The following is a 55287-nucleotide window of genomic DNA, read 5'->3' as shown; positions in this document are numbered from 1 at the left end:
CGAGGGCGAGAATTTTGTTGGCTTTGCCTGGCGTGAGCAGGGTGGTGGAGGTGAGCCAGCCGGCGGGTCCGGGGAAGCCGAGTTTCTCGCGGGTGACGCGGGTGTCGATCTCGGCGACGAGAGCGATGCGGCGGGCCTCCAACAACTGGATCTGGTGGGAGACCGCGGCGGCGTCGGCGAGGAGTTGATCCTCGCTCAGTTGCCAGATCTCGGTCGTCATGACCCAAACTGTATCGAACTAGTGTTCGATACACAATGATCGTCAAATCGAAAACTATTGCCCTGCTTAAGTATTCGGATACGCAAACCTGTCGGAAGCTCGTGGTATACGTCGCGCGCACCCGGAAATCACAATGAGCCGGGCGGATGCGGCAGGCACCGTGGAACTCGGTCGGTCCTGGTGGCAGCGACTCCTCAGATGTGGTGCACCTCGCGCAGTCGATCTCGACGAGGACCACTCGACAGGGTCCGGCCGTGCTCGACTGTGCCGAGGCTCGTCAGTACACCTCGCGCTGCCGTTCCTGTTCCAACACCTGCTCGAGGTCACTCAACCGGTTCATCGACGACACCTGCCGCGCTGTGCGGTGGTTGGCGGCCAGAAGCTGTCTATGCCGATGCACGAAGGCCCAGTAGCCGGCGGTGAACGGGCAGGCATCGTCGCCCAGTCGCTTCTTCGGATTGAACTCGCATGTGCCGCAGTAGTCGGTCATGCGGTTCAGGTAGGCCCCGCCCGAGGCGTAGGGCTTGGTGGCGATCACTCCGCCGTCCGCGTGCTGACTCATGCCGATCACGTTCACCGGCATCACCCAGGCAAACCCGTCGACGAAAGCCGTTGCAAACCAGTCGGTCAATGCTCTCGGGTCCCAAGCATGTTGTAGCGCAAAGTTTCCCAGAATCATCAGTCGAGGAATGTGGTGTACCCACCCGCGATCACGCACGCCGTCGACGGTGCTGGACAGGCATTTCGCCACCACGGCGTCGCCATCCAACTCTGTCAACCACTCCGGAAGGGGCTCATGGGCGTCGAGCGTGTTGCGTTCGAGATACTCCGGCCCCAGATGCCAGTACAGATGCCACACGTATTCGCGCCAGCCGAGGATCTGCCGAATGAAACCCTCGACACTTGCCAGCGGGGTGCCGCCGCGGTGGGCGTCCTCGGCGGCGTGCGCCACGTCAAGCGGGTGCAGCAGGCCGAGGTTCAGCGGCACCGACAGCAAGGAGTGAGACATCGTCCAGTCGTCGGCCATCACCGCGTCCTCGTATTTGCCGAAGTCGTCCAGGCGATAGTTCACGAAGTGCACCAACGCATCCGACGCCTCGGCCGCCGTCACCGCGAACTTTCGTGGCCCGTCGACTCCGACGGTGTCGAGGTCCCAGACGTCGAGGTCGGCGCGTACCTGCTCGTCGATGGCGTCCTCGGTCGGCCACCACGGTTCCTCGACACCCAGGGTCAGGCGTCCCTTCGGAGGCGGCGACTGGTTCTCGGCGTCGAGGTTCCACTTTCCCGAGACCGGTTCGGAACCGTCCATCAGTACACCGAATGTCTTGCGCTGCTCACGGTAGAACGTTTCCATCCGGAAAGTGCCACGCTCGGCCGCCCATTCGGCGAACTCTGCCCGAGGGAGCGCGAACATCGGCGTCGGAAGAATCTCCGAGACCAGTCCCTCCTCGTGCAAGGCGGCGACGAACTTCTCGGCCGCGTGTGAGGTCGGCTCGAACACCACCACGGGTTTGCCGAACTGCCGCAACCCTTCCCGGTACGTCTCGGTCTGCAGATAGGTGACGCGATCACCGATCTCGTCGGCCAGATGCCGCATCCCCGACAACACCAGATGCAGTTTCTGCCGGTGGTAACGCCGACGTCGAAAGACGCGCCGGGACTCGATCATCAGCACCTCCCGCTCGGCGTGCTCGTCCACCGAGTGAAAGTGCGGACCGAGCTGATCGCCGAACAACCACAGTGCGTCCATGGACTCAGTGTTCTCCCGGCTCCGCTGCGGCAAACCCCGGTCGTGCGCCTTTTGCGTACCTATGTGTACGCAAAAGGCGCACGAGGGGTTGACCTTCTCACGCTGATCGAATGGACTGACCGCATGCATGCTGAGTCTGCGCTTTCCAGAAGAACGTTTCTTCGCTCCTCGTCGGTGGCCGTCGCAGTGGCCGGAGTCGCCACGACACTGCCGGCGACCGCACACGCGCAGAGTAGCGATCGAGGCTTTCTGCACGGGGTGGCCTCGGGAGATCCGTTGCCCGACGCGATCATCCTGTGGACCCGCATCACCCCCACGCCCGACGCCACCCCGGGCTCCGGCGTCGGCCCGCAGGTTTCGGTGACGTGGCGGATCGCCCGCAGCGCGGATATGAGCGATGTCGTCTCCTCCGGAACCGTCTCCACCGGACCCGATACCGATCACACCGTCAAGGTCGACGTCGACGGCCTCAGCGCAGGCACCACGTACTTCTACGATTTCCGCACGAGCGACGCGTCTTCGGCTGTCGGGACAACGCACACCGCTCCGGCCAACGATGCCGATATCGACGCGATGCGCTTCGGTGTCGTCTCGTGCTCCAACTGGGAGTCGGGGTATTTCGGTGCCTACCGCCACCTTGCCGCCAGGGGAGACCTGGACGCCATCGTCCACCTCGGTGACTACATCTACGAGTACGAGACGGGCGGGTTTCCGGGGCGCAACGGCGTCGTTCGGGTACATTCGCCCACCCACGAGATCGTCACGCTCGCCGATTACCGTCAGCGTCACGGGCAATACAAGTCCGATCCCGATCTGCAGGCCGCGCACGTCGGCGTGCCGTGGATCTGCACGTGGGACGACCACGAGTCGGCCAACGACGCCTACGACGGGGGCGCCGAGAACCACACCCCGGCCACCGAGGGCGATTGGTACACCCGCAAAGCCAATTCGGAGAAGGCGTACTACGAGTGGATGCCGGTCCGCGCGGCCGGCACCGCGACCAATCGCCACCTGTACCGCAGGCTTCGGTTCGGCAATCTGCTCGAGCTCTCGATGCTGGATCTGCGTACCTACCGCTCGCAGCAGGTCTTGCCGTTCAACGGGCCCGAGGTCGATTCTCCGAACCGCACGATCACCGGTGCCGAGCAGATGCAGTGGCTCACCGATGGCATCGTGTCCTCGCCGACGCAATGGAAGATCGTCGGCAACCCGGTGATGATCACGGCGACTCTGATCCCACCGCTCGATCGAGACGCAGCGAAGGCCGTCACCTCGCTCCTCGGCATCCCGGAGGGCGGCCTGCCCTACAACGCCGATCCGTGGGACGGATACACGGCCGACCGCCGCAAGCTGCTCAGCGCGATCGTCGATGCCGGCGTGGACAACACGGTGTTCATCACCGGCGACATCCACTCGGCGTGGGCGTGTGAGGTACCCCTCGACGCAGCGCACTACGCGACCACCGAACCCGCTGCCACCGAACTGGTCGTCACGTCTGTGAGCTCCGCAAACGTCGATGATCTGACGCATACCCCGCCGCATACGCTGGGACGCGTCGCCGAGGAAGCCTTCAAGGCGCTCAACCACCATGTGAAGTTCGTGGACCTCGACAGTCACGGTTTCGGCATCTTCGAGGTCACCAAGTCGGCTGCTCGGATGGACCACTGGTTCCTCACTGCCAAGGAGGATCCGCAGACCGGGGTGTATTGGGGAGCGGGCTTCACCGTCGACTCGGGTACTCAGCGCGTCCGGGCGGCGGTGCCGCCTGCCTGATAACGCGCCATACTGGTCGACGTGGCTGTACCGAAAATCGTCCTGTTCTACGTCTTCACTCCGCTGCCCGATCCCGAAGCGATCCGGCTGTGGCAGCAGACGCTGGCCGCGTCGAACAATCTGACCGGACGCATCCTCGTCTCCGAACACGGCATCAACGCGACGGTGGGCGGTGATGTCGACGACGTCAAGCGCTATGTGCGCGGCACTCGAAGTTATCCGGCCTTCAAGGCGGCCGATATCAAGTGGTCCGAGGGACTCGGCAACGATTTTCCGCGTTTGAGCGTGCGAGTCCGCGAGGAGATCGTCACGTTCGGCGCACCCGGTGAATTGAAGGTCGACGCCGACGGGGTGGTGGGCGGTGGCACCCATCTGAGTCCGGAGCAGGTGCACGAGCTCGTCGATTCCCGCGGCGACGATGTCGTTTTCTTCGACGGCCGCAACGCGTTCGAGGCACAGATCGGCAGGTTCAAGAACGCCGTGGTGCCGGATGTCGAGACGACGAGGGACTTCGTCTCCCAGCTCGATTCCGGTGCCTACGACCATCTGAAGCAGTCGCCGGTGGTCACGTACTGCACCGGGGGAGTGCGGTGCGAGGTGCTCTCTTCCTTGATGGTGGCCCGCGGGTTCGAGGAGGTGTATCAGCTCGACGGCGGAATCGTTCGGTACGCAGAGACTTTCGGTGACGACGCGCTGTGGGAGGGTTCGCTGTTCGTTTTCGACAAGCGGATGGCACAGAACTTCTCCGACCACACCGCCGTCATCGGTCGCTGCAGTGCGTGCGGTAACCCGACGTCCCGGTACCAGGATTTCGACGGCGATGCCGGCCGTGGTCTGCGGTTGATCTGTCTCGACTGCGCCTGAGGATGCTGCCTTTCCGGGACGGTCTCGCTCCGCTGAGACTGCTGTTGCCGCATGGAGATTCGGCCAGAACCATCGTCGAGTATCTCGAGCGTGAGATGCCGGAGGACGATTGGCGTCGCGCCATCCGCGACGCCGAACTGGTGAACGAGAAATCTCGGCCCATAACCCTGGATTCCCGGTACCGTCCCGGCAGCCAGGTGTACTTCTATCGCGTTCCAGCGCAGGAGGTTCCGGTTCCGTTCGAGATCGGCATCCTGCACGAGGACGAGGATCTCCTGGTGGTCGACAAGCCGCATTTTCTCGCCACCATCCCACGTGGTCGGCACGTCACCGAAACCGCGCTGGTGCGGTTGCGCAAGCAGTTCGATTGCGCCGATCTCACGCCCGCGCACCGACTCGATCGTGCCACCGCGGGGGTGTTGCTCTTCACCAAGACCAAGCATGCCCGACGGCCGTACCAGGAACTCTTCTCCTCGCGCAGCGTCACCAAGGAATACCAGGCGATCGCGGGATTCGATGCAACGCTGGAGTTTCCGCGCATCGTGCGTAGCAGAATTCAGAAGGAACACGGCGTGATGACTGCGTACGAGGAGCCAGGGGAGCCGAACAGTGAGACCCGGATCGAACTGATCGATACACTCGGCACCCTCGCTCGGTATCGACTCTTCCCGAGGACGGGAAAGACTCATCAGCTCCGAATCCATCTGTCGTCGTTGGGGATTCCCATCGTCGGCGACCCGTACTATCCGGTGTACACATCGGTTCCGGCTGACGATTTCGCACGGCCGTTGCAGCTACTCGCCCGGGCTCTGAACTTCACCGACCCGCTGACCGGTGAACCGCGGCGGTTCGTCAGTGCCCGAACCCTCGAGCTCTGACGGCCGGCCATCGTTCGTTCGGACGATTGTGACGATTCGGACGCCAGATTAGCGTCGAGCGAACCATGTCCGATGGAGGAAAAGAGGAGAACAGCGTGAAGCGTCGCATTGCTGTTGTGTTGGGAGCTGCCGCTATCGCCATCGCGTCGCCGGCAGTCGCTGTGGCCGATACCGGAAGTGCAAGCACCGGTAGCGCTAGCGGCGCGTTGGGTGGTTTCGAGATGCTGGGCCGGCTTTGGGAGGCCTGCGCGGTGACGATCTTCACCGGTCAATGCACCGGTGTCGTGGCCACAGACGTGACCTACTGGTAACGCGGCCTGAGCCGAACCCCCGAACCGACGAACGCGCGCGCATTCGCCGGACGCTCGCGGAACAGGTAACCATTCCGCGAGCATCCAGCAAACGCGCGCGCGTCTGCGTCGAGCCCGAAGCCCTGAAGAACTAGAGCCCTACTTCGCCTGCGAGCGCGCCATTCCTCGTTCGATGGCGGCGACGAGCTGTGGGCGTAGTTCGGCGGCGGGGACGATGTGGTGCACCGATCCGACGCTCTGGGCTCGCTGGATGTTGTGGATGGCCTCGAATTCGGCGGCCACTTCACCCAGTTTGGCGTTGCGTGCGTTTGCTCGCACGGTGGCCAGTTCGACCCGTAGTGCCGAGCGGGTGGCGTCGTCCTCGGCTGCGTTCAGCCTGGCTTCGAGTTCCTTGACCTCGGAGTCGGCTGCGGTGCGGGCGTTGACGTCGCGGGTGAACACCACTGCTGCGGCCGGGGCACCGCCGAGCACGGAGGCGAAGGAGCCCTCCACTGCAAGGACCTCCATGTTGTCGTTGAGTGCTCCGGAGAACACCACGAACGCGCCGCCGTGGTAGCGCGAGACGACACAGAACACGACCGGTCCGTCGAAGTTGACGATGGCGCGGCCGATTTCGGCGCCGTATTCGAGCTGGATGTTGCGTAGCGATTCCGGCGAACCGTCGAAGCCGGAGAGGTTGGCCAGCACCACGATCGGCCGGCTTCCGCTGGCGGCGTTGATGGCGCGAGCGGTCTTCTTCGACGAGTTCGGGAACAGGGTGCCCGAGGTCCACTGATCGGGGCCGTCGGAGGGGAACCAGCCCTTGCGGGGGATGGCCCGCGATTCGATACCGATCACCGAGACCGGGATTCCGGCGAGGTGGGCGTCGAACACCACGGAGGTGTCGGCGTCGGCCATGTCGGCCCACCGCTCGAGCACCGAGTGATCCTGGTCCACTACGGCGCGCATCACGGTGCGAATGTCGAAGGGCTTCTTGCGGTCCGGGTTGGTGACCGAGGAGAAGATGTCGCCGACGGTGGTGAAGTCGCTCGACGGGTGCACGTGCGGGTAGGTACGCACGTCGCGCTCGGTCGGGTCGGAGGTGGCGGCGCGGCGCGGGAAGCGTTCTCCCGGTGCGGCATACGCGTGGTCGTAGTGTGCGAACAGGATGTCGCACGCCGCGCGCAGGTTCGGTGCCCAGTACTGCGCCTGGCCGTTGGGGCCCATGACGCGGTCGTAGCCGCCGATACCGAAGTTGTCCTCGGCCGAGACGCCGCCGGAGTAGTCCAGGGACTGCTTTCCGGTGAGCACCATCGCACTGTCTGGGGTCATCACCAGGATGCCCTTGGTGTGGGTGAGCATGGTGGCTTCGGCGTTCCAGTACGGCTGCGCGCCGACGTTGATGCCTGCGACGACGATGTTGATCTCGCCGCCTGCCTGGGTGAAGGTGATGATCCGACGCAGGCCGCGTGAGACCCAGTCCATGTTCTCGGTGCCCGAATCCATGGAAATCGTTGCGCCGGAGGACAATGCGAACCATTCGACGGGTGCGCCGAGTTGTTCGGCGAGGTCGATGGCCGCGACGATCCGCGAGCACTCGGCCTCGGCGACGGTACCCAGGGCCTTGGTCGGGTCACCGAACAGTGCGACGCGGGTGATGCCCTCGGGGTACTTGGCGGTCGGCGTCGTTGCGACTCCGACGATGACACCTGCGGAGTTGCGACCGTAGGGACGATCGACCGGTGCGAGGACGCCGTCGGCGTCGAAGTCGTACTCGGTGAACGTGCCGCCGTTGCTGCTGAGCAACGGGATCAGCTCGTACGGGTACACGGTGCCGCGGGCTTGGGACCGCTGGACCTTCTGGGTGTACTCGTCGAGCGGACGCATCGGCTCGGTCGGCGGCGGGGTGATCTTGGCGACGATGCCTGCACCGGATCGGTAGGACAGGCGCAACGCGACCTCGCGCGGTGTCTCGCCCGGTGTTTCGGCCAGACGGGCGATGAGGGTGATCTCTTCGAGGCCCGCCCCGATGGTCAGCGGCGCGATGTGGCGGGCGATGGTGGCGATCCGGTCGGCGGGCACGTTGAGTACCGGCCAGACGTAGAGCACGACGCGGTTGGCGTCGAGGCGCTTCTTGCCGCGTCCGGCCTGAGCGCGGCGGATGCCGTCGAGGCAGGCCGCGACGGTCCGTTCGATCTCCGGTACCGCGACGATGTTGCCGGCCTCGTCCAACTGCGTTGTGACACCGCGGATCTCGGCCAGGGCGACGAGACGCTCGTCGGAGGGGTTGGCCTTCGATGTCAGGTGGAACAGGTACGTACCGGCACTGGCGGGCAGGCGAACGCCATCGAAGTTCTTCAGTCGCCACAGGTCCAGTCGCTGACCGGTCAGCGGGTGCATGTCCCGGATGATCGTGTCCTCGGCGAGCGGCTCGGAGCCCTCGACACTGGTGCGACGGTAGGTCATCTTGCGGGTGACCGAGCCGAACGCCGTCACCGTGACGCGGCGCCAGCGGCCGGTACCGGGGTGCGCAGCCAGCACTGCCTGCAACTGGGCCGAGAGATCATCGGCGTCGGTCGGGGCGTCCGGCCAGGACAGGTAGAGGTCGACGGCGAGATGCTCGGGGGAGGGGCCCGCGATGTTGTCGACCGAGTCCAGAGTCGCGGGCAGAGAAGCGAAGTCGGTCGCAGTCGAGACCAGGTGTAGCCGCTCGCCCGACAGCTCGAAGTTGCCGGTGACGAAGTGCTTGCCGTCGCGGTCGAAGGCCTTGACGTCCTCGAGGGTGCGAATCTCGTAGTACTGGCGGGTGATCACCTCGAGCAGCGCACCTGGATCGGTGATTCGTTGTGCCAGAAGCTCGATCAGCGGTTCCGGGGTGGCGACCAGAGCGGCGACACGGGCCGAGTAGTCGGCTGCGTCGGGGTTTTCGGCGAGGTACTGCAGGCTGCCGCGAACGCCGTCGTAGATCTTCTCCCGTGCGGTACGGATCTGTGGTTCGTCGAACAGTCGGAAGCGCAGGTTGCGGGCGACGTCGCCGATGACGGGGTAGCGGGCCTGGGTGGCTCCGATGAGTCGTTCGAGTACCTCGGCCATGGCCGGGGTGGCATCGGGTTGTGCCGAGCTGTCGCTGAGCCAGTGGCCGAGCAGGGCGGCGATGACCGGAACCTGGTTCTCCATGCGCTGCAGGGCGAGGAAGACGCGGTAGACGGCCTCTTCGAGTTCGGGGGTGCGGCCCTCGTCGATGGCGGCGTCGTAGTGCGCCAAGGCGCGGGTGAGCTTGCCGCGGAACGATTCCGGGAGGCCCTGCACGTCTGCGTCGAGGGACTGCATGAACGAGTGCAGATGCTCACGCGGGGAGTGCACGCGCTCGTCGGTGCTCTCCTCGTCCATCGTGGGACGGTTGCGGGAGAGCTCGCAGATATCGGCGAAGGTGCCCAGCAGTGACAGCTCGGCGGAGACGAGGTCCGCATCGTTGCGTGGCACCTCGGCGCGCAGAGTTTCGTAGGTGGACAACAGATTTCGGGCGCGTGCACCGCTGACGTCGAAGCCGGTGATGAGGGCGGCGAGTTCGTCGAGTCGGTCCAGGGCGCGGCGCTGCGGGGAGCGTTGCGCGGCGTCGTCGATTCCGCGGAACTGCACGCGCGGTGCCTGCTCGGAGACCTTCTGTTCACCGGCCTGATCGACACGTAGCAGGGCTGCTCCGGCGTCGACCTGTCCGTTGACCGAGGCCAGTACCTCGCGCACGGTGCCCGCGTACGGGGAGCGGACGGCGGTTTCCATCTTCATCGATTCGAGGACGACGAGGGTCTGTCCTGCTTCGACCTCGTCGCCGATGGCCACGGGAACGGCGACGACGACGGCGGGGGCAGGTGCTCGGACCAGTCCTGCCTCGTCCTGGGAGATCTGGTGGCTGATGCCGTCGACCTCGACGAGGAAGTGGGCGGGTCCGGCGACGGTGACGACCTGGTAGCGGCGGTCGCCGATGATCAGTCGGCTCTCGTAGGTGCCGAGGCGTTCGAGGTCGACCTGCAACTCGCCGATGCCGTCGCCGTCGATGGTGTAGCGGTGTGTTCCGGTCTGTCCGACCTCGAGCCGGTAGGCCTGGCCCTGGTAGTTCAGTTCGACGGTGCGGCCGATGGCGTGGGTGGCGCGGGGACGACCACCGCGAGCGGAGCTGAGGAATGCTGCGCGTTCGCGGCCTTCCTCGGCGTCGTAGGCGTCGATGGCGGCGGCGATGATGGCGATGTCCGCGACGGCCGTCGGCCCGGTCTGTGACCCGGCTTCGGTGCGGTCGAGCCAGCCGGTGTCGGCGGAGGCGGAGATGACTTCCTCGCGGTCGAGCAGGCTGAGGAGGAAGGACTTGGTGGTGGTGCCGCCGTCGATGACGACGGTGGTCTCCCGCAGGGCGTTGCGCAAGCGAGCCAAAGCTTCGCTGCGGTCGCGGCCCCAGGCGATGACCTTGGCGACCATCGAGTCGTAGTCGGGTGGGATGACATCGCCCTGGGCGATGCCGGTGTCGACGCGGATGCCGGTGCCGAGCGGGAACTTGAGCAGCTCGACCGTTCCGGGTGCCGGTGCGAACCCGTTGTCGGCGTCCTCGGCGTTGAGGCGGGCCTCGACGGCGTGACCGAACTCGGGCGGGCAGTCGCCGGGTAGTGCCTGGCCGTCGGCGACGAGGATCTGCAGCTTCACCAGGTCGATGCCGGTGGTGTATTCGGTGATGGGGTGCTCGACCTGCAGGCGGGTGTTGACCTCGAGGAAGGTGAAGATCTTCTGCTCGGGCTGGTACAGGTACTCGACGGTTCCTGCGCCCTGGTAGCCGGCGGCCTTGACGAGCTCGGCGGAGGCGGTGCGCAGATGGTCGGACTGTTCCTTGGTCAGCAGCGGCGAGCTGGACTCTTCGATGACCTTCTGGTTGCGGCGCTGGATGGAGCAGTCGCGCACGCCCGGAGCCCAGACGTTGCCGTGGCTGTCGGCGATGACCTGGACCTCGACGTGACGGGCATCGGTGACGAGCCGTTCGAGGAAGACGACGGGGTCGCCGAACGAGCGCTCGGCCTCACCCTGGGTGCGTTCGAGGGCGAGTTCGAGTTCGTCCTCGTGGTAGACCTTGCGGATACCGCGGCCACCACCACCGGAGCGGGCCTTGATGATCAGCGGGTAGCCGATGGCTGCGGCGTGACGGCGGGCGTCGGCGCGAGTCTCGACCGGTCCGCCGGACCACGGTGCGACGGGGACGCCGACCTTCTCGGCGAGGATCTTGGCCTCGACCTTGTCTCCCAGCAGACGCATCGCGTCGGCCGACGGGCCGATGAAGGTGATGTTCAATCGAGCGACCAGGTCCGCGAACGCGGGATCCTCGGCGACGAAGCCCCAGCCGACCCATACCGCGTCGGCACCGGACTCCACCAGCGCCGCCTCGAGGACGTCGTAGTCGAGGTAGGCCGAGCCGGTGGCGGGCTTGGCCAATGTGACGGCTTCGTCGGCCTGGCGGACGAACATGGCCCGCTTCTCGGCCTCGGTGTGCAGCGCTACGGTTCGGATGCCGTAATCGTGTTCGGCGTTGAGTTCTCGGACGGCTCGGATCAGCCGTACTGCTGCCTCGCCTCGGTTGACTACTGCAATCCGCTTGAACAACGTATCTCTCTTCGCTCGGTGTGGGCGCACCGTGTCGGTGCGCTCTCGATGGAACGTGTATTGGTGCCGGGCATGTCCAATTCTCGGCTATCGGGTCGTTTCGCAGGCGTGATGCCTGCGCCCATGCAGCACTCCGATCGCCCTATTCTAACGGTATTACGGCCCTGCGCACCGCCAACAGCGTTCGGCGTGAGTGTGATTGATCACCAACTGGTGAAATATTATCTGTGACAATGCATTTCGATTTGTTTCTATGGCGATCGCGCGGCCCCTTCGCGTACGTACTCACGAGTAGCGTTGTCGTAAGGGGCAATTGGCGATTCTGTAACCCCTGTTCCTACCGGCGAGTACATTACCGGCGGGTACGTCTCGATCGAGGACTTCGACGCGATTCGATCCGTCGGGTATCGAGGCTTCATTCGGCACCTGCGGCGTCCGTGCGCGGCAATTGCAGCGCGTTCACCCACAGTCTCGTCGCCGTGGCAAGCAGGCCCTCGTAGTCCGCTGAGGCGTGACCCTGTGCTGCATCGACGACGAAGTGATTGAACGCCAGCCGGCTGATCATCGAAGACAGGGCCCGCGATGCGAGGAGGGGATCGAGTTCGGCATCGGCCAGGCCGCGTTTCTGCAGATTCTCGATGCTGCGTGCGTTGCGTCGAACGAAGGCGTCGGCACGCTCGCGCCGCAGGCGGCGGAACTCAGGATCGATGTTCGAGACCTGTTCGAGCAGCGCCATCAGCTTCGCGTTGCGTCGATAGGCCTCGAAGTAGGCGCGGTTGCTCGCGGCGATCACCGCTACCGGGTCGTCGTGCGGATCCACTCGCTCCGTACCCGGGTGCAGCATGTCGTCTCTGGCCTGATCGAGTACTGCCGCCAGGATCTCTTCCTTGCTGGTGAAGTACGTGTAGAAGGTCCCGGCCGAGCACCGTGCGGCACGGGTGATGTCGATCAACCGCGAGTCGAGGTAGCCGCTGTCCTCGAAGACGCGGCGCGCGGCCGACACCAGCGAGGACCGAGTGCGCAACCCGCGTGGAGTGGTCGGCAGATCCCGATTCGGCAGCTCACGATCGGAGTCCGGCGCAGCAGGCATTCAGTCTTTATACGTCATTGATCGCGGTGTTCGGCTCGGATGCACCGCAGGAATCTCACCCCGCAGACCGACCGGTCTCGACAGCGGGCCCGACGATGCACCGCAGGTATCAGATCGGAACGGGTGAGACAGCGACTCGTGCGGGTCTTTGTGACCCAGCACTAGAACGAATTCTCTGTGCTCAGGACGCGGTGAACAACTGATGTTCAGCGGCTAGTGTGGCCCGGGTGCGCAAGCACTGTCCTCGACAAGGACGACCATTCGAGTATTTGTGGGGAAACTGTGACGGCTGCGGCGGCTACCGGTCGTGAACACGACGACGAGCTCAAGAGCAGGGTGCAACGCCTGCTGCGCTTTCTTCGCGAGATCGTCGAGGCGCGATCGAACCCGGTGCTGCGCTTCGATGACCACGTGCAGGTCGAATGGGTGCATTCGGGTGACGTGCCCATGCAACTCGACACGAAGGTCAAGCAGGGCGGTGTCGTTGTCCGAGCGCCTCGCGTCGCCGTCGACGATCCCCCCGAGCCGCCTGAACTGCTGTCCGGATGGCTCGATCCGCAAGTCGTCGCCGACAGCCGCTATCGAGAGTTGGAGCTGGCCGACGCGTCCTCGGTGCTGTCCCGCCGTCGCGCGGAGGAGCAGGACTCGGATGCGGACTTCGACATTCGCAAGGCTTACGAGATCAAGCAGGCGTTCGAGGAGTACTCGACATCGTGGAAGGAATGGGCGCAGGAGGATCGGGATCGGCGTCCCCAGGCCGCGTTGTACCAGTCTCTGCAGTTGATGATGCAGGAGCTCGCATCGCGGCCCGAGTCGATCGAGCTCGTGGTGGCCTCGGGGCTGCTGACATCGAGCAACACCGATCCGCAACGCAGCGTGCGCACCCACCTGATCACGCAGTCGGCCGGCATCGAACGGGACGTTCGCACCGGTGACCTGTTGGTCCGCCTCGTGGCGAGCAGCAGTCCGCGGCTCGAGGACGGCCAACTGCTGACGAGTTCGGACGAGTTCGATACCTCCGGATCGGTGGCGCTGGCGAAGCAGCTGCACGACTCCGTCACCTCCCCGGTCGGTGCCGGAGTGGAAGAATTTCTCAGACTGTGGGCTTCGCGGGTGCCTCGGCACGAGATCGAGGTCCTCGATCGCATCGGACCGCCCGGGGCGCTCGCCTACATCGACGACGACCGAACACTGACGATCTCACCTGCCCTCGTGCTCCGTGTCCGTGACTCGTTCGCGCTGGTCGATTATTACGAGCAGATGATCGCCGATCTCGAGTTCGCCGATTCCCCGGTGCCGCTCGGGCTCGCGCAACTTGTCGATGCGATCGAGCCGGCAGATCGGATGGCGTGGCTCGAGCGAACCGGAGCCGGTGAGTCGGCGGCGCTGGCACACGATCCGCTGTTCCCGCTTCCGGCCAACGCCGAGCAGTCTCAGATCATCGAACGGCTCGGCCGCGACAGCGGCGTCGTGGTCGAGGGTCCGCCCGGTACGGGCAAGACGCACACGATCGCGAATTTGATGTCGGGACTGTTGGCACGTGGTCAGCGGGTTCTGGTCACTAGTGAAAAGTCACAAGCTTTGCGGGTGTTGCGCGACAAGCTGCCGCCCGAATTGCAGGAGCTCTGCGTCTCGATCACCGACCTGTCGAAGGGTGGGTCGGAGGAGCTCAATCGCAGCGTTGCGAAGATCGCCGAACGAAAGACCTCGTTCGACGAGGCCAGCGAGGTGCAGAAGATCGAGGCGCTGACGACTCAGCGCGGCGCAGCGGTGGCCAGGCGCGCGGAGTTGCTGGATCGGGTCCGAAGTCTTCGAGAATCCGAAACCGTTGTGCACGAGTATGTTTCCGACGGGTACGAGGGCACGGTTTCTTCGATCGTGCGCAAGGTCAAAGCGGCCGAGGGTGCGCACGAGTGGCTGCCCGGCCCGTTGTTCGCTGATCGGCCACCGCTCGACGGCGCTCAGGTGGACCACCTGCGTAAACTGATCGCCACCTCCGCGGGCAGTCGCGAACTGCGCTCGCGTCAGGTGTTGCCGCGTCCGGAAACGATGCTGCCGAACTCCGCCGAACTCGCTGCGCTCTGCCTTCGGGCAGGCGCTCGGATCGACACCGTATCGCCCCAGGCCGCATCCCTGATCGAGCTGCTCGACGGTGTCGAACCTTCGGTGTCCGCAGAGATCAGGCAACTGTGCGGAGAGCTCGCCGCATGTGTCCGAGCGGTCTCCGACCTCGACGGCACCTATTCGCGGCTGACCGATTCGGTGCTGTCGGGCGAAGCTGCCCACTTGTGGTCGCGAGTCAGCGGGATCGACGCGATGGTCGACACGGCAGCGGCATCCGATCGCTACGTCGGTGCGCACGATGTGCAGTGCTCGTCGAGTACGCAGGCGGCGCTGGCGGCAATGGACGCGCTCGCCGCGGCATTGGAGTCCGGTGTCGAGTGGAAGACTCGGTTCCGGCGCAGCGAGGAACAGAAGGCCGTCGAGGCGCTCGACATCGTTGCCACCGTCGACGGGCAACCCGCGACGACGGCCATGGCGGTTCGCCTGGTGGCTGAACATATTCGAGCCCTGGAGACCGTGCAGACGGCGTCAGTACTGCTGGCTGATCTCGCCATCATCGTCCCGCTCGACGGTACGCGTTCGATACGAGTCAACAACCTGGCGCGGATCGCCGATCGACTCGGTCTCGTGACGGCGGTCCTCTCCGCTCGCGACCAGTTGGTGCACCGGCTGTATTCGATCTCTCCTGCAGCACCGTGGATACGCAGTCTGGCCGAAGCTCAGGAAATTGCCGAGGCCGCCGACGCCATCGCGGAACGCATCGACATCGACGCTGCCAGGGCCGAACTCGATGCCCTTCAATTCGCGGTCGCCACTCGCATCGATGCCGGGCCCTCGCCCGAGGGCTCCGACCTGGTGAGCGCGTTGGGCACTGCCGACCCGTTGGAGTTGTCTGCCGCGGTTACTGCCTATTCGAAGGCGTGTGCCGAGCAGGAGGATCAACTTCTGCTCGAGTCGATGTCGGCGTCCTTGTCTTCGGTCGCACCTGCATTGTTCGACCTGGTCGAGGAGACCGCAGGCGACGCCGAGTGGGACGAGCTGAGCTGGCAGATGTCGAAGGCCTGGGCATGGCGTCGAGCACGTGAGTGGGTGGGGGAGCAGCATCACGGCGGACTCGAGCAGCAGCTCGAAGCCGAGCTGGCCGCCGCTGACACCGACATCGCCTATCTCACAACGCGTTTGGCCGCTGCCAGTGCGTGGCGAAACAGTCTGGAGCGCATGACGGCGGTCGAGGTGCGTGCGCTGCAGACCTATCGTGAACACATCTCCAGTATCGGATCCGGTGCCGGCAAGTACGCCGAAACCTACCGCAGTGCAGCACGTTCGGCGATGCGTGAAGCGCAGAGCGCAGTGCCCGCCTGGGTGATGCCGCTTTCGCAGGTGCTGGCGTCGATTCCTCCGGTACCGGGAAGCTTCGACGTCGTCATCGTCGACGAGGCGAGTCAGGCCGACATCACCAGCCTCTTCCTGCTGTACCTCGCACCTCGAGTGATCGTGGTGGGTGACGATCGCCAATGTGCCCCAGCCGATGTCCTGCAGACCGGAACGCTCGAGGACGTGTTCGATCGGCTCGACGTCTACCTGCCCGATCTACCCGAACACGTACGGGCAACACTGACGCCGAGGTCGAGCCTGTTCTCCATGCTCCGTACCAGGTTCGGGCAAGTGGTCCGGCTGCGTGAGCACTTCCGGTCCATGCCCGAGATCATCAACTGGTCGAGCCAACAGTTCTACGGAGACTCGCCTCTCGTTCCCGTTCGCCAGTTCGGCGCGGATCGGCTTCCGCCGCTGCGGCACACGTACGTTCGCGGGGCGACGGTCACCGGAAAGAACGCATCACTGGTCAATCGCACCGAAGCCGTGGCGATCGCCGAACAGATCGCCGACTGTCTAGAGGATTCCGCGTACGACAACCTCACCTTCGGAGTGGTCGTACTGCAGGGGCAGTCGCAGGTCGACGAGATCCGAAACGAGTTGATCAAGCGCATCGGCATCGAACAGTGGGAGCAGCGGCGGCTACGGGTCGGCACGCCGCCGGACTTCCAGGGCGACGAACGTCACGTCGTATTCCTGTCCATGGTGGTGGCTCCCGATCAGAATTTCGCCACCCTCACTGCCAACCAGTACAAGCGTCGGTTCAACGTGGCCGCGTCGCGAGCACAGGATCAGCTCTGGCTCTTCCATTCGGTGACGGTCGACCGTCTCAAGCGCGCGGATCTGCGTAACTCGCTTCTCGGCTACGTCACCTCCGTATCGCCCGCACCGGCCGATCCCATGCCCGTCAACGTCTCGCGTGAGATCCGAACGGCCCCGTTCGAGACGCTCCTCGAACAACAGTTGTGGAACGACCTCGTCGAGCGCGGATTTCACGTCAACCCCGGTGTGGAAGTGAACAATCGGCGACTCGCCCTGGTGGTCACCGGAGAATCCTCGCGTCTCGCGGTCGAGTGCGACGGTGATGTCTTCTTGTCCACATCGGCGCAGCGTTTGGCGGACCTGCAGCGCGAGCAGGAGCTCAAGCGGTGCGGTTGGACTTTCTGGCGAGTGCGCGAATCGGAGTACTACCTCGATCGCGATGCGGCTCTGGAAAGTCTCTGGGCCACCCTCGCGCGCCTGGGGATCAAGCCCAATACCGTTGCCGTCGAAGGAACCTCGCCATCGAGCGCAAAGTGGTCCCCGGTCCCGCTCGAATCCTCGCAGTTCGACGATTCCGGTGCCTTCGACACCTCGAACGGCGGCGACTCCGCGGTGCATCACGAATCGGTGCTGTCTCTGTGGACCATGCCGCGGATCGATATCGCGGCCGACGAGACGTTCACGTCCGACGTCCGCCACACCGATGGGGAAACACGACCCTCGACTGCTCCCAACGGTTCCGGAGCCGATGACAGATCGAGTACGACGAACGGTAGCGCAGCAGCCTCCGCTACTGGATCCACCGCATCCAACGGATCGGCAACGGGCAACGGTGGGGTTCGGAACGGATCCGGCTCGACCAACGGATCGAAGACCGGCGAGGGCGGTACCTCTCGTGGTTCTGCACGTCCGAACGGGTCCTCCTCGGTGGGGCGGTCGGCCATGACCACCGGATCGACCCCAGCACCCAAGGACGCCGCAACGGACGAGTCCAGCAGTGCGTCGAGCGACCAACGGTCGGCGCCGCAGGAAACCGCAGCGTCGCATCCGTCCGAGGGCGAGGTACCGTCAGGTCGGAAGGATGCATCGAACCTCGAGCCTCCCGGCTCGGTCGGCTCGGCACCGGACGAGGCGGACTCGCAGCCGGTGGACGACAACGAGTCCGAGTCCGAGTCCGATGTCGAGAAGCCCGGGGACGACGGGATCGCCGAGCACGAACTCCCGATCAACGGCCTTCGGGGGTATACAACTCGACGTCGGCCATAGGCCCGCAGAAGGACAGAGGGCTGATCGCCGATGACAGATCGACAGCAGCAGGACACGGACAGATCGGCCGCACCGAACCGGGGAAATCGTCGCCGGATCGTCGTTCCTGTGATGGTGTTCGGGGTGTGCGCTGTCCTCTTCGGGCTGCCCACGTGGACCGTGGTGTTCGCAGGCGCACAATGGCCTGCGATAGTGCGAGTTCTCGGAACTGTGGTCGCTGTGGGGGCGTTGCTGGCCTTGCCCGCCGCGATGTACCTGGGCCATCGGCCGGGACCCGAGGGCCGCGGCAAAGACGCGTGGGCGCGTATCGGAGATGTGCTGCTGGGCGTGGTCTGGATCGCGTTCGTCTGGTCGACGCTCTCGTTGCTGCTTCGACTCGGCCTCTGGCTGGTCGGGGTTGACGATCCGATGCGGTCGCGAATCGTAGCCGCGACTACCGCGGTGGTAGTCGTCGTTCTCGCTCTGTGGGGTCACTACGAGGCGATGCGGACGCCTCGGGTTCGCCACACGCGCGTGCGGATCGATCGGCTCGGTGCTCGATTCCACGGTCTGAAAGTGGTGCTGGTGACCGATACACATTTCGGCCCACTCGATCGGACGGTGTGGTCGCAACGATTGACCGATGCCGTCAATGCCGTGGAGCCGGATGTGTTGGCCCATGTCGGCGACATCGCCGACGGGTCTGTCGATCGGCGGCGGCGGCAGGCAGCGCCGCTGGAATCGATGCGCGCCAGCGCAGCCCGCGTGTACGTCACCGGAAATCACGAGTACTTCGGCGAGGCGCAGGAGTGGCTCGATCACATGGAGACTCTCGGGTGGAATGCCCTCCACAATCGTCACCTCGTGTTGCATCGCGGTGAGGATGCGCTGATCATCGCCGGCGTCGACGACGCAACGGCGAAAGGGTCCGGCGCGACCGGCCACGGTGCCGATCTCGATCGCGCGCTGGACGGCACCGATCCGTCGATGCCGGTGTTGTTGTTGGCTCATCAGCCCAAACAGGTCGCCGACGCCGCTCGCGCCGGTGTCGATCTGCAGGTATCCGGCCACACCCATGGCGGCCAGATCTGGCCGTTCTCGGCGTTGGTTCGCCTCGACCAGCCAGTGGTACACGGGCTGAGCAGGCACGGCGCACGAACGCAGCTCTACACCAGCCGCGGATCGGGGTTCTGGGGTCCACCGTTTCGCGTGTTCGCACCCAGTGAGATCTCGGTTCTGACGTTGGTCGCAGGCTGAGAGTGCCCGACCTGGCAGTATCGATGGGGTGAAGAGCACCCGAGAGGTCGTCGTTGTCGCAACCGACCTCGATGGCACATTGTTGCGTTCGGACCGAACGATTTCGGAGCGAACAGCGGCCGCGATGGCAGGTGCCGCGACTGCTGGAATCACAGTGGTCTGGGCGACAGCGCGGGCCAGACACTCCATCGATGAACTCGCCGCGTCCTGCGGATTTCGCGGGACGGCAATCGGGGCCAACGGTGCCGTGATCCTCGATCTGGTCGACGGCACCCCGACCATCGTCGACACCAGGTCGGTACCGGCCGAGACTGTCGCATCGGCCAAGGCAGTCGTGCGGGAGCTGGTCCCCGGCGTGGCATTTGCCACTGTCGGATCCACGCGTTTCGTTGCCGAGGCCCGGTATGCCGAACTGTGTGTATTCGCCGACCACCACCGGCATCCGCGCGATATGGAACTGTCGGAGCACGGTCTGTCGGTCGATGTCGAGCCGACCGTCAAAATTGTTGCTCGACATAGGGATACCACCAGCGAAGCGCTGTACGAGCTCGTTGCCGCTGCGGGAGTTGACGGGGTCGAGCTGACGCATTCCGGTGCTCCGTACATCGAGATGTCCGCCGCGGGGGTCTCGAAGGCCAGTGCGTTGCAGGGATTGTGCGAGCAATGGGGGATCTCCTCGGATTCCGTTGCCGCAGTGGGAGATGCGCGCAACGACCTGCCGATGCTGGCGTGGGCGGGCACGGCGCTGTGCCCGTCGAATGCCGCGCAGGTAGTGCGCGCTGTTGCCGATCGCGTACTCGAGTCCAACGACGAGGATGCGGTCGCGCGCTACCTGGAAGAACTCACTGAGCGCAGAGCTGCACTGTAGGCCGAGTGGAGTTCCGTTGCAGGTAGCCTCTGGCGTGCCCTCGAATTGCCCACCATCGAAAGGTTCCTTGCCGTGAACGATGCCAAGTCGCCGGAGCCGACCACGATCGCCGAGTACCTGAATGCACACGAGCTGCAGGTCTCACCGCTCGACGGTGCTGCCGCGGCCGAGCTCGGTATCACCGTGCCGGTCCCTGCAGGCTGGCAGACCCTCGATCCGGCACAGTTTCCCGGGGCCACGCAGGTGATCGTCGAGCCGAATCTCGTGGAGAACGGATTTGCGCCCAACGCTGTACTTCTTGTCGGTGCCCTCTCTCGCACGATAGATCCGGAAGCGTTGTTGGCGTTGGGTTTCGGGGACGGACGTGCGATGCCAGGATGGCAGGAGCGCGAGGCAAGTACGGCGTCGTGGCTCGGTTGGCCGTCCCGGTTCATTCGGGGTACCTACGCAGCACAACAGCTCGAAGCGGCGGTGACGACTCGCTACGTGGTGGTGGGCGTCGTTACTCAGTACTTGGTTCAGTTGACGGTGACCACGTTGGTCTCTCAACTCGATTCGTTGGCCTTCGATGTCTCGGCGATCAACGACGGTCTGACAACGAACGTGTCCTAGGCCCGAAGGCGTCGAACTGCCCGTGGCGGTAGTTCTGGTCGGCGGGGTAGTTGCCGACGTTCGCAAGGCTTTCGTCGCGAACATGATGGGCGCACCCTGAGTGCCGGGGAAAACGGAACCTCGTCGCGTGCGGGATTGGTCGCGTGCGGGATTCGGTGACAGCGGACGAGGATGCTTCCCTCGCCGAGGGCGGCCTCGGGGACCATCGACCGAGGCTTGTCCGGTGTGGACGAGCGATCTACCTATGCTTCGGCCGCATCGGATTCGACGAGCAAGGTCGGCAACGATCGTGAGCCGGCGATCTCGATGCACCGCACCTGCGTATGTCTGTTTCTCACGAACGCAGGTCAGAAGTCTGTGTCCGACACACCCGTCCGACTAGGGTCGAGTGCATGTCGATCAGAACCGGCCGCGTCCGCCATCTCTCGGTGGTTCCGGATCTGCCCGACACCGACGAGTCGTCCGACGGTGGCGGCACGAAACCGACAGGCCGAGGTCTGGTCAACCTGGTTCTGCGGGTGACTGTCGATCACACTCGACCGCAGATATGGCGGCGGTTGCGGGTGCGCTCCGACCTGCTGCTCTCGGAACTGCATTCGGTGTTGCAATGCGCTGTGGGCTGGGAGGACCGGCACATGCATGCCTTCAGCCTCAGGGCCGCCGGTTCGACCCGTCGTTTCGAGATGGCACAGACTCTCGACCACGAACCACGTGCCGAAGCTGCCAGTGAGGAACGAGTCCGAATCGACGAGGTCCTCACATCTCCCGGGTCCGTACTGGCCTACGAGTACGACTTCGGCGATGGGTGGACGCACACTGTCGAGTTGGAGCAGATCGATTCCGATATCGACGACCTTCGATCGGTCTGCCTCGATGGGGCGCGCGCGTGCCCACCCGAGGACTGCGGCGGACCGTCGCACTATGCGCAGGATCTCGAGATCGCACACGATCCGGCCGATCCAGAACTTCCGGCTCTCCTTTCGAGGTGGGGACCGGGATTCAACCCGGCTCGGTTCGACGTCGATGCGGTCAACAGAAAGCTCTTCTCGCTCGATACGGGTAGGTCGGTTCTCGCCGAGGCGGTGGCAACGGCACCGGCCGTCGGGAAACTCTTCGATCGGATACGACCGACGGAGGTGCCCTCGCTGATGGCGCTGCTGCCACGCTGCGAACTCACAGTCGAGAGTTCGGTGGACCTACCGGTCGCCGAGATCGCGATGTCGAAGTTGACCTGGTTCCTCCGCATGATCGGCGAGGACGGAGTTGCACTGACCGATGCCGGCTATCTCAAGCCAGCCCTGGTCGCAGCGATGCGCAAGGAACTCGAGTGGGGGTTGGGGTGGGTACGGCACCAATCCGCGCGCGTCCGACGAACGCGCGCGCATTCGCGGCCCCGGGGATCGAATCGAGCGGACTCGCAACGCGCGCACCCGAGCCCCTCGGCCATCACTCCACCTGCGCGGAACCTCTCGGCCCTCACCCCGCGGCACAGATGCGCGCGGAATCGTCAGACGCGCGCAACATCGCCACCCCACACGGCACCAATCCGCGCGCGTCCGACGAACGCGCGCGCATTCGCGGCCCCGGGGATCGAATCGAGCGGACTCGCAACGCGCGCACCCGAGCCCCTCGGCCATCACTCCACCTGCGCGGAACCTCTCGACCCTCACCCCGCGGCACAGATGCGCGCGGAATCGTCAAACGCGCGCACAATCGCCACCCCACACGACACCAATCCGCGCGCATCCGACAAACGCGCGCGCACTTGCGCCAGGGCTGGAGGCAGGTAGGCCGGGACCAGGGACACCAGGCCCACACTGTCCAGCACGGAACCCCTCGACCCTCACCCCCCCGGCACAGACGCGCGCGGAATCGTCAGACGCGCGCACAATCGCCACCCCACACGACACCATTCCGCGCGCATCCGACAAACGCGCGCGCTTTTGCGCCAGGAGCCGGGCGACCCAGCACACGAATCTCATCGACCATCACACCCAGGAGACCATGCTCGCGCGCCGGCCCCTGATCGCGTCGTACACAACCGCCGATCGACTCGAAGTCCGTGAGAGCGATCAGGACGCGGGTTGGAGGTCTGAATGCTCAGCAGGACAACAGGATTGGGTTCGGGCCTTCGGATGCTTCGGACCGAGAATTTAATTCGCTGGAGTTCGTTGGCTGGTGCGTGCATGATCATGGCACAGGCACAGTGCGGAGACGATGGAGGTGGACAAGTGGCAGCAGAATTGAAGTACCCGGGCCGTCGAGTCCTCCGTATTCGGTTTGCGTTCGTCGCCGACAACGCTCGTTGAGTAGCGCTACGGGCCGACTATGGCTCGTCCCTCGAATTCCTTGCCGCGCAGCATCGTCTGTGTTGGCCCCCAAATTTGCTGTAGGAGAACAGATGTACCACTACGAACAAATCCTGAATGAGCACCGACAACGTGTTGCGCGTGGCGTGCAGAATTATGATCGACGCAGGATCGAAGCCGAACGACGTGCGGAAGGCGTTGGCAGTGAACCGAACTCGCGGAAGGTCGGGAACGAGCCCGAGGCTTCGTCGAACGGTTGCGAAGCAGGAGCCGAGCCTCGAATCGGTGCGTTGTCTTCCGTGCGCTGATTCTCAGTTCTCGACGAGATCGGCGTAGCGATCGCCTGCCGCGTCGATGAAATCACGAACGAACCAGCACGTAGGGACTACTCGAAATCCCTGCGTGCTGGTGTCGTTCAGAGCGTGTTCGGTGAGGGTCGCAGCGAGTCCCCGGCCCCGGAACTGTGGAAATGTGACGGTGTGGTGGAACGTTCTGACACCGTCCTGTTCGAGGTACTCGGAGTAGCCCGCCAACTCCGAGTCGACGTAGATCTCGAACCGACTGTGTGCGGTGTCATGCTCGATTGTGACCGTCATTGGTTGTGCCTCCTGGCCGAGTGTCGGTGTCTCCACGGTATCCGGCACCTGTGCGCTGGGATTTGAGCGGTTCCTCGAGGCCCGCTCCAAGCAGTAGGGTGAGGGAAACCGAGTCGTGCCAGCGCCGCCCGTCGCATCACCGCTCTTCACAAGTACGGGGTGCTCTCGAGGCTGAAGGTGGCAATCCGTGGAAGACACATCCGACCGGGGAATCAAGGCATTCATCAGGACCGTCGCCCAGCGCAGCGGGCGCGCGGAGCGGCTGACGTCGTCGCGCCGGAACCCAGTGCAGGTTTGGTCCATGGACGGCACGTCGTCGTGCATCGTTCGGGTGCGCTCGAAAGTGGCTGGTGATTGGAAGGCGCGCAGGCAGGACGAGTCTCTCGAGAGCGATGACACCGGCTCCTCGTACTGGGTGTTCGTCGACCTTGCGAACGATGATCCGCGCTTCTACATGGTGTCCTCGGAAGAGATGGCAGCCGATATTCGCGGTGAAGTGGATCTGTGGGTTCAGGACTCGCCGCTGCGTACCAGAACGGGCCATCATGCAATCGCGGTCGACCGTGTCGCACACGGCAGTGAGCGATGGGACTTGTTGGGGCTGAGTGCCACTCTGGATACGTCGGTAGACCTCGGTCCCGAGCAGACCTGGGTTCGTACGCCCCGAGTCAAAGCCAAGCGCAAGTCCGCAGTGGCGGTGGAAGAAGAAGTGATCGACGAACGCGTGCGCGTGGTTGCCGATTTCGAGGGCTACCGACTGTGTGGTCGGTACGACCCGGAAAGTCAACGGCTCGAGATCACGGCAGGGCCGATGGAAGGCCGCCGCTTCGACAGTCCATCCGTGGCCGCCAGCGCTGTCGCCACCCACATCAGTGGGGATGTCGAGGAGCGGGACGGTTGGCAGTTCTGGGAGCTGGACACCCCTGACCGTGCCCCTCTGGGGTCTTTTCGGTAAGCAGCAACAGGTAAGGGCTTGTCTTTTGTGATCTCTCATCAATTTCGCGCTAGAAGTAAAAACCGGCACGGGGCTTGATTAGCCTAGCGTTGGTACGACGAGCTCCCTGTTTCAGTCGCTGGGTCGAATAGATGCTCGAGGGTTCGTCAGTGCATCGGGTTTCGGGTCTCAGCGAGCTCGACGGTCGACAGTGCGAGGGGTGCTGTCGACCGTGGGGAGAGGGGTTCATCATGGAGCAGTCATATCGGGCGGCGTCCGCCCATTCATCCCGCTTCCTGTTTCTCATCGCGCAGTTCGTCGACCGAAGAATTCCAGCGGAGTTCTTCTCGGCTCAGTTTCGCGAGCTGCAGAACAGTCAATCGGCGTATCTCGATCCGGATGTGTCGTCGGTGATCGGAATGCTGTCGGTCGACGTCGGCGCGTATCGCGGCGACGTCGAGAATCGAGGAATCGACTACATCGACTCCGAACAGCTGTGGTTGGCCGCCGGACAAGCGTTCCGGGACTTGATGACCGTTCAGTCCGCACACTTCGAACGTGAGGCCGGCTGAGAGTCGCGGCTACTGATCACCGGAATCGATCACGTTGGCGCAGAAGATCTTCGAGTCGGAAACGTCGGTGGGTTCCGCGCATCTCGATCGGTAGGTCGCCGGCGTCTGCCAGTTTCCGAACGTAGGTATCGGAGACCCCGAGCACCTCTGCTGCCTGTGATGTCGTCAGCAATTCGTTCACGGTTCCGATGGCCACCGCCTTGACGGTTGCCAACTGTGTGAGCAGTTCGAGTACGGCATCTCGGGCAGTGTCGTCGAGCGGTACCGCCGAACCTGCGATGTGAACGTCCACGTCGGTGCCGGTTCGCCCGTGCACAGCGGCACCGAGTTGGGTGGCAGCGCGCGTGCTCAGCGCCCGGGTCACGAATCGGAAGTCCATACGTTCAGAATAGAAGCAGACCGTACGCACCGGCTCGGGAGAACCACTGCCGACAAGTGCCTCGGCGGCGACGACTGCGTGATCCACCGAGATTCACGAGATCTGATGCCACGCCTCTACGTCAGGGGACTGCACATCGCACCGATCGAGCAACCGAGTTCGGCGAAGACATGGGCTTACCGTCCGGTTCGTCCCGATCGGCCCAACCTTCGCCGAGCGGGTGCCCGCGCGGGCCCGTCGGATTCCGCAGGCCCGCGCCGACCTCGAGGCGGACGTTGTCGGTCGGCGACGAACTCGCGCTGCCTGGGCGAAGCATCACCCAGGTGAGAGCCGCGTACCCTGGCGAGGTGCTACCGAACGGCCTTGGCGATGACACCCTGCGCAGCAACGGCGGTGCAGGCCGTCACCGCATCCACACACCGTCGGGTGATCGCGGTCGTGCGCTTCGGATCGGACGGGTTCTGGTCGCGGCCGCTGCGGTGGCCTCGATCGCCGTCAGTGGAACCGGCTTCGTTGTGTACCGGGAGGCGACCACCGGACTGACGACCTCCGACGCCCTCGATGGCATTGCCAACAACGATCCGAATGGCAACGGTCGAGACACCAACATTCTGTTGATCGGCCTCGACAGCCGCAAGGACATGGACGGCAACGACCTACCTGCCGAGTTCGTCACCGATGCGCTGCACGCAGGCGACAGTGATGTGGGCGGATACAACACCAACACTCTGCTGCTGGTGCACCTTCCGGCTGACGGCGGGCGTGCGACTGCGTTGTCGATACCTCGGGACGACTACGTCGATGTACCCGGATACGGCAAGCGAAAGATCAAAGAAGCCTATGGACTGGCCAAGGCCGACGCCGATACACAGTTGCTCGACGAGGGCGTCAGTGATCCGGCCGAGCGTGAGCGGCGAGCGCGGGAAGCCGGCAGACGATCGACGTTGACTGCGGTTCGTGAGTTGCTCGATGTGCCGATCGACCATTTCGCAGAAGTGAACCTACTGGGCTTCTACGACGTGGCGGAAGCCGTCGGACCCATCCAGGTGTGCCTGAACAATCCAGTACACGACGACTATTCGGGTGCGAACTTTCCCGCGGGAGCTCAAGAGCTGAGCGCGTCGCAGGCGCTGTCCTTCGTGCGGCAACGTCACGGCCTCGACAACGGTGATCTCGACAGGACCAAACGGCAGCAGGCCTTCGTGGCTGGAGTGATGGCCAAGCTCAGCTCTTCCGGCGTTCTGGCCAACATCGGCGAACTGCGGGCGCTGATAGCGGGCACCAAGAACGACATCGTCATCGACGCCTCGCTCGACCCGGTGACGCTCGCGGAGCAGGCAGGGGCCGTCATGCATGGCGATATCGACTTCTACACGCTGCCGATCACCGGCTACGAGACGATCGACGGACAGGACGTCAATCTCGTCGACGTGGGTGCCATCAGGGCCGAGGCGGCGCGGTTGATCGGCAACGCTCAGCCCACCGCGTCGAGCACCAGCGCATCGAGCTCTACCGCGTCCACCACCCCGTCACCGGCGCCGACGACGGCAACCGCACCCTCCGCTACCGGCACATCGGGTCCGGCCCAGGACCCGCCTGCGACACCTGACGAGGGCGTGCACAGCGACGGTGGCATTCCCTGCGTCGACTGACCCTCATGCCGGCCGTAGCCGGGTGATCACCGAGGAGTTGTACTCAGCAGGACATCCATCAGCTGCTTCTCAGCCGCCGCGAACTGCGGAGTCGTCACGATATCGAGCTCGCGTGGTCGCGGCAGCGCTATCTCGACCTGACGCCGCACGTGGGCAGGCCTGGGGGACAGAACGATCACGCGATCGGAAAGGTAGACCGCTTCGCGGATGTCGTGCGTGATCATCAGGACTGTCCACCGGAACTCCGACCAGACCTGCTGCAACCAGGCCTGCATATCGCTCCGGGTCAGCGAATCCAGCGCTCCGAACGGCTCGTCGAGCAGCAGTACCGAGCGTCCCTGGACCACCGTGCGTAGCAGAGCCGCGCGTTGTCGCATACCGCCGGAGAGTTCGAATGGCCGAGCCGATTCGTACCCGTCGAGTCCGAACACCGGAAACAGCTCCCGCGCGCGGGCCCTGGCCTCCTTCTTCGGCACGCCCTGGACTTCGAGTCCGAGCGTGGTGTTGTCCAGCACGCACCGCCAGGGAAAGAGCAGATCCTTCTGTGGCATATAGGCGCAGGGGGACGCTCGAACCGAGCCGGAGTCGGGGCGGTCGAGTCCGGCCAGCATGTTGAACACAGTGCTCTTGCCGGAGCCGCTTGGACCGATGATCGACACGAACTCACCCGGCCGCGCATCGAAGGAGATGCCGTCGAGCACAGGTTTTTCGCCGAAGGATTTCGTGAGGTCACGGACGTCGACGCACGGACCGGCGATGGTGGGATCAGCCATGAAGTCCCCCTGAACCACCCCTGGCCCACGGCGCGACGAGGCGCTCGACGACGAATGTGGCGACGAACAGAATCACACTGATCGCCGCTGTGACGGCAACTGCAGCCAGGACCAGATCGGTCCGAAACGAGTTCTTCTGCTGGCTCATGTAGATGCCGAGCCCCGCACTTGCCCCGGCATACTCGGCGAAAATCGCACCGACGACGGCGTAGGTGATCCCGATGCGCAGCGAGGTGAAGAAGCGAGGAAGCGAGGACGGAAGCCGCACGTACCGGAACTGCTGCCAGCGTGAGGCACCCATGCCGGCCAACAGAGATCGTGCTTCGCGATCGGCGGCGGCGAACCCTTCGATCAGTCCAATGGCCATGGGAAAGAACGTGGCCAGAGCAATCACCAAAATCTTCGGGAGCAGGCCGAAACCGAACCAGATGATCAACAGCGGCGCGATCGCGATGATCGGAAGGGTCTGCGAGACCACGAACAGCGGCACGAAGGCACGCCGCAGCCACGGCGAGAAGTCGACCGCGATTGCCAGCAACCAGGCCAGGGCCAAAGAGACCGCAAATCCGACCAACGTCACCTGCAGGGTAGCGGCCGCATTCTCGGCGATCGCGTCACGCTGTGCCCAACCCTGGACCACCACCCGAGCAGGCGACGGCAATACCTGTGGTCGGATGCCGCTGATCTGGACGTAGAGCTGCCACGCGGCAATCAGCGCGACGACGACAGTGACCGCCGGCCACGCCCAACGCACGGAGGTCCGGATACCGCTGAACGAGTATGTGCCTCGGTCAGCGGCAACGGCCTCACCGATCGCCGAGGTACTCATTGGTGAAGTAGGTCGACCAGTCCGGCTCGGTCGTCAGAGGCGCACCGTTCTGATCGGCCAGAACGCCGCTCTCGTACAGGAACTTCGAGTAACCGGTCCATTGGTCGAGGCTCTGTCGCCCCACCTCGCCGGAGGCGTCCTTCATGTACTTCGACGCGAGCATTTCCTGGCTCTCGAAGACGAGAGACTCGTCGGTGAAGGTTCCAGGATTGGCGTCGATCAAATCCTGGGCGGCCCTGTCCGGATCGTCGGCGGCGAGCTGGTAGCCGCGCGCAAGCGCCTGTACGAACTTCCTCGCCTCGTCCGGGTGCGCCTCGAGCCAGGGTTTGCTGCCGCTGATGGTGATGGCATAGGCGTCGGGAAATCCGTAGTCGGTGTAGTCGAAGTACTTCATGGGAGTACCGCTGTGCTCGGCTTCGATTCCCTCCCAAGCGAAGTACGAGACGGTGAAATCAGCGGTACCCGAATACACCGCCTCGTATGCCGAGGTTCCCAATACCACGGTCTTGAATTCACCTGTGCCGCCATCGTTTTCGATGACCTTCTCGAGGCTGGCCTGTTCACCGGATTCGCCGAAACCGGCGTAGACCTTGCCGTCGAGCGCCTTCGGGCTCGGGATGTCGTCTCGGTCCGCCCGAACTCCGATTCCCGTTGCCCAGTGCCGAAGCGGTGCGAGAACCGATATGGTCTGTGCGCCGGAGGAGGTGGCGAACACCCCCGAACTCTGGGTGCTGATGCCGAATTCGGCGTTGCCGGCATCGACGAGGGTGTCGGCCGCGGTGTTGTTGTACGGCAGAATCTCCACGTTCAGCCCGGCATCGGCGAAAAACCCCTCCTGCATGGCGACGTAGAGGCCGGTGTGGTTGGTGTTCGGCGTCCAATCGAGGGCGAACCGAATTGTGTTGGAGTCGGTCGATTGGGAGCAGCCGACCAGTCCGGTCGTCACAAGGGCGGCCGCCGCGAGTGCGGCGAGAATTCGAACAGTTCTCATGCGGACACCGCCTCGCCGGCCAGGGGCCACGGCGTCGGATGTAATGCGCTGTCCCAGAACATCAATTCGTATCTCGACGCGACGACGAACGCGTCGAGCATCTGCTGGCGCTGCGCCGGCGTGGCGGACGCTGCCGCGTCGTCCACGAAGGTCTTCGCGGCGTCGACGATGGCATGAAACTCAGGTGCGTCGTACGCGGCCACCCACTGCGCGTACGGGTGCTCGGGTTCGCGATCGAGGACGGCCTGCGCAGCACGGGCGAGCGAGCGGCCGACGTCGGCGTATATCCAGAAGCACGGCAACACCGCAGCGGCCGCCACGGGATACGGCTCGGTGGCTGCGGTTGCGGTCAGGTAGGACGTGTATCCCAGGCATGCGGGCGAGGGCTCCGGTGTCTGCGTCGACGGTGGTAGAGCGCCACCGGTCAACATCGACTCGTGCGAGGCCGCTTCGTCCATGGCGCTGGCCGCGGCACTTGCCCAGAATGCGCCGGCCGTCGGGGACGGTGCATGCGCCGCGACCAGGGACAGCGCTTTCACATAACCGCCCAGGTAGAGCGAGTCCTGCTCGAGATATCGACGGAATGCGTCGAGCGGCAGCGCCCCTGCCCCGAGTAGCCGGAGAAATTCGAGATCGTCGATCGCGTGTCGAATGTCCTCGGCGGCATCCCACAGTAGATCGGTGAAGCGGACCGGGTCCGCAGATACAACAGGCGTCATCGCCTCGACATCCCTTCGTCAGTATTACCTGCATCAGGTTCGGCGGGTTTGATCTCAGCATCCGCATCGGCGGACACACCCCGTGTCAGAACGAAAGCGACAGTAACACCGATCACCCGGTGTTACTGTCGCCGCCCCTGTATCTGCGGTCCCGACTCACCCCAACATGTCCTCGAGCTCCATGCCCTTGGTCTCCCTGATCTTGGCGTTGACGAAGAAGAAGGAGAGCGCGGCGAACAGTGCGAAGCCGGCGTAGATGACCCAGAGGCCCACTGCCGACGTCAGCGGCGGGAATGCAAGTGTGACAGCGAAATTGGCGATCCAGTTGGCCGCGGTTCCGATGCCGAGCGCCATTGCTCGCATACGATTGGGGAACATCTCACCGAGCATGACCCACATGATCGGACCCCAGGTGGATGCGAAGAAGATGACGAACAAGTTGGCACCGACCAAGGCGATCGCACCCCATGGAGCAGGCAGTGTGACATCGTCGCCGCTTCCGATCGACTGCGAGAATGCCACCGAGGCCATGACGAGCCCGACGAACATGCCGATCGACCCCGACATCAGCAGCTTGCGCCTGCCGATCCGGTCGACGAACAAAATCGCGACGAAGGTCATGACGACGTTGATCACGGCGGTGATGACCGAGGTGGTGAACGACTGGTCCTCGGTGAAGCCCACCGAGCGCCACAGCGTCGTCGAGTAGTAGAAGATCGCGTTGATGCCGACCAGCTGTTGCAGCACGGCCATGGTGATGCCGACCCACACGATGGGATGCAGACCGAATTTGGGACCACGGATATCGGCGAAGGACGAGTTCTTCTCCTTGCGCAGCGTCAGCCGAATCTCGTGCACGCGTTCATCCGGATGCAGCACCCCGGTGATCTCGGTGAGGACCCTGGCTGCCTCGTCGTCCAGATGTTGACCCACCAGATAGCGCGGCGATTCGGGGATCAGGGTCGCGAGAACGCCGTAGACCAGTGCTGGGACGACGCCGACGAGGAACATCCAGCGCCAGGCCTCGATGCCGAACCACAGGTCGTTGGAGGCGCTGCCTGCAACACCGGCGAGAATGGCATCCGACAGCAAGGCCGCGAATATTCCGATGGTGATGGCCAACTGCTGGAGTGAGGCCAACGACCCGCGCCATTTCGCCGGAGCGATCTCGGCAATGTAGGCCGGCGCGATCACCGACGCGATGCCGATGCCGAGTCCGCCGAGTACTCGCCAGAGCATGAGATCGGGAACGCTGAACGCCAGACCCGAACCGATCGACGAGACGGTGAACAGGGCCGAGCCCAGCAGCATGACTTTCTTGCGGCCCCATCGGTCGGCCAGGGTTCCGGCGAACCAGGCACCGACTGCGCAACCGAGCAGAGCGATGGCCACGACGAAGCCTGTGGTGAACGATCCGAGCGAGAAGTTCTCCTCGATGGAGTCGACGGCTCCGTTGATGACCGAGCTGTCGAAGCCGAACAGGAACCCGCCCACAGCTGCGGCGACGCTGACGCCGATGACCTTTGCTGTGTGGCGGTCCGAGGTCTGATTCATGAGTGACGCACCTTCCGGCCGCGCGCACGGGCGTCGGCCGCTGGGGAGACCGTACGGCAGGAATTGTCGTACAGTCCTCGGACATTACGCCTGGTATTTTGCCGCGCGAACGACACCGTCAGCGAAGGTCGAAATCATCGCCCGAGACCGTGAACCCGTGGCCGACCTGATCGGTGCAGGTAACCCCGGTCTGCTCGTCGACCGTGCACTGCAGGCCGTTGGTGGAACCGCTGCCGGCGACGGTGAGCACCTCGCCGTACGGCAAGACCGCAGCCGGGCCCTCGAAACGGTGAAACTTGGGATCGCCCAGACTCTCGAACTTCGCCGCAGACCCCGCGATCAATTGCACCGTATTGGGTGCGACGGCTGTGCGCGATGCACCGATGCCGGGAACCCTCGGTGCCGAATCCGGTAGCGAACCGTGGCATCCGGCGATGGAGGTGTCGAGCACGGCTATTCCGCACTCGAATTTTCCACTGGGGCTCGAGAAGTAGTACCAACCGGGTGCCTTGCCTGCGTAGTCCTGCGGGTTCGCCTGTGGTGCAGACGAACTCGTCGGTGCTGCCGTGTTCGTCGTCGGCATGGTGGTTGTCGTCGTGGTGGTGGTGGTGGTTTGGCCCGAACTCGATGGAGTTCGGTCACTGGTCGCGGACGGGACTGCGGTGATCGGTGCGGGACGGTCGGTGATGACGGTGGCCATCGGCCCGTCTCCTCCGCCACTCGAACCGCACGCGGCCAGGCCCAGCATCGCAACGGCGACTGCGACACTTCCCAATTTCCTCATCGGCGAATCCTTCTGTCGAGGTTGTCGGCGTGGTGCTCGATCTCGCCGGCTCGGTGGATGTTGTTGGTAGGTTGGGAAACGACGGAACAGGAGGTTCGATGGACACCGCATCCGGATCCACCGCGTCCGATTCCACCGCGTCCGATGCCACCGTGTGCGTGAGCACGCCCTACGGAGACGTTCTCGGCTATCCGGTCGCCGCAGACGCATCGCCGGTCGTGGCGTGGCGGGGCATTCCGTACGCGACGCCACCGGTGGGCGCACTCAGGTTCCGTGCGCCCCAGCCGCCGCGGCCGTGGTCCGGAGTGCTCGACGGCCTCGACTTCGGGGCCATGGCTCCGCAGGGCCGCGACAGTCCGGTGCCGATCGATCCGTCGTTGTCGATTTCCGAGGACTGTCTGTCTCTCAATGTCTGGGCTCCGCGTCCCGACGGGGAACTGCGTCCGGTCATGGTCTGGATCCACGGCGGTGCGTACTCGCTCGGATCGTCCGCGCAGCGCGTGTACGACGGCCGTGAGCTGAGCGAGAACGGTGACGCGGTGGTGGTGACCGTCAACTTCCGGCTCGGTGCTTTCGGGTTCCTCGATCTCTCCTCGTTCTCCACCGACGAGCACACGTTCGAGACCAATCTCGGACTGCGCGATCAGATCGCGGCCCTGGAGTGGGTGCGTGAGTGCATCTCCGCTTTCGGCGGCGATCGCGACCAGATCACCCTGTTCGGAGAATCCTCCGGCGCTGCATCGATCACCACGTTGATGACCTCGCCGAAGGCCGAAGGCCTGTTTCACAGAGCTATCGTGCAGAGCGCTCCTGCGACGTCGGTGTACGGCCCCGACCGAGGTGCGGCCGTGGCGTCGAGATTCTTGGAGTTGGTGGGAGTCGACCCGTCGGATGTCGGCGAGCTGCTCGACATGCATTTCACCAGGTTGGTCACGGCAGGCGACACGCTCTGCTATGAGGTTCCGACGAGAGTTCCTGGGACGCTGGGGCTTTCGCCGGTCGTGGACGGCGATATCGTCCCGCGGTACCCGGTGGCAGCGTTTCAGAAGGGGCTCTCGCATCGGATCCCGTTGATCATCGGCACCAATCATGACGAGCCCTCGATATTTCGGTTCATGAAATCGCCGTTGATGCCCATCACCTCCGACACTGTCTCGGAGATGTTCCGGGCCATCGCCCACGATCATGCCGATCTGCCTGCCTACCGGGTTGCCGAGATCATGGCGGCATATCCCGATCGTGACAAACCTGCTGGAGCGCAGGCCATCTCGCGCGACGCAGGTTTTCTCATGCCGAGTCTGTGGATTGCCGACGCGCACAGTAGGCACTCGCCGACGTGGATGTATCGGTTCGATCATGCAACGCCGATGCTCAAGGCCGCCAGAGTGGGCGCCGGACACGCCACCGAACTGCCATATGTGTTCGGTAACTTCGGAACGTTGAACCGAGACCCGACCTTCTGGCTCGGCGGCCGGAAACCGGCCATGGCGGTATCGGCCCGAATGCAGAGACGCTGGCTCGCTTTTGCGCGATACGGTGTTCCCGCAGCCCTGGATGCATCCAAGCACTGGGCTCCGTACACCGAGACGTCGCGGTGGACTCTGGTGATCGACACTGCCGACACTCTGGTGGACGATCCGGACGGTGACATGCGCGCAGCGTGGGGCGACCGGGTTCTGGGATTCAGCTGAGGCGTCCGTCATGCGCTATCGCACGGAGGTTGCGGACATGAATCGAACGTAACAGCAATAACCCCAGGAGCAGGAGCCACACCGGTAACAATTGGATGTCAGCGGTGGAGCCTGCGGAATGACCCGGTGAGCCAGGTCTGTCGGTGTCTGGCGTTATGTTCGACGTGTGTTGATGTCCAGGATCGTCGAGACCTCCCGCGCCGTGGCCGCGACGCGTTCGCGCAAGGTCAAGATCGAGGCGCTGAGGGCTCTGCTGGCCGAGGCGGAGGTCGGCGACATCGGACCTGCCGTCTCGTGGCTGTCGGGGGAGCTGCCGCAGGGGCGGATAGGGGTCGGATGGCGCACCTTGGCCGATCTCGACGTGGCGTCCACGCAGGACCCGACGCTGACGGTGGCGCAGGTGGACGATGCGATGTCTTCGGTCGCGGCGGTCTCGGGAGCCGGCTCTGCTGCGCGCCGGGTAGCACTGCTGACCGACCTGTTCTCCCGTAGCACCGCCGAGGAGCGTCAGTTTCTGATCCGGCTGGTCACCGGCGAGCTGCGTCAGGGTGCGCTCGAAGGAATCATGGTCGACGCTGTTGCTGCGACCACGAACCTGCCGCAGGCTCCGGTGCGTCGCGCATTCATGCTGTCGGGTCGGTTGCCCGCGACGGCGATTGCCGCTGTCACCGGTGGTGTGGAGGCGCTCGAGGCATTTCGGCTCGAGGTGGGACGCCCGGTTCGGCCGATGCTCGCCTCGCCCGCGGAATCGCTGCGCGGTGCCTGGGAGCAGCTCGATGGCGAGGTCACCGTCGAGTACAAGCTCGACGGCGCTCGAATTCAGGTGCATCGCTCCGAGAACGAGGTGAGTATCTACACGCGAACTCTGCGAGACATCACCGCGAGTGTGCCCGAGCTGGTGGAGGTGGTTCGCGGTCTGCCGTGCGATTCGGTGGTCCTGGACGGGGAGACCCTCGCGCTGGAGGACAGCGGCCGGCCCAGGCCGTTTCAGGAAACGATGAGCCGATTCGGCGCAGAGAGCGCACACGAGCTGTTGCTGCAGCCGTACTTCTTCGACTGCCTGCACCTCGATGGCGAGGACCTGCTCGATGCCCCGTTGGAGCAGCGCCTGGCCGCACTGGACCGGGTGGCACCGGGGCACCGAATTCCCAGTGTCGTTCGGCCCGACGCGGACGAAGCAGCGGCCCACTTCGACGCTGCACTCGACGCCGGCCACGAGGGGGTCATGCTCAAGGCGCTCGGTGCACCGTACGCCGCAGGCCGACGCGGAAAGAGCTGGCAGAAAGTCAAACCCGAGCACACGCTCGACCTCGTCGTACTCGGTGCCGAATGGGGATACGGGCGGCGTACCGGCTACCTGTCCAATCTGCATCTGGGTGCTCGCGATCCCGACGGCGGTGACCCGATCATGGTCGGTAAGACCTTCAAAGGCCTGACCGATGTTCTGTTGCAGTGGCAGACCGACGAATTCCCGAAACACGAGCGAGATCGGGACGAGCACACCGTGTATTTGCGCCCCGAACTCATCGTCGAAATCGAACTCGACGGTGTACAGGTCAGCTCGCGCTACCCGGGCGGCGTGGCCCTGCGATTCGCGCGCGTGCTGCGTTACCGACCCGATAAGACCCTCGCCACCGCCGACTCCATCGACGCCGTGCGCGCACTGCTCGTCCGGAGCGACTGACCAGCATGCCACCTCGGCGCGCTCGGGACGATTAATACATACGAAACCGGGCGAACGATCCCGTAACACGGCGCAAAATATCTTGAGGGTGCAAGCCAGCGAGAGATGGAGTGCCAATGATGTCCACAGTTCGAGCTGCATTGGTCCAAAGCGCGTGGACCGGCGACAAAGAATCGATGATCGGGGCACACGAGGGGTTTGCTCGGTCCGCCGCCGAGCAGGGCGCGAAAGTCGTCTGTTTTCAAGAACTTTTCTACGGACCGTATTTCTGTCAACTGCAGGACACGAAGTTCTACGAGTACGCCGAATCGGTACCAGGTCCTACCGTCGACCGGTTCGCCGCATTGGCCGAAGAACTCGGCATCGTGATGATTCTGCCGGTCTACGAGCAGGAGCAGCCCGGGCTTCTCTACAACACCGCCGCCGTCGTGGACGCCGACGGTAGTTATCTCGGTAAATACCGAAAGCACCATATTCCACACGTGAACGGTTTCTGGGAGAAGTTCTACTTCCGGCCCGGCAATCTGGGGTGGCCGGTGTTCGACACGGCGGTCGGCCGAATCGGTGTGTACATCTGTTACGACAGGCATTTTCCCGAGGGGTGGCGTGCACTGGGCCTTGCGGGAGCCGAGATCGTCTTCAATCCGTCGGCCACCTCGCGGGGGCTGTCGAACTATTTGTGGAAGCTCGAACAACCTGCCTCGGCCGTCGCCAACGAATATTACGTCGGTGCGATCAACCGGGTCGGAATCGAATCCGAATACGGTGACGACGATTTCTACGGGACCAGCTACTTCGTCGATCCCGAGGGCAAGTTCGTCGGCGAGGTTGCCTCGGACTCCGAGCCCGAGATCATCGTCCGCGATCTCGACATGGATCTGATCAAGGTGGTGCGAGACCGATGGGCGTTCTATCGCGACCGCAGACCCGACGCCTACGGCCCACTGGTGCAACCCTGATGGCCACCATGTTCGTGCACGGTGGAACAGTGGTATCCACCACCGGTGCACAGGAATTGGACGTTCTCATCGATGGTGAGACCATCGTGGCAGTGCTGCAGCCGGGCTCGGTGTCGCTGGCCGCGGACCTGAGAACCTCGGCCGATGTCGTCGTCGATGCCACCGACAAGTACGTCATTCCCGGCGGGGTCGACGGCCATACGCACATGGAGATGCCGTTCGGTGGAACGTTCGCCTCCGACACGTTCGAAACCGGAACGCGCGCAGCGGCGTGGGGTGGCACGACGACGATCGTCGACTTCGCGATCCAGACCCCCGGGCAGCGCGTCCAGGACACTCTGGCGCAATGGCACGACAAAGCCGCGGGAAACTGCGCCGTCGACTACGGCTTCCACCAGATCATCGGCGACGTCACCGACGATTCGCTCAAAGCGATGAGCGAGTTGGTGGCCGAGGGCGTCACCAGCTTCAAGCTCTTCATGGCCTACCCGGGCGTGTTCTATTCCGACGACGGCAAGATCCTGCGCGCTATGCAATCCGCCGCCGACACGGGTGCGCTGCTGATGATGCACGCGGAGAACGGCATTGCGATCGATGTCCTGGTTGCGCAGTCGATCGCGCGTGGGGACACCGCTCCGTATTTCCACGGCACGTCGCGGCCGTGGCAGCTCGAGGAGGAGGCGACTCATCGAGCGATCATGCTGGCCAACGTCACCGGGGCACCGCTCTACGTCGTACACGTTTCGGCCAAGCAGGCTCTGGAACAGATCGCGCAGGCCAGGGGCAACGGGCAGAACGTGTTTGCCGAGACATGTCCGCAGTACCTCTATCTGTCGCTGGAGGAACAGCTCGGCGCACCGGGTTTCGAGGGTGCGAAGTGGGTCTGCTCGACGCCACTGCGGTCGCGAGCAGAAGGGCATCAGGACCAGTTGTGGCGGTACCTGCGCACCGGTGACGTGGCGACCGTCAGCACCGATCACTGCCCCTTCTGTATGAAGGACCAGAAGGAGCTGGGTGTCGGCGATTTCTCCAAGATTCCCAACGGGATCGGGTCGGTGGAGCATCGCATCGATCTGATGTTCCAGGGCGTCAAGAGCGGCAAGATCACGCTCGAGAGGTGGGTCGACGTCTGTTGTACCACTCCGGCGCGGATGTTCGGCATGTATCCGAGGAAAGGTGTCATCACCCCCGGTGCGGACGCCGACATCGTGATCTACGACCCGAACGGACACACCAGCATCGGTGTCGACAAAACCCACCACATGAACATGGACTACTCGGCGTACGAGGGGTTCGAGATCGACGGGCACGTCGATACCGTGATCTCGCGTGGGCGGATCATCGTCGACGGTGGATCCTATTCCGGCGCAGCCGGACACGGCCGATTCGTCCGACGCGACCTGTCACAGAATCTGATCTGAGCCATGGACATCGGGGTAGTGCTGCAGTGCAATCCGCCGGCATCGCGTGTGGTCGATCTGGCCAGACAGGCTGAGACGCATGGGTTCTCGCATGTGTGGACGTTCGATTCGCATCTGTTGTGGCAGGAACCGTACGTCATCTACAGCCAAATTCTGGCTGCGACGAGGCGGGTGACCGTCGGGCCGATGGTCACCAATCCTGCCACCCGAGACTGGACAGTGACGGCATCGACGTTCGCGACGCTCAACGACATGTTCGGCAACAGGACCGTCTGCGGCATCGGCCGCGGCGATTCGGCGGTACGCGCTCTCGGGGGAAAGCCGACAACCCTTGCAGCGCTGCGGAACTCGATAGAGGTGATCCGCAGTCTGGCCAACGGGCGCAGTGCCGAGGTAGGTGAGACGACGGTCCAGTTTCCGTGGGCGGAGCAGTCCCGCCTCGAAGTGTGGGTCGCAGCGTACGGACCCAAAGCCCTCGAGCTGACCGGGCAGGTGGCGGACGGGTTCATTCTGCAACTGGCCGATCCCGATATCGCGGCATGGACCATCGGAAGGGTCCGCGCCGCGGCCGAGCAGGCCGGTCGCGACCCGGATTCGATCTCGATCTGCGTTGCAGCTCCCGCCTACGTCACCGATGGCACCGAGGCCGGGTTGGAGCACGCACGTGACCAGTGTCGTTGGTTCGGTGGGATGGTCGGCAACCATGTTGCCGATATCGTCGCGCGATACGGCGGGGACGGCGGCGGTGTGCCCGCGGCCCTCACCGACTACATCGCGGCGCGCACCGGCTACGACTACAACGAACACGGACGGGCAGGAAACTCGCATGCCGAATTCGTTCCGAACGAGGTGATCGACAGATTCTGCCTACTCGGAACCCCAGCCGATCACATCGCCAGGTTGACAGACCTCGAGGCGCTCGGCGTCGATCAGTTCTCGGTCTACCTTCAGCACGACGCGAAATCGGCGACTCTGGAAGCGTACGGCGAGAGCATCATTCCGCAGATCCGTAAGTCCGTGACGGCAACCTCGTGACGAGTGTTCTCGACCAGGCCCCGGCGACGTCACCCACTCCAGCACAGGCGAATCGAGGACTGCGGCGTCCGTTGATGGCGGTGGTGGCAGTCGGGCTGCTGCTGACGTTCTGGGAATTGGTGAAAGTGCTCGTCCCCGAGAACGGGGTGAGTATCGCCGGAGTGAGGGTACTGCCGCGCACCGACGACGGCGCGTTGCCGCACGTGTGGTCGGTGCTGGCGGCGCTGACCGAGCCCGAGGTGAACGTCGCAGGCGCACGCAGTGTCGGTGCCGCGATCATCTCCAGCGGGCTGTTCACCTTCGGTCTGGCGGTACTCGGATTCGCGCTGGGCGCGGTGGTCGGGTTGGTTCTGGCAACGGCGATGCAACGATTCGTGTGGGTCGAGCGATCGCTGTTGCCCTACGTGATCGTCTCCCAGACGGTTCCCTTGATCGCGTTGGCACCCCTCGTCGCGGGGTGGGGTGGAAAAATCGCCATCGGCGGATATGCGTGGCAGCCATGGATGAGCATCACCGTCATCGCCTCGTATCTCGCCTTCTTTCCGGTGGCAGTGGGGATGTTGCGTGGCCTGCGTGCGCCCAGCCAGGCAGCACTCGATCTGATGCACAGCTACGCGTCCGGCTGGTGGACCACGCTGGTTCGGCTGCGTCTACCGGCCTCGGTGCCGCACCTGATCCCCGCGTTGCGCCTGGCTGCCGCTGCTGCCGTGATCGGTGCCGTGGTCGCGGAGATCTCCACTGGAACAACCGGTGGTATCGGCCGAACGATCATCGTGTTCTCTCAGCAGGCGACCGGGGATGCAGCACGCCTGTACGCGGCTGTTCTCGGGGCGGCGGTGCTCGGTCTCGTGGTGGCGGGATTGGTGTCGCTCCTCGAAATTGCTCTGGGGCGGTACGCAGTCCGGTCACCCGATCGAAAGGCGCAGACATGACCGAGCGCGCAGTACTCGTGGAGGACGTCGGCAAGGTCTTCGGCGGCGGAGTGCACGCTCTGCAGAACGTGTCGCTCACGGTCGAGGCCGGTGAATTCGTCTCGCTGATCGGGCCGTCCGGTTGCGGCAAGTCGACGTTGCTTCGCATTGTTGCCGATCTCGAGCAGCCTTCTTCGGGTGCGGTGTCGGTATTCGGACGCACTGCTCGCCAGGCTCGCATCGAACAGAGATACGGCATCGCGTTCCAGCAAGCAGGGCTACTGGATTGGCGCACAGTCCAATCGAACGTCGCCTTGCCGCTCGAGCTGCACAAGGTACCCAAGCGTGAACGTGCGGACAGAGTTCGTGAGCTACTCGATCTGGTCGGATTGAGCGAGTTCGCAGAGCACTTTCCCGCCCAGTTGTCCGGCGGTATGCAGCAACGCGTTGCGATCGCGCGCGCTCTGGCCAGAACGCCGGGATTGTTGCTGATGGACGAACCGTTCGGAGCTCTCGACGAGATGACGCGGGAGAAGATGCAGAACGATCTGCTGCGTATAGCCGAGGAGTCCGGTGCCACAGTGGTATTCGTGACTCATTCCATCCCCGAAGCGGTGTACCTGTCCGATCGAGTGGTCGTGATGTCTTCTCGGCCGGGGCGGATCGTCGACACCCTCGGAATCGACGCGTTCGGCACCGGCGGGGATCCGCGCGAATCGGCGGAATTCTTCACGGCGATCACCGCTGTTCGGGATGCGCTGCACGGACGTGCAATTCGTGGTGCGGATATTCGATGAAGCTCTGGTGGCCTCCGGTCGTGTTCGGCGTCGTGATGCTCGGAATGTGGCAACTACTCACTGTGGTCGCGGGGGTTCCGTCGTTTCTGCTGCCCTCGCCCAGCGCGATCGCCGAGCAGTTCGTGGCCAACCTCGGCAACATCGGATCGGCGAGCCTGGCAACGGGAACCAACGCCCTGATCGGGCTCGTTGCAGGGGTGGTCCTCGGTCTCCTCGCAGCACTGGCGGCGATACGACTGCGGATCGTCGACGAACTGCTCACTCCGTTGGCAGCGGGCGCCGCAGCCGTTCCCATCGTCGCACTTGCGCCGGTGTTCAACTCGATGTTCTCCTCGACCACCGATCTACCGCGTCGGCTCGTGGTGACGATCGTGGTGTTCTTTCCGGTATTCGTCAGTGCAGCAAAGGGACTGCGTCAGGTCTCGGCTGTCCATCACGATCTGATGACCTCCTATGCCGTGAGCGGTTGGCAGTTCACCCGAATCGTTCGCCTGCCCTCGGCCGTTCCGCACATATTCACCGGGTTGCGGGTCGCCGCTCCCAATGCTGTCATTGCTGCCATCATCTGCGAGTACTTCGGTGGACTGCAGAACGGTTTGGGGTCGCGGATCACCTCCGCCGCGGCGAATACGGCCTACCCCCGGGCGTGGGCATACGTGATGGGTGCCATCGCAGTCGGTTTGCTCTTCTTCGTGGTTGTTCTGTTGCTCGAGAAGCTCGTGTCCCGGCGTCGTCCTCAGGAGAGATGGATATGAAGATCACTCGAACCCCCCGCCCCCTTCTCGCCCTCGTCATGGCTCTGGCCGTGGTCGCCTCGGCCTGCAGCACCACCACCACAGACAGCCCTGCCGACGGGGACAACACGATCAAGCTGCAGCTGCAGTGGTTCAAACAGGGCCAGTTCGCGGGCTATCTCGCCGCCGTCGACCAGGGCTTCTACGCAGAGCAGGGGCTGGACGTGGACATCCTCGACGGTGGAACCGATATCGTTCCGCAAACCGTGCTCGCCCAAGGGCAGGCCGATTACGCGATCGCATGGGTACCGAAAGCGCTCGCCTCCCGTGAGGCCGGAGCAGGTATCACCGATGTGGCCCAGATCTATCAGAAATCCGGCACATTGCAGGTCTCGTTCAAGGACCAGAACATCGCCTCACCGGCCGATCTTCGCGGCAAGACCGTCGGGAACTGGGGCTACGGAAACGAATTCGAGTTGTTCGCCGGAATGACCAAGGCCGGAGTGAGTCCTGCGGACGTCACGCTGGTGCAGCAGCAGTTCGACATGAACGGGCTGCTGTCCGGGGATATCGCGGCCGCTCAGGCGATGTCGTACAACGAGTACGCGCAACTGCTCGAAACCGTGAATCCTGAAACAGGTGCGCTGTACACGGCGGAGGACTTCGCGACGCTGAACTGGAACGACGACGGCGTCGCGATGCTGCAGGACGCGATCTGGGCCAATACCGACAAGCTCGCCGACGAGGCGTACCAGGAGCAGACCGTCAAATTCCTGGCGGCATCGTTGAAGGGCTGGATCTTCTGCCGCGACAACGTCGAGAAGTGCCGCGACATCACCGTCGCCGCGGGATCGACCCTCGGTGCGAGTCATCAGCTCTGGCAGGTCAACGAGGTCAACAAACTGATCTGGCCGTCCGCGGAGGGCATCGGCATGATCGACGAGGCAGCCTGGCAGCAGACTGTGGACATCGCACGATCCACCGAGAACGCCGAGGGCACGACCGTGCTGACCGCCGACCCCGATGCACAGGCTTACACCAACGAGTACGTGAGCCAGGCCCTGGAGATGCTGAAGGCCGACGGTGTCGACGTCACCGGGCAGTCGTACGCTCCGATAGAGGTCACACTGGAGGAAGGCGGCAAGTAGATGGATCACGTGTTCTACTCCTGGGCAGCGCAGGCCGAACTGAACCCGATCACCGTCGAGGGCGCAGAGGGATCGTCGTTCTGGGACGACAAGGGCAACCGATACCTGGACTTCTCGTCACAATTGGTCAACGTCAATCTCGGGCACCAACACCCCGATATCGTTTCCGCCATCGTCGAACAGGCCCGAGTCCTGACGACCATTTCTCCGACGGTGGCCAACAACAAGCGCAGTGAACTCGCCGCGCTGATCGCCGAGCGGGCACCGGGTGATCTCGACCGAGTGTTCTTCACCACCGGTGGTGCCGAGGCCGTCGAACATGCGGTGAGGCTGGCGCGCCAGCACACCGGACGGACGAAAATGCTGGCCGCGTACCGCTCCTATCACGGCGGCACCGGCGTTGCGATCGGTCTCACCGGCGAGCCGAGGCGTTGGGGCACCGAACCGACCAATGTCGACGTCGTCCGCTTCTTCGGGCCGTATCCGTACCGGTCACCTTGGGGCGCAACGACTCCCGAGGAAGAGACGGCGGCAGCCCTGTCGCATCTCGAGCAAGTCATCGTGCTCGAGGGTGCGCAGAACATTGCCGGACTGATCCTCGAATCGGTCATCGGCACCAACGGTGTGCTGGTCCCACCGCCCGGCTACCTGGCCGGGGTTCGTGCGCTGTGCGACAAGTACGGGATCGTCTACATCGCCGACGAAGTGATGGTCGGTTTCGGGCGCATCGGCGAATGGTTCGCGTGCCAGGCCTGGGATGTGACCCCGGATCTGATCACGTTCGCCAAGGGCGTCAACTCCGGGTACGTCCCACTCGGTGGGGTGGTCATCTCGGAGAAGATCGCCTCGCAGTTCGACCACAAGGCCTACCCCGGCGGGTTGACCTACTCCGGGCACGTGCTCGGGTGCGCGGCCGGTGTGGCGTCCATCGGGGTGTTCGAGCGCGACCAGATCCTTCCGCACGTGCGGCACGTCGGCGAGGACGTACTGGGTGCGGGACTGTCGAAGCTGGCCGAATCGCATCCGAGCGTCGGTGAGGTGCGCGGCAAGGGATTCTTCTGGGCCGTCGAACTGGTCAAGGACGGTGAGACGAAGGAACCTCTGGTGGCTTTCGCTGCGTCGGGCACGGACGCGGCGGCGATGGGTGAGGTGACCGCGGCGGCGAAGTCCCGGGGTCTGTGGCCGTTCGTTGCAGGCAACCGCCTTCAGATCGCTCCGCCGTTGACGACGTCCGAGGACGAGATTCGTCAGGGACTGGAGATCCTCGACGAGGTGTTGACGGTGGCGGACGGGTTCACCGTCGACGGGTGATCACAGCACCGCGCCTGGGTTGAGGATGCCCGCCGGATCGAGTGCGGTCTTGATCCGACGGGTCAGTTCCATGACGTCCTCTCCGACCTGATCGGGCAGCCACGCTTTCTTGAGGCGGCCGACGCCGTGTTCACCGGTGATGGTGCCGCCCAACGAAATTGCCAGATCCATGATTGCGCCGAAGGCGATGTCGGCGCGACGGGTCATATCGGCGTCCTCGGGGTCGAAGACGATCAGCGGGTGGGTGTTGCCGTCGCCGGCGTGGGCGATGACCGCCACCAGAACATCGTATTCGGCGGACAGTTCGGCGATTCCGTCGACGAGCGCCGGAAGTGCGGGCAGCGGAACACCCACGTCCTCGAGCAGTAGGCTACCCAGGCGCTCGACCGCGGGAATCGCGAATCGCCGTGCGGCAGCGAAGGCCTCGCCCTCATCGGGATCGTCGGTGGTGAAGACATCCGATGCTCCGGCCTCGGTGCAGGCCGCAGCCATGACCTCGATCTCGCGCCCCCGATCGGCACCGGGGGAGTCGGAGCGGGCGATCAGCATTGCCGCGGCATCGCGATCGAGCCCCATGTTCATGGCGTTCTCGACGGCACCGATGGACGCGCGGTCCATGAATTCGAGCATGGACGGCCGCAGCGTTCGGGTGATCGCCAGAATGGCAGTGGTCGCGTCGTGCACCGAGGCGAACGACGCGACGACGGTACTGGCCGGAGGTTGCGCCGGAATCAGTCGCAGGGTGATCTCGGTGATGATTCCCAAGGTGCCCTCGGATCCGACGAAGAGTTTCGTCAGAGACAGGCCTGCCACATCTTTCAGGCGCGGCCCGCCGAGTCGGACGGCAGTGCCGTCGGCCAGGACTACCTGGAGGCCGAGTACGTAGTCGGTGGTGACGCCGTACTTCACGCAGCACAGACCGCCGGCGTTGGTCGCCGCATTGCCTCCGATGGAACACATCTCGAACGAGGACGGATCCGGTGGGTACCACAGACCGTGTTCGGCCACGGCTTTCTTGACCTCGGCATTGAGCAGGCCGGGTTGTACGACGGCGATGCGGGTCACCGGGTCGACGGTGATCTCTCGCATCAGTTCCGTGGTGAGCACGATCCCGCCGTCGACTGCGGTGGCCCCACCGGACAAGCCCGAACCGGCACCGCGTGGCACCACCGTCACCGCGTGTTCGGTGGCCCAGCGCATGACGGCTTGGACGTCCTCGGTGGAGTGCGCACGCACCACTGCCGAAGGAGTTCCGGCGTTCGGATCCTTGGCCCAGTCGCGCCGATAGCCCTCGGTGACGTCCGGGTCGGTGATCACGGCACCGGCGGGGAGCAGAGACTCGAGTTCGCTCAGGTGTGCTTCTGCACCGGTAGTCACCGACATCTCGGTCTCCTCACGTCGCCACTGTGACCGTCGACACTCGAGTCTGTCACGCAACGACTCGCGGCGGATGCGGGGGAGGCGAAAGGTCACAGATCGTCACATCAGTAACTTCAGCCCCAGGCGTTACCAGATCGATGCGTCGTCGACACGCAATCTTGTAGTTCGCCGCGCTAGCGTCCTGCGCAGCGAACCTCGTACCCCGTGCGGACGAGTCGACAAGGAGGCTGCACCATGATCGACATCGGAAGTGACTCCTGGAACTACGTAGCGGCGATGTTCTCGTACGAATTCCTCGGTGGCGGAGTCGAATACGACACCATCGAGCGGATACATAGAGGCGAACTCGACGAGTGGGTCCAGGCATTGACGCAGTCCGGATTGTTCGATCGAGTCACCGTGTCGCAGATTGCGGATTCGTGGCGGGAGGCACCTCGTCGTCTGTTCGACATGCTCGTGCTCGATGCGGACGAAATGACCGCACGACGGTGCTCGCTGGCATGGTCCTCACTCGACCGGCTGGCACCCCTGGCGCGCTTGGGTTGATCGACCTCGCCTGGGCCGCTCGACATTCAATCGAGCACCCGCATCCCCATCTCGTCGATGACGATCGCCTGCTCGTCGGTCAAACCGTGGCAGGCGATCTTGTCGGCCCTGAGGCGTCGCAAGGTTGCCCGGCTCGACGAGTGCTCGTCCAGCACCGAATCGAGGTGCGGCACGATCGAGAAGTCCACCAGGCCCAACCCGGTCCACACCGCGTCCGTCCCCGTGGCGGTCCGAACCTCGCCGGGATCGTCCGCGTCCTCGACGCCGATCAACGACGGGGCCGCCACGCACGCTCCGGCGCTGTACCCGCCGTAGACGATGGACCCGTTGCGCACCCGCTCACTGAGTATTTCGTCTGCCCCGGAGCGGGCGAGCTGGGCGCGCAGGACGAAGGTGTTGCCTCCGCGAACCCACACCGCGCCGAATCCTTCGAGGGCGCGCTCGAATTCGACGGGCTTGCCCGCGTACTCGCGTAGGTCCAATTCCGCTGGGCGATAGCCGAGGTCGCGCAGCGGGCCGAACTCGCTGCGAAGCGAGGATGCGCGAGCGGCGGCAGGCCACGCGTCGGATGCATTCGCGATGACGGCGAGTTCGGCGGGCCGTCCGGTCAGTGCGACGAACGCGTCTGCGTGGCCGCCGAATCGATACGAGGACAGGAACAGCTTCACCTCGACGGCTCCTCGTTCAGACGCGTCAGCCCGACGCGGATGGCGTCGGCGATGCGATCGGGTTCGCGCAGGCGGCGCGTCACGAACCCGGATACGAACCGCAGTCGATCCCGGTGCCAGCGCGGCACCACGTGGAGATGCAGGTGAAAAACCGTCTGGAAGGCGGCCTTGCCGTCGTTGATCACGAGATTCGCCCCGTCGGCGCGCAGGTCCGAGCGTCGCACGGCGCGCGCAAGCGTGTGTCCGACGCGAAACACCTCGGCGGCCGCGGCCGGATCGGTCGAGTTCAGGTCGGTGGCGTGTGCACGTGGAACGACGAGAAGATGCCCGCGGCTGATCGGCCGAATATCGAGAAACGCGACGGCGTGGTCGTTCTCGAACACGCGATGGGCGGGTGCGTCGCCGGCGACGATGGCACAGAAGATGCAAGGATCCACGGCTGTCACTGTAGGGTCCGATCATCAGCGATAGGCCTGTGTGACATGCACCACAAGTGCGTGTCCCGTAGTCGGGGAACGCCGAACGGACTCGATTCAGAACGAATCGGACAGATTCCGAGTTGCCCGCGGTCTGTCTGCCCTCGCTACTATCAGGGACCTTGTGCCTTGTCGCATGGCTTCGTCCACTCGTCGCACGCTCGGGGCCGTTGGCCGATGAGTGGACACCATTCAACGCAGGAAGACGGAGATTTGGATACATCGCAGAGCACTGAGAAGGGTTCGGGATCCACGACGGTCGTCGGTGTGGTTCGGGAATCGGGAGAGGGCGAGCGTCGTGTAGCTCTGGTGCCCAAGATCGTTGCCTCCCTGACCGGCAAGGGCGTCGAGGTAGTCGTGGAGTCCGGTGCCGGACTCGGCGCGTTGATTCCGGACGAGCTGTACACCGCAGCCGGGGCAACGATCGGTGATCCGTGGTCGGCGGATGTGGTCGTCAAGGTTGCGCCACCCTCCGACGCGGAGATCGCCAAGCTGACGTCCGGATCGACACTCATCGGATTTCTGGCACCGCGCAACGCGGAGAACAGCATCGGAGCGCTGAAGGCAGCGGGTGTGCAGGCATTCGCAGTGGAGGCGATCCCGCGTATCTCCCGCGCGCAGGTGATGGACGCGCTGTCGTCCCAAGCCAATGTCGCCGGCTACAAGGCGGTCTTGCTCGCGGCATCCGAGTCGACGCGGTTCTTTCCGATGCTCACCACCGCCGCAGGCACCGTCAAGCCCGCCACCGTGCTGGTACTCGGCGTGGGCGTGGCCGGTCTCCAGGCATTGGCGACAGCCAAGCGCCTCGGCGGCAGGCCCACCGGCTACGACGTGCGGCCCGAGGTGGCCGATCAGGTCCGCTCGGTCGGTGCGCAATGGCTCGATCTGGGAATCGACGCGGCCGGTGAGGGCGGCTATGCACGCGAGCTCACCGAAGACGAGCGGCTGCAACAGCAGAAGGCACTCGAAGAGGCCATCACCGGCTTCGATGTGGTCATCACCACCGCGCTCGTGCCGGGCCGTCCGGCACCGCGTCTGGTCACGGCTGCGGCCGTCGAGGGCATGAAGCCGGGCAGCGTCGTCGTAGATCTGGCAGGTGAGACGGGCGGCAACTGCGAGCTCACCGAGCCGGGGCAGACCGTCGTCAAGCACGACGTCACCATCTGCTCGCCCCTGAACCTCCCGGCCTCGATGCCCGAACACGCCAGCGAGCTGTACTCGAAGAACATCTCGGCATTGCTCGAACTCATGTTGGTCGACGGCAAGCTCGCCCCCGATTTTTCGGACGAAGTCCTCGCCGGTGCCTGCGTGACACGTGAGAAGGAGAACTGATGTACACCCCGCTACTGGCGAATATCGCGATCCTGGTGTTGTCCGGGTTCGTCGGCTTCGCGGTGATCTCCAAGGTGCCCAACACCTTGCACACCCCGCTGATGTCGGGAACCAATGCCATCCACGGCATCGTCGTCCTCGGTGCGCTGGTGGTTCTCGGAAAGGTCGAGGACCCTTCCATCGGGCTGCAGGTGATCTTGTTCGTTGCGTTGGTGTTCGGAACCGTCAACGTCATCGGTGGTTTCGTGGTCACCGACCGCATGCTCGGCATGTTCAAATCCAAGCCCGTCCCCGCCAAGACCACGACGGGGGCTGATTCCTGATGGACAATCTCGTCAACGTTCTCTACATCGTCGCCTTCGGCATGTTCATCTACGGCCTGATGGGCTTGACCGGCCCGAAGACCGCGGTGCGCGGTAACCAGATCGCCGCCGTCGGCATGTTCATCGCCGTCGTCGCCACGCTGATATCGGTGCGTGAGACCGACAACTGGATCATCATCATCGTCGGACTCGTGGTCGGTGTCGCACTCGGCATCCCACCGGCCCGCCGAGTCAAAATGACCGCGATGCCACAGCTGGTGGCCCTGTTCAACGGTGTCGGCGGCGGCACCGTCGCATTGATCGCCTGGGCCGAATTCCTCGACACATCCGGCTTCTCGCATTTCAACCACGGTGAGTCGCCGACGGTACACATCGTCATCGGATCATTGTTCGCTGCGATCATCGGGTCGATCTCCTTCTGGGGTTCGCTGATCGCATTCCTCAAGCTTCAGGAGACTCTGCCCGGTTCGCCGATCACCATCGGCAAGTTGCAGCAGCCGCTCAACGCTCTGCTGCTGATCGGCGCAGTGGCAGCCGCGGTGGTCATCGGCGTCAACGCCACCCCGGGCGGCGGGGTGTCGCAGTGGTGGATCGTGGCAGTGCTCGTCCTCGCCGGAATTCTCGGTTTGACGGTGGTGCTGCCCATCGGCGGTGCCGATATGCCGGTGGTCATCTCACTGCTCAATGCACTCACCGGGTTGTCTGCGGCGGCTGCGGGTCTGGCACTGAACAACACGGCCATGGTCGTCGCCGGCATGATCGTCGGTGCGTCCGGAACGATCCTGACCAACCTCATGGCCAAGGCCATGAACCGGTCGATACCGGCGATCGTCGCCGGTGGCTTCGGCGGCGGTGACGCTGCTGCCGGGCCCGCCGGTGCAGGTGGTGGAACCGCGAAGGCCACCTCGGCGGCCGATGCTGCGATTCAGATGGCCTACGCCAATCAGGTCATCGTCGTCCCCGGATACGGACTGGCCGTGGCACAAGCCCAGCACGCGGTCAAGGACATGGCCAAGTTGCTCGAGGCCAAGGGTGTCGAGGTCAAGTACGCCATTCACCCCGTCGCCGGCCGCATGCCCGGTCACATGAATGTGCTGCTCGCCGAGGCCGACGTCGCGTACGACGCGATGAAGGAGATGGACGACATCAACGACGAGTTCTCCCGCACCGACGTCACGCTGGTCATCGGCGCGAACGATGTGACCAACCCCGCCGCGCGTAACGACCCGAGCTCGCCGATTCACGGGATGCCGATCCTCAACGTCGATCAGTCGAAGTCGGTCATCGTGCTCAAACGGTCGATGTCGAGTGGGTTCGCGGGGATCGAGAACCCGCTGTTCTTCGCCGAGGGCACCTCGATGCTCTTCGGCGACGCGAAGAAGTCCGTCGCCGAGGTCACCGAGGAGCTCAAAGCCCTCTAGCCTCCACCCGCACAGCACAGATGGGGCGCTCCCGGCATCAACGGGTGCGCCCCGTCTTGCGTTGCACTGCCATCGCAGCGGTATCGAGGGGGTTGCGTGCTTCGCGAGCGGCAGCGTCGGCGGAATAGAGCATCACGATCGAGCAGGCAGGCCACCACACGAACGCGATCGACAACGCACCGACGACCCCGATGATCGATGCAGCGCCGGTGAACATCGCGGCCGCTGCCACGGCGAACGTCGCCACTGTTCCCAGGCCGAGTACCACCGGTCGCCATCTCGCACCGGCGACCATCGAACCGGCACCGAGCAGTGCCGCGACAGCGACGAGCGGCCCGTACGGCAGGTCCGTGGACGAGAGGGACAGTCCGACGGCCTCACGGATGACCTCGCCGGTCACGACGGCCCCGATGGTGCAGGCGATGACCGCTCCGATTCCGTACGGCAGCTTGCGCAGCACCGCCACGATGGTCAACGCCGCGACCGCGATCAGCACCGTGGTCACATCGATCGCGGACAGTGCTCGCTCGGCCAGAGCGGTTGCAGAACTCGGGTCCGTACGTACGGGCGACGCACGGTGCGGTGCCGACACCAGCAGCACCAGCAACACACTCGCCGAGCAGCTCGCGACTGCCATCCGTGTGACGACCGCTCTCCGCCTGGACGAGCTCTGGTTGCGTGCCGATTCCGTCGGCTTTCCCAGCCCTGAGGGGATTCGGATCGGTCCGCTGTCGAGACTCGGTGGTGACATGACCGTCACAGTGCCCTACGAGACTGAACATCGGATGTGAGGAACTTCGGAACCCCCTGATGGTTTTCACGGTCACGATTCGATCACGGTCGTCGCTCTCGAAGGGTGTCGCGGTCGGAGCGTATCGGCGGCCTGCTGTCAAGCGCCACGAGTTTGCGAAGCCGGGGCGTACCAGGGTGAAAGATTGTTTCTGACGCCCTGAGCAGGAAGTGCACCTGATTGTGCCGGTGGGTGTTTTGTCCGGTGATGGACGCCGGGCAGGGTCGCAGCAGGCGCTCGATGCCCAGGGTGGGCATCTACCTGCGTTTATACGCTCGGTTTGTTCGCGTTCACAGCAATTCGTAAAGCGAACTATGACTTCGTTGCAAGTCATTGAATGGATGGGTCGAAGTGTGTGACGATGGTCACAGAAGCCAGTTCATCCCGGGCGAGACCGTTCAAATGAGCGTAGTTTCAGCCGCATCGGAAAGCTGTGTTGACTCGTTACAGTCAGAATCATAACGATCTGGACACGGTATTTGGTGCCCGCCGAAGGCGGGTACTCGACACCTACGAACGTCAGAAACTCGAAGGAGAAGAACATGACCGCAATGTCTCAGGGACAGCTCGACATGGTCCGCGCGTTCTTTTGCAACGAGTTCCAAGCGGACTCGCTCGATCGATCCACTGTGCCCGAGCCTACGGCCGAGGCTGTGGCCGAGTGGGTCGACGCACTGGCTACCAGTGGACTCTTCGCCCCTGCCGAAGTGCGCAACATCGCCTCGGTCTGGGCCGCAGAGCCGAACACACTCATTTCTCTGCTGATCGGGGACGTCGACGAGGTTGCGGTCAGGCGTCACGGTGCGGCGACACCTGCTGCAGCGAGCGCAGCGCCTGCACTGATCTCGGCGTTCGGTCGCGCCAGCTGACTCGTCCTCCCGGCGTCCGGACGCCGCTTCGCTACGATCGGTCGACTCGGATGAGCGCAGCCGACGATCGATTGTCGAAGAGCGAAATGAGGGTGCTGGATGGCCACGGTGGGACTGGACGAAGATGCGGTGTCGACCTGGATCGCAGGATTGGGTATCGGCGCGACGTCTCCGTTGAGCTTCCGGCGAATAGGTAACGGGCAGTCCAACCTCACCTATGCGGTGAACGACGCGGGCTCCGCCACCTGGGTGCTCCGTCGTCCACCGCTGGGACACCTGCTGGCATCTGCACACGATGTCGTGCGCGAGCATCGGATTCTGTCAGCGCTGCAGAACACTGCGGTCTCGGTTCCGGCAATGATTGCAATGACCGAGGACTCGGCGATCTCGGACGTCCCTCTCGTGTTGATGAGCTTCGTGGACGGCGTGGTGATCGACTCGGTTGCCACGGCAGAATCACTCGACACCGATCACCGTCGCCGAGTCGGTCTCGGTCTCACGGATGCGCTGGCCGACATCCACGGTGTCGATCTCGACTCCTCGGGGCTCAGCGATCTGGCCAGCCACAAGCCCTACGCCGCCCGTCAACTCGCCCGGTGGACCAAGCAGTGGGAATCCTCCCGTACCCGGGACGTGCCGGGTATCGATTCTCTTGCCGTACGACTGGGTGCCAACATTCCGCAGCAGCAAGAACTGAGCCTCGTGCACGGAGATTTCCACCTGAGCAACGTGATCACCGACCGCGACGACGGAACGGTCGCTGCAGTCGTCGATTGGGAGCTGTGCACGCTGGGGGATCCGCTGGCAGATCTCGGCGGCCTGCTTGCCTACTGGCCGCAAGCCGATGACGGCGTCGCCGGACCGTTCATGGCATCGACGCTTCCGGGCTTCCCGGCCAGGGCCGAGCTCGTCGAGGCATATGCACAGCACACTGGACGCGGTGTGTCCGACGTCGGATTCTGGGAAGTCCTGGCGCTGTGGAAGCTCGCGATCATCGCCGAGGGCGTGATGCGCCGCATGGAAGCGGACTCACGCAACCGGGGCGTATCGGGTGGACCGACCGCGACCCTCATCGACGATATCGTCGCTCGAGCACTCGGCAGAGCCGACGAGATCGGATTGTAGAGCTCTCAGCTCGGGCCCGGCCCGATCACCAGGGTGGCCGCCGCGGTCTCGATTTCCGGTGGGATCGGGACCGGTCTGCGGGTGACGCTGTCCACGTAGACGTGTACGAATCGACCCCGAGCTGCCAATTCCAACGCGTCGTTGTCGGCCTCCCGAAACAGCGCGAGGGAGTACACGATGCTTCGAGTCCCCAATTTCTCGACGGCGAGGCCGACCTGCAGGCGATCCGGAAAACTCAATTCCGACAGGTACCGGCACGAGGTTTCCGCCACGACGCCGATGGCCGAGAGAGTTCGGATATCCACGCCGGTTTCCGCCATCAACCAACCGTTGACGGCGGTATCGAAGTAGGCGTAATACGTCACGTTGTTGACGTGGCCGTAGTGGTCGTTGTCGTCCCACCGGGTCGGCACCGGCCACAACGCCGGAAAATCCGACGCATTCGACAACTCGGTGCGTTCGTTCACCTGCTCTGTCATGGACGTGAGACTAATCAGTTGCCCGGGTATCGGTCGGCGTCGGGGACTGCCGCCGCAAGACCGCCCGGACCACCAGTCCGACGGCCAGAGCCCAGAACGCCGATCCGATACCGGCGAACGTCAGGCCGGACGCGGCGACGAGGAAAGTCAGAACGGTCGCTTCCCGGTCCGACGCATGTTCGAGCGCACCGAACAGCGAGGCCGCAAGCGTGCCCAACAAGGCGAGTCCGGCAACTGTTTCCACCACTCCGGCAGGTGCTGCGGCCACCAACGTTGCCAAGGCGGTGGCGAGCAGAGCGAGGACCAGATACGAACATCCTGCGGTGAAGGCGGCGGTCCATCGTCGCGTCGGATCCGGATGGGCAGCCGGATTCGCCGACAGAGCGGCGCTGATCGCAGCGAGATTGATGGTGTGGCCGCCGGCGAAGGCACCCAGGACGGTGCCGGTGCCGGTGACGGCCATCGATGCGCGCCACGGGATTCGGAAACCGAACGAGGCCATGACCGTCGTGCCCGGGATGTTCTGCGACGCCATCGTGACGATGTACAGCGGCACCGCGATACCGATCGTGGCCTGCCAGCTCCACTGCGGAATCGTCCAGTCGACCCGCGGAATCAGCTCGGCACCTGCGATCGGGGTGCCACCGGCGATCACGTCCGCAGCGATGATGGCAGCTGCAGCGGCAAATGCGGCGGGTACAGCCCAGCGTGCGCTGAAACGAAGAACGACGAGCCAGACGATCACCACCGGCGCGATTCGCGTAGGGGACTCGGCGAAGGCAGCCACCGGTGCCGAACACAGGGGGAGAAGCACCCCTGCCAGCATTGCCTGCGCAAGGGGTATCGGGATCTTCGAGACGATCGCGCCGAGCGTCGGCCACAAGCCCGTCAGCACGATCAGCACGCCGACCGTGACGAATGCGCCGACCGCGGCGGGCCAACCTCCCACGACGACGCCGGTGCCTGCGAGCAACGCGGCCCCCGGCGTCGACCACGCCAGCGTGATGGGTTGCCGGTACCTACGGGCCAGCCACATCATGCCCAACGCCTGAGTGAGACACAGTGCCGACAAACCCGACGCGGCCTCGGTGGGGCTGGCACCGACCGCACGCAGGCCGGTCAAGACCACGGCGAACGAGCTGGTGAAGCCGACCAGCGAGGCTACGATGCCGGCGCTGACAGGGGTCGAGAGCGGCGTGGGTCTGTCGGACGCGTCGGCAGTGGTCACGAGTGTCGATGATGCACTGTGGGCCCGCGGCTGTCGCGCGGCAGGCGGTCCGACCGACGCGGGAGCCTCCGACAGCCGAATGCTGTCGGCACGCCACCACAGTGACGTAGTCTTTGGTTGGACCGGACCAGTCCGTACCGCTGGCTCGGCGAGTGACCGAAAGGGCCGGCGCAGTGGTGATCC

General features: G+C 64.3%; 46 protein-coding genes, 1 pseudogene and 1 riboswitch (1 of these 48 cut by a window edge). Of the genes and pseudogenes, 29 read left to right on the top strand and 18 right to left on the bottom strand.

Going from position 1 to position 55287, the window contains the following annotated elements; translation table 11 throughout:
- Window positions 1-220 (bottom strand): annotated as a pseudogene (locus tag J1M87_RS10835) (HNH endonuclease); the annotation flags it as partial.
- Between the two features lie 277 nt (window positions 221-497).
- Window positions 498-1970, bottom strand: coding sequence for a cryptochrome/photolyase family protein (locus J1M87_RS10830; RefSeq protein ID WP_206489531.1), 1473 nt, complete (start codon window positions 1968-1970; stop codon window positions 498-500).
- 123 nt (window positions 1971-2093) lie between these two features.
- Between J1M87_RS10830 and J1M87_RS10825 the strand changes: the two genes are divergently transcribed.
- The 4 genes from J1M87_RS10825 (at window position 2094) to J1M87_RS10810 (ending at window position 5796) form a co-directional block, all read left to right on the top strand.
- Window positions 2094-3743, top strand: coding sequence for an alkaline phosphatase (locus J1M87_RS10825; protein ID WP_206489529.1), 1650 nt, complete (start codon window positions 2094-2096; stop codon window positions 3741-3743).
- A 21-nt stretch (window positions 3744-3764) separates the two neighbouring features.
- Window positions 3765-4607: a rhodanese-related sulfurtransferase gene (locus J1M87_RS10820; RefSeq protein WP_206489528.1), complete on the top strand. Its 843-nt coding sequence runs from the start codon at window positions 3765-3767 to the stop codon at window positions 4605-4607.
- Window positions 4608-4609: 2 nt separating this feature from the next.
- On the top strand, window positions 4610-5485 hold the full coding sequence (locus J1M87_RS10815) for a pseudouridine synthase (RefSeq protein ID WP_206489527.1): 876 nt from the start codon (window positions 4610-4612) through the stop codon (window positions 5483-5485).
- 95 nt (window positions 5486-5580) lie between these two features.
- Window positions 5581-5796 (top strand): hypothetical protein, encoded by a 216-nt coding sequence (locus J1M87_RS10810; RefSeq protein WP_206489525.1) that lies wholly within the window; start codon window positions 5581-5583, stop codon window positions 5794-5796.
- A gap of 138 nt (window positions 5797-5934) precedes the next feature.
- Here J1M87_RS10810 and J1M87_RS10805 read toward each other — a convergent pair whose 3' ends face one another.
- Entirely contained in the window at window positions 5935-11412 is a 5478-nt protein-coding gene (locus J1M87_RS10805; protein WP_206489524.1) for a carboxyl transferase domain-containing protein, read from the bottom strand.
- A 415-nt stretch (window positions 11413-11827) separates the two neighbouring features.
- Entirely contained in the window at window positions 11828-12502 is a 675-nt protein-coding gene (locus J1M87_RS10800) for a TetR/AcrR family transcriptional regulator (RefSeq protein WP_206489522.1), read from the bottom strand.
- 282 nt (window positions 12503-12784) lie between these two features.
- On the opposite strand from J1M87_RS10800, the gene J1M87_RS10795 reads away from it, so the two are divergent.
- The 5 genes from J1M87_RS10795 to J1M87_RS10775 all read left to right on the top strand — a co-directional run bounded on the left by J1M87_RS10795 (window position 12785) and on the right by J1M87_RS10775 (window position 22474).
- Window positions 12785-17968, top strand: a complete 5184-nt coding sequence (locus J1M87_RS10795; RefSeq protein ID WP_206489520.1) for an AAA domain-containing protein — start codon at window positions 12785-12787, stop codon at window positions 17966-17968.
- 30 nt (window positions 17969-17998) lie between these two features.
- Window positions 17999-19204, top strand: coding sequence for a metallophosphoesterase (locus J1M87_RS10790; protein ID WP_206489518.1), 1206 nt, complete (start codon window positions 17999-18001; stop codon window positions 19202-19204).
- Between the two features lie 28 nt (window positions 19205-19232).
- Window positions 19233-20072 (top strand): HAD family hydrolase, encoded by an 840-nt coding sequence (locus J1M87_RS10785; RefSeq protein ID WP_206489516.1) that lies wholly within the window; start codon window positions 19233-19235, stop codon window positions 20070-20072.
- Window positions 20073-20144: 72 nt separating this feature from the next.
- Window positions 20145-20684, top strand: a complete 540-nt coding sequence (locus J1M87_RS10780) for an LpqN/LpqT family lipoprotein (RefSeq protein ID WP_206489515.1) — start codon at window positions 20145-20147, stop codon at window positions 20682-20684.
- Window positions 20685-21076: 392 nt separating this feature from the next.
- A complete protein-coding gene (locus J1M87_RS10775) occupies window positions 21077-22474 on the top strand; it encodes a plasmid pRiA4b ORF-3 family protein (protein ID WP_206489514.1) in 1398 nt (465 codons plus the stop codon).
- 830 nt (window positions 22475-23304) lie between these two features.
- Here J1M87_RS10775 and J1M87_RS10770 read toward each other — a convergent pair.
- Window positions 23305-23589, bottom strand: a complete 285-nt coding sequence (locus J1M87_RS10770) for a GNAT family N-acetyltransferase (protein ID WP_206489513.1) — start codon at window positions 23587-23589, stop codon at window positions 23305-23307.
- Between the two features lie 187 nt (window positions 23590-23776).
- On the opposite strand from J1M87_RS10770, the gene J1M87_RS10765 reads away from it, so the two are divergent.
- Together J1M87_RS10765 and J1M87_RS10760 are read left to right on the top strand one after the other, a co-directional pair.
- Window positions 23777-24544, top strand: a complete 768-nt coding sequence (locus tag J1M87_RS10765; RefSeq protein ID WP_206489512.1) for a hypothetical protein — start codon at window positions 23777-23779, stop codon at window positions 24542-24544.
- Window positions 24545-24774: 230 nt separating this feature from the next.
- A complete protein-coding gene (locus J1M87_RS10760; protein ID WP_206489511.1) occupies window positions 24775-25095 on the top strand; it encodes a homoserine dehydrogenase in 321 nt (106 codons plus the stop codon).
- A 16-nt stretch (window positions 25096-25111) separates the two neighbouring features.
- Here the strand turns inward: J1M87_RS10760 and J1M87_RS10755 are convergent, their stop codons facing one another.
- Entirely contained in the window at window positions 25112-25474 is a 363-nt protein-coding gene (locus J1M87_RS10755; protein ID WP_206489510.1) for a helix-turn-helix domain-containing protein, read from the bottom strand.
- A 323-nt stretch (window positions 25475-25797) separates the two neighbouring features.
- Here J1M87_RS10755 and J1M87_RS10750 point away from each other — a divergent pair, with 323 nt between their 5' ends.
- Complete coding sequence (locus J1M87_RS10750) at window positions 25798-27126, top strand: LCP family protein (RefSeq protein WP_307830776.1); 1329 nt, start codon at window positions 25798-25800, stop codon at window positions 27124-27126.
- 26 nt (window positions 27127-27152) lie between these two features.
- On the opposite strand, the gene J1M87_RS10745 is transcribed toward J1M87_RS10750, so the two are convergent.
- The 6 genes from J1M87_RS10745 to J1M87_RS28575 all read right to left on the bottom strand — a co-directional run bounded on the left by J1M87_RS10745 (window position 27153) and on the right by J1M87_RS28575 (window position 32776).
- Window positions 27153-27899, bottom strand: coding sequence for an ABC transporter ATP-binding protein (locus J1M87_RS10745; protein ID WP_206489509.1), 747 nt, complete (start codon window positions 27897-27899; stop codon window positions 27153-27155).
- Window positions 27892-28728, bottom strand: a complete 837-nt coding sequence (locus tag J1M87_RS10740; RefSeq protein WP_206489508.1) for an ABC transporter permease — start codon at window positions 28726-28728, stop codon at window positions 27892-27894. Before J1M87_RS10740 ends, J1M87_RS10745 begins: the two co-directional genes overlap by 8 nt.
- Complete coding sequence (locus J1M87_RS10735; protein WP_206489507.1) at window positions 28706-29719, bottom strand: ABC transporter substrate-binding protein; 1014 nt, start codon at window positions 29717-29719, stop codon at window positions 28706-28708. The genes J1M87_RS10740 and J1M87_RS10735 overlap by 23 nt, the downstream gene beginning before the upstream one ends.
- Window positions 29716-30438, bottom strand: coding sequence for a TenA family protein (locus tag J1M87_RS10730; RefSeq protein ID WP_206489506.1), 723 nt, complete (start codon window positions 30436-30438; stop codon window positions 29716-29718). Before J1M87_RS10730 ends, J1M87_RS10735 begins: the two co-directional genes overlap by 4 nt.
- Window positions 30432-30531: riboswitch (TPP riboswitch) on the bottom strand. (Overlaps the previous gene by 7 nt.)
- Before the next feature lie 63 nt (window positions 30532-30594).
- The gene (locus J1M87_RS10725; RefSeq protein ID WP_206489505.1) at window positions 30595-31992 is read right to left on the bottom strand and encodes a sugar porter family MFS transporter; all 1398 of its coding nucleotides are present in this window, start codon (window positions 31990-31992) and stop codon (window positions 30595-30597) included.
- Between the two features lie 118 nt (window positions 31993-32110).
- The gene (locus J1M87_RS28575; protein WP_241256638.1) at window positions 32111-32776 is read right to left on the bottom strand and encodes a hypothetical protein; all 666 of its coding nucleotides are present in this window, start codon (window positions 32774-32776) and stop codon (window positions 32111-32113) included.
- 98 nt (window positions 32777-32874) lie between these two features.
- Here J1M87_RS28575 and J1M87_RS10715 point away from each other — a divergent pair, with 98 nt between their 5' ends.
- The 10 genes from J1M87_RS10715 to J1M87_RS10670 all read left to right on the top strand — a co-directional run bounded on the left by J1M87_RS10715 (window position 32875) and on the right by J1M87_RS10670 (window position 44467).
- On the top strand, window positions 32875-34467 hold the full coding sequence (locus J1M87_RS10715; RefSeq protein ID WP_206489504.1) for a carboxylesterase/lipase family protein: 1593 nt from the start codon (window positions 32875-32877) through the stop codon (window positions 34465-34467).
- A 166-nt stretch (window positions 34468-34633) separates the two neighbouring features.
- A complete protein-coding gene (locus J1M87_RS10710; RefSeq protein ID WP_206489503.1) occupies window positions 34634-36151 on the top strand; it encodes an ATP-dependent DNA ligase in 1518 nt (505 codons plus the stop codon).
- Between the two features lie 119 nt (window positions 36152-36270).
- Complete coding sequence (locus J1M87_RS10705) at window positions 36271-37110, top strand: nitrilase-related carbon-nitrogen hydrolase (RefSeq protein WP_206489654.1); 840 nt, start codon at window positions 36271-36273, stop codon at window positions 37108-37110.
- Window positions 37110-38531 carry a dihydropyrimidinase gene (gene hydA / locus J1M87_RS10700; protein ID WP_206489502.1) on the top strand — a complete coding sequence of 474 codons (1422 nt, stop codon included), beginning with the start codon at window positions 37110-37112 and terminating at the stop codon, window positions 38529-38531. The genes J1M87_RS10705 and hydA overlap by 1 nt, the downstream gene beginning before the upstream one ends.
- A gap of 3 nt (window positions 38532-38534) precedes the next feature.
- Window positions 38535-39566: a TIGR03842 family LLM class F420-dependent oxidoreductase gene (locus J1M87_RS10695; RefSeq protein WP_206489501.1), complete on the top strand. Its 1032-nt coding sequence runs from the start codon at window positions 38535-38537 to the stop codon at window positions 39564-39566.
- Window positions 39563-40498, top strand: a complete 936-nt coding sequence (locus tag J1M87_RS10690; protein ID WP_206489500.1) for an ABC transporter permease — start codon at window positions 39563-39565, stop codon at window positions 40496-40498. Before J1M87_RS10695 ends, J1M87_RS10690 begins: the two co-directional genes overlap by 4 nt.
- The gene (locus J1M87_RS10685) at window positions 40495-41274 is read left to right on the top strand and encodes an ABC transporter ATP-binding protein (protein ID WP_206489499.1); all 780 of its coding nucleotides are present in this window, start codon (window positions 40495-40497) and stop codon (window positions 41272-41274) included. The genes J1M87_RS10690 and J1M87_RS10685 overlap by 4 nt, the downstream gene beginning before the upstream one ends.
- The gene (locus tag J1M87_RS10680; protein WP_206489498.1) at window positions 41271-42029 is read left to right on the top strand and encodes an ABC transporter permease; all 759 of its coding nucleotides are present in this window, start codon (window positions 41271-41273) and stop codon (window positions 42027-42029) included. The genes J1M87_RS10685 and J1M87_RS10680 overlap by 4 nt, the downstream gene beginning before the upstream one ends.
- Complete coding sequence (locus J1M87_RS10675; protein ID WP_206489497.1) at window positions 42026-43156, top strand: ABC transporter substrate-binding protein; 1131 nt, start codon at window positions 42026-42028, stop codon at window positions 43154-43156. Before J1M87_RS10680 ends, J1M87_RS10675 begins: the two co-directional genes overlap by 4 nt.
- Entirely contained in the window at window positions 43157-44467 is a 1311-nt protein-coding gene (locus J1M87_RS10670) for an aspartate aminotransferase family protein (RefSeq protein WP_206489496.1), read from the top strand. It abuts the gene before it with no gap.
- On the opposite strand, the gene J1M87_RS10665 is transcribed toward J1M87_RS10670, so the two are convergent.
- Complete coding sequence (locus tag J1M87_RS10665) at window positions 44468-45850, bottom strand: FAD-binding oxidoreductase (RefSeq protein ID WP_206489495.1); 1383 nt, start codon at window positions 45848-45850, stop codon at window positions 44468-44470.
- Window positions 45851-46081: 231 nt separating this feature from the next.
- Here J1M87_RS10665 and J1M87_RS10660 point away from each other — a divergent pair, with 231 nt between their 5' ends.
- Window positions 46082-46393, top strand: a complete 312-nt coding sequence (locus J1M87_RS10660) for a hypothetical protein (protein WP_206489494.1) — start codon at window positions 46082-46084, stop codon at window positions 46391-46393.
- 26 nt (window positions 46394-46419) lie between these two features.
- On the opposite strand, the gene J1M87_RS10655 is transcribed toward J1M87_RS10660, so the two are convergent.
- Window positions 46420-47061 (bottom strand): Type 1 glutamine amidotransferase-like domain-containing protein, encoded by a 642-nt coding sequence (locus J1M87_RS10655; protein ID WP_206489493.1) that lies wholly within the window; start codon window positions 47059-47061, stop codon window positions 46420-46422.
- Complete coding sequence (locus J1M87_RS10650) at window positions 47058-47498, bottom strand: HIT family protein (protein ID WP_206489492.1); 441 nt, start codon at window positions 47496-47498, stop codon at window positions 47058-47060. The genes J1M87_RS10655 and J1M87_RS10650 overlap by 4 nt, the downstream gene beginning before the upstream one ends.
- 252 nt (window positions 47499-47750) lie before the next feature.
- Between J1M87_RS10650 and J1M87_RS10645 the strand changes: the two genes are divergently transcribed.
- The 3 genes from J1M87_RS10645 to J1M87_RS10635 are packed head-to-tail and all read left to right on the top strand — an operon-like array spanning window position 47751 to window position 50613.
- Entirely contained in the window at window positions 47751-48869 is a 1119-nt protein-coding gene (locus J1M87_RS10645; protein ID WP_206489491.1) for a Re/Si-specific NAD(P)(+) transhydrogenase subunit alpha, read from the top strand.
- Window positions 48869-49192 carry an NAD(P) transhydrogenase subunit alpha gene (locus J1M87_RS10640; protein WP_206489490.1) on the top strand — a complete coding sequence of 108 codons (324 nt, stop codon included), beginning with the start codon at window positions 48869-48871 and terminating at the stop codon, window positions 49190-49192. The genes J1M87_RS10645 and J1M87_RS10640 overlap by 1 nt, the downstream gene beginning before the upstream one ends.
- Entirely contained in the window at window positions 49192-50613 is a 1422-nt protein-coding gene (locus J1M87_RS10635; protein WP_206489489.1) for an NAD(P)(+) transhydrogenase (Re/Si-specific) subunit beta, read from the top strand. Before J1M87_RS10640 ends, J1M87_RS10635 begins: the two co-directional genes overlap by 1 nt.
- Before the next feature lie 37 nt (window positions 50614-50650).
- On the opposite strand, the gene J1M87_RS10630 is transcribed toward J1M87_RS10635, so the two are convergent.
- Complete coding sequence (locus J1M87_RS10630) at window positions 50651-51364, bottom strand: hypothetical protein (protein ID WP_206489488.1); 714 nt, start codon at window positions 51362-51364, stop codon at window positions 50651-50653.
- A gap of 581 nt (window positions 51365-51945) precedes the next feature.
- Between J1M87_RS10630 and J1M87_RS10625 the strand changes: the two genes are divergently transcribed.
- Together J1M87_RS10625 and J1M87_RS10620 are read left to right on the top strand one after the other, a co-directional pair.
- Window positions 51946-52272 (top strand): hypothetical protein, encoded by a 327-nt coding sequence (locus tag J1M87_RS10625; RefSeq protein ID WP_206489487.1) that lies wholly within the window; start codon window positions 51946-51948, stop codon window positions 52270-52272.
- Window positions 52273-52371: 99 nt separating this feature from the next.
- On the top strand, window positions 52372-53397 hold the full coding sequence (locus J1M87_RS10620) for a phosphotransferase family protein (RefSeq protein WP_206489486.1): 1026 nt from the start codon (window positions 52372-52374) through the stop codon (window positions 53395-53397).
- Between the two features lie 5 nt (window positions 53398-53402).
- On the opposite strand, the gene J1M87_RS10615 is transcribed toward J1M87_RS10620, so the two are convergent.
- Complete coding sequence (locus J1M87_RS10615; protein WP_206489485.1) at window positions 53403-53876, bottom strand: thioesterase family protein; 474 nt, start codon at window positions 53874-53876, stop codon at window positions 53403-53405.
- Between the two features lie 10 nt (window positions 53877-53886).
- Window positions 53887-55104 (bottom strand): benzoate/H(+) symporter BenE family transporter, encoded by a 1218-nt coding sequence (locus J1M87_RS10610; RefSeq protein ID WP_206489484.1) that lies wholly within the window; start codon window positions 55102-55104, stop codon window positions 53887-53889.
- Window positions 55105-55280: 176 nt separating this feature from the next.
- On the opposite strand from J1M87_RS10610, the gene J1M87_RS10605 reads away from it, so the two are divergent.
- Window positions 55281-55287, top strand: partial view of a GntR family transcriptional regulator gene (locus J1M87_RS10605; protein WP_206489653.1) — the start only. The gene runs 740 nt beyond the window's last position; only the first 7 of its 747 coding nucleotides appear in the window; it begins with the start codon at window positions 55281-55283; its stop codon lies beyond the right edge, outside the window.

This window comes from Rhodococcus sp. KRD162, from assembly GCF_017168335.1.
In the GTDB taxonomy this organism is placed as follows: domain Bacteria; phylum Actinomycetota; class Actinomycetes; order Mycobacteriales; family Mycobacteriaceae; genus Rhodococcoides.
This window is presented reverse-complemented; position numbering and strand designations above follow the sequence as displayed.

Excerpts from the sequence above, each read along its gene's own strand:
- J1M87_RS10670 (WP_206489496.1), top strand. The coding sequence starts at position 43,157 with ATGGATCACGTGTTCTACTCCTGGGCAGCGCAGGCCGAACTGAACCCG.
- J1M87_RS10660 (WP_206489494.1), top strand. The coding sequence starts at position 46,082 with ATGATCGACATCGGAAGTGACTCCTGGAACTACGTAGCGGCGATGTTC.
- J1M87_RS10640 (WP_206489490.1), top strand. The coding sequence starts at position 48,869 with ATGTACACCCCGCTACTGGCGAATATCGCGATCCTGGTGTTGTCCGGG.
- J1M87_RS10675 (WP_206489497.1), top strand. The coding sequence starts at position 42,026 with ATGAAGATCACTCGAACCCCCCGCCCCCTTCTCGCCCTCGTCATGGCT.
- J1M87_RS10680 (WP_206489498.1), top strand. The coding sequence starts at position 41,271 with ATGAAGCTCTGGTGGCCTCCGGTCGTGTTCGGCGTCGTGATGCTCGGA.
- J1M87_RS10830 (WP_206489531.1), bottom strand. The coding sequence starts at position 1,970 with ATGGACGCACTGTGGTTGTTCGGCGATCAGCTCGGTCCGCACTTTCAC.
- J1M87_RS10725 (WP_206489505.1), bottom strand. The coding sequence starts at position 31,992 with ATGAATCAGACCTCGGACCGCCACACAGCAAAGGTCATCGGCGTCAGC.
- J1M87_RS10665 (WP_206489495.1), bottom strand. The coding sequence starts at position 45,850 with ATGTCGGTGACTACCGGTGCAGAAGCACACCTGAGCGAACTCGAGTCT.
- J1M87_RS10715 (WP_206489504.1), top strand. The coding sequence starts at position 32,875 with ATGGACACCGCATCCGGATCCACCGCGTCCGATTCCACCGCGTCCGAT.
- J1M87_RS10745 (WP_206489509.1), bottom strand. The coding sequence starts at position 27,899 with ATGGCTGATCCCACCATCGCCGGTCCGTGCGTCGACGTCCGTGACCTC.
- J1M87_RS10735 (WP_206489507.1), bottom strand. The coding sequence starts at position 29,719 with ATGAGAACTGTTCGAATTCTCGCCGCACTCGCGGCGGCCGCCCTTGTG.
- J1M87_RS10685 (WP_206489499.1), top strand. The coding sequence starts at position 40,495 with ATGACCGAGCGCGCAGTACTCGTGGAGGACGTCGGCAAGGTCTTCGGC.
- J1M87_RS10635 (WP_206489489.1), top strand. The coding sequence starts at position 49,192 with ATGGACAATCTCGTCAACGTTCTCTACATCGTCGCCTTCGGCATGTTC.
- J1M87_RS10615 (WP_206489485.1), bottom strand. The coding sequence starts at position 53,876 with ATGACAGAGCAGGTGAACGAACGCACCGAGTTGTCGAATGCGTCGGAT.
- J1M87_RS10620 (WP_206489486.1), top strand. The coding sequence starts at position 52,372 with ATGGCCACGGTGGGACTGGACGAAGATGCGGTGTCGACCTGGATCGCA.
- hydA (WP_206489502.1), top strand. The coding sequence starts at position 37,110 with ATGGCCACCATGTTCGTGCACGGTGGAACAGTGGTATCCACCACCGGT.
- J1M87_RS10825 (WP_206489529.1), top strand. The coding sequence starts at position 2,094 with ATGCATGCTGAGTCTGCGCTTTCCAGAAGAACGTTTCTTCGCTCCTCG.
- J1M87_RS10705 (WP_206489654.1), top strand. The coding sequence starts at position 36,271 with ATGTCCACAGTTCGAGCTGCATTGGTCCAAAGCGCGTGGACCGGCGAC.
- J1M87_RS10630 (WP_206489488.1), bottom strand. The coding sequence starts at position 51,364 with ATGTCACCACCGAGTCTCGACAGCGGACCGATCCGAATCCCCTCAGGG.
- J1M87_RS10740 (WP_206489508.1), bottom strand. The coding sequence starts at position 28,728 with ATGAGTACCTCGGCGATCGGTGAGGCCGTTGCCGCTGACCGAGGCACA.
- J1M87_RS10755 (WP_206489510.1), bottom strand. The coding sequence starts at position 25,474 with ATGGACTTCCGATTCGTGACCCGGGCGCTGAGCACGCGCGCTGCCACC.
- J1M87_RS10695 (WP_206489501.1), top strand. The coding sequence starts at position 38,535 with ATGGACATCGGGGTAGTGCTGCAGTGCAATCCGCCGGCATCGCGTGTG.
- J1M87_RS10800 (WP_206489522.1), bottom strand. The coding sequence starts at position 12,502 with ATGCCTGCTGCGCCGGACTCCGATCGTGAGCTGCCGAATCGGGATCTG.
- J1M87_RS28575 (WP_241256638.1), bottom strand. The coding sequence starts at position 32,776 with ATGAGGAAATTGGGAAGTGTCGCAGTCGCCGTTGCGATGCTGGGCCTG.
- J1M87_RS10790 (WP_206489518.1), top strand. The coding sequence starts at position 17,999 with ATGACAGATCGACAGCAGCAGGACACGGACAGATCGGCCGCACCGAAC.
- J1M87_RS10770 (WP_206489513.1), bottom strand. The coding sequence starts at position 23,589 with ATGACGGTCACAATCGAGCATGACACCGCACACAGTCGGTTCGAGATC.
- J1M87_RS10760 (WP_206489511.1), top strand. The coding sequence starts at position 24,775 with ATGGAGCAGTCATATCGGGCGGCGTCCGCCCATTCATCCCGCTTCCTG.
- J1M87_RS10815 (WP_206489527.1), top strand. The coding sequence starts at position 4,610 with ATGCTGCCTTTCCGGGACGGTCTCGCTCCGCTGAGACTGCTGTTGCCG.
- J1M87_RS10775 (WP_206489514.1), top strand. The coding sequence starts at position 21,077 with ATGTCGATCAGAACCGGCCGCGTCCGCCATCTCTCGGTGGTTCCGGAT.
- J1M87_RS10625 (WP_206489487.1), top strand. The coding sequence starts at position 51,946 with ATGACCGCAATGTCTCAGGGACAGCTCGACATGGTCCGCGCGTTCTTT.
- J1M87_RS10730 (WP_206489506.1), bottom strand. The coding sequence starts at position 30,438 with ATGACGCCTGTTGTATCTGCGGACCCGGTCCGCTTCACCGATCTACTG.